This window comes from Pseudomonas sp. NPDC079086 (genome assembly GCF_044542155.1).
Lineage (GTDB): Bacteria > Pseudomonadota > Gammaproteobacteria > Pseudomonadales > Pseudomonadaceae > Aquipseudomonas.
Genome location: NZ_JBITTY010000002.1, coordinates 797298 through 852550, shown reverse-complemented (window position 1 = coordinate 852550; position 55253 = coordinate 797298). Strand labels below are relative to the sequence as shown.

At 58.3% G+C, this 55253-nt stretch carries 58 protein-coding genes, 1 tRNA gene and 1 pseudogene (1 of these 60 only partly in view); 26 read left to right on the top strand and 34 right to left on the bottom strand.

Going from position 1 to position 55253, the window contains the following annotated elements:
* Positions 1-306 carry the end of a GGDEF domain-containing protein gene (locus ACIGEK_RS13695; RefSeq protein ID WP_397493826.1) on the top strand. It extends 711 nt beyond the left edge of the window, so the window shows 306 of its 1017 coding nt (coding positions 712-1017); the start codon falls outside the window, past its left edge; the stop codon is at positions 304-306.
* Positions 307-355: 49 nt separating this feature from the next.
* Here the strand turns inward: ACIGEK_RS13695 and ACIGEK_RS13690 are convergent, their stop codons facing one another.
* From ACIGEK_RS13690 to metG, 9 genes are all read right to left on the bottom strand, one after another.
* Complete coding sequence (locus ACIGEK_RS13690) at positions 356-535, bottom strand: PA3496 family putative envelope integrity protein (protein ID WP_090252365.1); 180 nt, start codon at positions 533-535, stop codon at positions 356-358.
* Between the two features lie 107 nt (positions 536-642).
* Positions 643-1281 (bottom strand): endonuclease III, encoded by a 639-nt coding sequence (nth, locus tag ACIGEK_RS13685; protein ID WP_397493825.1) that lies wholly within the window; start codon positions 1279-1281, stop codon positions 643-645.
* A complete protein-coding gene (locus ACIGEK_RS13680; protein ID WP_397493824.1) occupies positions 1278-1991 on the bottom strand; it encodes an electron transport complex subunit E in 714 nt (237 codons plus the stop codon). Before ACIGEK_RS13680 ends, nth begins: the two co-directional genes overlap by 4 nt.
* Positions 1984-2601: an electron transport complex subunit RsxG gene (gene rsxG / locus ACIGEK_RS13675; RefSeq protein ID WP_397494020.1), complete on the bottom strand. Its 618-nt coding sequence runs from the start codon at positions 2599-2601 to the stop codon at positions 1984-1986. Before rsxG ends, ACIGEK_RS13680 begins: the two co-directional genes overlap by 8 nt.
* A 29-nt stretch (positions 2602-2630) precedes the next feature.
* A complete protein-coding gene (locus ACIGEK_RS13670; protein WP_397493823.1) occupies positions 2631-3662 on the bottom strand; it encodes an RnfABCDGE type electron transport complex subunit D in 1032 nt (343 codons plus the stop codon).
* A gap of 39 nt (positions 3663-3701) precedes the next feature.
* Positions 3702-6398, bottom strand: a complete 2697-nt coding sequence (rsxC, locus tag ACIGEK_RS13665) for an electron transport complex subunit RsxC (protein WP_397493822.1) — start codon at positions 6396-6398, stop codon at positions 3702-3704.
* Complete coding sequence (gene rsxB / locus ACIGEK_RS13660; protein ID WP_397493821.1) at positions 6395-6970, bottom strand: electron transport complex subunit RsxB; 576 nt, start codon at positions 6968-6970, stop codon at positions 6395-6397. Before rsxB ends, rsxC begins: the two co-directional genes overlap by 4 nt.
* The gene (gene rsxA, locus ACIGEK_RS13655) at positions 6967-7551 is read right to left on the bottom strand and encodes an electron transport complex subunit RsxA (protein ID WP_090252381.1); all 585 of its coding nucleotides are present in this window, start codon (positions 7549-7551) and stop codon (positions 6967-6969) included. The genes rsxB and rsxA overlap by 4 nt, the downstream gene beginning before the upstream one ends.
* Before the next feature lie 156 nt (positions 7552-7707).
* The gene (gene metG / locus ACIGEK_RS13650) at positions 7708-9750 is read right to left on the bottom strand and encodes a methionine--tRNA ligase (protein WP_397493820.1); all 2043 of its coding nucleotides are present in this window, start codon (positions 9748-9750) and stop codon (positions 7708-7710) included.
* Positions 9751-9951: 201 nt separating this feature from the next.
* Here metG and apbC point away from each other — a divergent pair, with 201 nt between their 5' ends.
* On the top strand, positions 9952-11043 hold the full coding sequence (gene apbC / locus ACIGEK_RS13645) for an iron-sulfur cluster carrier protein ApbC (protein WP_397493819.1): 1092 nt from the start codon (positions 9952-9954) through the stop codon (positions 11041-11043).
* A 108-nt stretch (positions 11044-11151) separates the two neighbouring features.
* Here the strand turns inward: apbC and ACIGEK_RS13640 are convergent, their stop codons facing one another.
* On the bottom strand, positions 11152-11361 hold the full coding sequence (locus ACIGEK_RS13640) for a cold-shock protein (protein ID WP_090242762.1): 210 nt from the start codon (positions 11359-11361) through the stop codon (positions 11152-11154).
* A 323-nt stretch (positions 11362-11684) separates the two neighbouring features.
* Between ACIGEK_RS13640 and dcd the strand changes: the two genes are divergently transcribed.
* Positions 11685-12251, top strand: a complete 567-nt coding sequence (gene dcd, locus ACIGEK_RS13635; RefSeq protein WP_090384763.1) for a dCTP deaminase — start codon at positions 11685-11687, stop codon at positions 12249-12251.
* Positions 12252-12309: 58 nt separating this feature from the next.
* On the opposite strand, the gene nadE is transcribed toward dcd, so the two are convergent.
* The 5 genes from nadE to ACIGEK_RS13610 all read right to left on the bottom strand — a co-directional run bounded on the left by nadE (position 12310) and on the right by ACIGEK_RS13610 (position 17279).
* Positions 12310-13137, bottom strand: coding sequence for an ammonia-dependent NAD(+) synthetase (nadE, locus tag ACIGEK_RS13630; RefSeq protein WP_397493818.1), 828 nt, complete (start codon positions 13135-13137; stop codon positions 12310-12312).
* Positions 13138-13441: 304 nt separating this feature from the next.
* The gene (locus tag ACIGEK_RS13625; RefSeq protein ID WP_397494019.1) at positions 13442-15955 is read right to left on the bottom strand and encodes a penicillin acylase family protein; all 2514 of its coding nucleotides are present in this window, start codon (positions 15953-15955) and stop codon (positions 13442-13444) included.
* Between the two features lie 151 nt (positions 15956-16106).
* On the bottom strand, positions 16107-16571 hold the full coding sequence (locus tag ACIGEK_RS13620; protein ID WP_397493817.1) for a DUF2489 domain-containing protein: 465 nt from the start codon (positions 16569-16571) through the stop codon (positions 16107-16109).
* A gap of 7 nt (positions 16572-16578) precedes the next feature.
* The gene (locus ACIGEK_RS13615; RefSeq protein WP_397493816.1) at positions 16579-16782 is read right to left on the bottom strand and encodes an SEC-C metal-binding domain-containing protein; all 204 of its coding nucleotides are present in this window, start codon (positions 16780-16782) and stop codon (positions 16579-16581) included.
* A gap of 5 nt (positions 16783-16787) precedes the next feature.
* Positions 16788-17279, bottom strand: a complete 492-nt coding sequence (locus tag ACIGEK_RS13610) for an LEA type 2 family protein (RefSeq protein WP_397494018.1) — start codon at positions 17277-17279, stop codon at positions 16788-16790.
* A gap of 112 nt (positions 17280-17391) precedes the next feature.
* Here ACIGEK_RS13610 and ACIGEK_RS13605 point away from each other — a divergent pair, with 112 nt between their 5' ends.
* Positions 17392-17967, top strand: coding sequence for a hypothetical protein (locus ACIGEK_RS13605; protein WP_397493815.1), 576 nt, complete (start codon positions 17392-17394; stop codon positions 17965-17967).
* A gap of 58 nt (positions 17968-18025) precedes the next feature.
* Here ACIGEK_RS13605 and ACIGEK_RS13600 read toward each other — a convergent pair whose 3' ends face one another.
* Positions 18026-18502, bottom strand: coding sequence for a YchJ family protein (locus ACIGEK_RS13600; RefSeq protein ID WP_397493814.1), 477 nt, complete (start codon positions 18500-18502; stop codon positions 18026-18028).
* A gap of 4 nt (positions 18503-18506) precedes the next feature.
* Positions 18507-19004 (bottom strand): DUF6231 family protein, encoded by a 498-nt coding sequence (locus ACIGEK_RS13595; RefSeq protein ID WP_397493813.1) that lies wholly within the window; start codon positions 19002-19004, stop codon positions 18507-18509.
* A gap of 437 nt (positions 19005-19441) precedes the next feature.
* On the opposite strand from ACIGEK_RS13595, the pseudogene ACIGEK_RS13590 reads away from it, so the two are divergent.
* The 4 genes and pseudogenes from ACIGEK_RS13590 to ACIGEK_RS13575 all read left to right on the top strand — a co-directional run.
* A pseudogene (locus ACIGEK_RS13590) lies at positions 19442-19795 on the top strand (OmpA family protein); the annotation flags it as partial.
* 126 nt (positions 19796-19921) lie between these two features.
* Positions 19922-20659: an OmpA family protein gene (locus tag ACIGEK_RS13585; RefSeq protein WP_397493812.1), complete on the top strand. Its 738-nt coding sequence runs from the start codon at positions 19922-19924 to the stop codon at positions 20657-20659.
* Between the two features lie 157 nt (positions 20660-20816).
* Positions 20817-21167 carry a DUF1145 domain-containing protein gene (locus tag ACIGEK_RS13580; RefSeq protein WP_397493811.1) on the top strand — a complete coding sequence of 117 codons (351 nt, stop codon included), beginning with the start codon at positions 20817-20819 and terminating at the stop codon, positions 21165-21167.
* Complete coding sequence (locus ACIGEK_RS13575) at positions 21160-21921, top strand: collagen-like protein (protein ID WP_397493810.1); 762 nt, start codon at positions 21160-21162, stop codon at positions 21919-21921. The genes ACIGEK_RS13580 and ACIGEK_RS13575 overlap by 8 nt, the downstream gene beginning before the upstream one ends.
* A 52-nt stretch (positions 21922-21973) precedes the next feature.
* On the opposite strand, the gene ACIGEK_RS13570 is transcribed toward ACIGEK_RS13575, so the two are convergent.
* A complete protein-coding gene (locus tag ACIGEK_RS13570; RefSeq protein WP_397493809.1) occupies positions 21974-22438 on the bottom strand; it encodes a CopD family protein in 465 nt (154 codons plus the stop codon).
* Between the two features lie 192 nt (positions 22439-22630).
* On the opposite strand from ACIGEK_RS13570, the gene dinG reads away from it, so the two are divergent.
* The 5 genes from dinG (at position 22631) to pdxH (ending at position 30090) form a co-directional block, all read left to right on the top strand.
* Entirely contained in the window at positions 22631-24775 is a 2145-nt protein-coding gene (gene dinG / locus ACIGEK_RS13565; RefSeq protein ID WP_397493808.1) for an ATP-dependent DNA helicase DinG, read from the top strand.
* Between the two features lie 405 nt (positions 24776-25180).
* Positions 25181-27316, top strand: a complete 2136-nt coding sequence (locus ACIGEK_RS13560; protein WP_397493807.1) for a beta-agarase — start codon at positions 25181-25183, stop codon at positions 27314-27316.
* Between the two features lie 118 nt (positions 27317-27434).
* On the top strand, positions 27435-28580 hold the full coding sequence (locus ACIGEK_RS13555; RefSeq protein WP_397493806.1) for a serine hydrolase domain-containing protein: 1146 nt from the start codon (positions 27435-27437) through the stop codon (positions 28578-28580).
* A 94-nt stretch (positions 28581-28674) separates the two neighbouring features.
* Positions 28675-29355: an OmpA family protein gene (locus tag ACIGEK_RS13550; RefSeq protein WP_397493805.1), complete on the top strand. Its 681-nt coding sequence runs from the start codon at positions 28675-28677 to the stop codon at positions 29353-29355.
* An 87-nt stretch (positions 29356-29442) separates the two neighbouring features.
* Positions 29443-30090: a pyridoxamine 5'-phosphate oxidase gene (pdxH, locus tag ACIGEK_RS13545; RefSeq protein ID WP_397493804.1), complete on the top strand. Its 648-nt coding sequence runs from the start codon at positions 29443-29445 to the stop codon at positions 30088-30090.
* A 5-nt stretch (positions 30091-30095) separates the two neighbouring features.
* Here pdxH and ACIGEK_RS13540 read toward each other — a convergent pair whose 3' ends face one another.
* Positions 30096-30332 (bottom strand): hypothetical protein, encoded by a 237-nt coding sequence (locus tag ACIGEK_RS13540; protein ID WP_397493803.1) that lies wholly within the window; start codon positions 30330-30332, stop codon positions 30096-30098.
* Positions 30333-30507: 175 nt separating this feature from the next.
* On the opposite strand from ACIGEK_RS13540, the gene ACIGEK_RS13535 reads away from it, so the two are divergent.
* The 11 genes from ACIGEK_RS13535 (at position 30508) to ACIGEK_RS13485 (ending at position 40819) form a co-directional block, all read left to right on the top strand.
* Positions 30508-30969 (top strand): glycine zipper 2TM domain-containing protein, encoded by a 462-nt coding sequence (locus ACIGEK_RS13535; protein WP_397493802.1) that lies wholly within the window; start codon positions 30508-30510, stop codon positions 30967-30969.
* A gap of 325 nt (positions 30970-31294) precedes the next feature.
* Positions 31295-34087, top strand: coding sequence for a monovalent cation/H+ antiporter subunit A (locus ACIGEK_RS13530; protein ID WP_397493801.1), 2793 nt, complete (start codon positions 31295-31297; stop codon positions 34085-34087).
* A 1-nt stretch (position 34088) separates the two neighbouring features.
* Positions 34089-34418, top strand: a complete 330-nt coding sequence (locus ACIGEK_RS13525; RefSeq protein ID WP_397493800.1) for a Na+/H+ antiporter subunit C — start codon at positions 34089-34091, stop codon at positions 34416-34418.
* Positions 34415-35920: a monovalent cation/H+ antiporter subunit D gene (locus ACIGEK_RS13520; RefSeq protein WP_397493799.1), complete on the top strand. Its 1506-nt coding sequence runs from the start codon at positions 34415-34417 to the stop codon at positions 35918-35920. Before ACIGEK_RS13525 ends, ACIGEK_RS13520 begins: the two co-directional genes overlap by 4 nt.
* Entirely contained in the window at positions 35917-36420 is a 504-nt protein-coding gene (locus tag ACIGEK_RS13515) for a Na+/H+ antiporter subunit E (RefSeq protein ID WP_397493798.1), read from the top strand. Before ACIGEK_RS13520 ends, ACIGEK_RS13515 begins: the two co-directional genes overlap by 4 nt.
* Positions 36405-36674, top strand: coding sequence for a K+/H+ antiporter subunit F (locus ACIGEK_RS13510; RefSeq protein ID WP_397493797.1), 270 nt, complete (start codon positions 36405-36407; stop codon positions 36672-36674). The genes ACIGEK_RS13515 and ACIGEK_RS13510 overlap by 16 nt, the downstream gene beginning before the upstream one ends.
* Positions 36675-36843: 169 nt before the next feature.
* A complete protein-coding gene (locus tag ACIGEK_RS13505) occupies positions 36844-37176 on the top strand; it encodes a Na+/H+ antiporter subunit G (RefSeq protein ID WP_397493796.1) in 333 nt (110 codons plus the stop codon).
* 162 nt (positions 37177-37338) lie between these two features.
* On the top strand, positions 37339-38244 hold the full coding sequence (locus tag ACIGEK_RS13500; RefSeq protein WP_397493795.1) for a DMT family transporter: 906 nt from the start codon (positions 37339-37341) through the stop codon (positions 38242-38244).
* A gap of 10 nt (positions 38245-38254) precedes the next feature.
* Complete coding sequence (locus tag ACIGEK_RS13495; protein ID WP_397493794.1) at positions 38255-39349, top strand: PLP-dependent cysteine synthase family protein; 1095 nt, start codon at positions 38255-38257, stop codon at positions 39347-39349.
* Positions 39350-39862, top strand: a complete 513-nt coding sequence (locus ACIGEK_RS13490; protein ID WP_397493793.1) for a GNAT family N-acetyltransferase — start codon at positions 39350-39352, stop codon at positions 39860-39862.
* Between the two features lie 96 nt (positions 39863-39958).
* Complete coding sequence (locus ACIGEK_RS13485; RefSeq protein WP_397493792.1) at positions 39959-40819, top strand: OmpA family protein; 861 nt, start codon at positions 39959-39961, stop codon at positions 40817-40819.
* Positions 40820-41007: 188 nt separating this feature from the next.
* Here ACIGEK_RS13485 and ACIGEK_RS13480 read toward each other — a convergent pair whose 3' ends face one another.
* Positions 41008-41760, bottom strand: coding sequence for a 3-oxoacyl-ACP reductase family protein (locus ACIGEK_RS13480; protein WP_397493791.1), 753 nt, complete (start codon positions 41758-41760; stop codon positions 41008-41010).
* Between the two features lie 143 nt (positions 41761-41903).
* Between ACIGEK_RS13480 and ACIGEK_RS13475 the strand changes: the two genes are divergently transcribed.
* Entirely contained in the window at positions 41904-42827 is a 924-nt protein-coding gene (locus tag ACIGEK_RS13475) for a LysR family transcriptional regulator (protein ID WP_397493790.1), read from the top strand.
* 29 nt (positions 42828-42856) lie between these two features.
* On the opposite strand, the gene ACIGEK_RS13470 is transcribed toward ACIGEK_RS13475, so the two are convergent.
* The 11 genes from ACIGEK_RS13470 to ACIGEK_RS13420 form a co-directional block, all read right to left on the bottom strand.
* Positions 42857-44470: an NAD(P)/FAD-dependent oxidoreductase gene (locus ACIGEK_RS13470; protein WP_397493789.1), complete on the bottom strand. Its 1614-nt coding sequence runs from the start codon at positions 44468-44470 to the stop codon at positions 42857-42859.
* 134 nt (positions 44471-44604) lie between these two features.
* Positions 44605-45612, bottom strand: a complete 1008-nt coding sequence (gene gap, locus ACIGEK_RS13465; RefSeq protein WP_397493788.1) for a type I glyceraldehyde-3-phosphate dehydrogenase — start codon at positions 45610-45612, stop codon at positions 44605-44607.
* A gap of 236 nt (positions 45613-45848) precedes the next feature.
* On the bottom strand, positions 45849-46520 hold the full coding sequence (locus ACIGEK_RS13460) for a COG3650 family protein (protein WP_397493787.1): 672 nt from the start codon (positions 46518-46520) through the stop codon (positions 45849-45851).
* A gap of 143 nt (positions 46521-46663) precedes the next feature.
* Entirely contained in the window at positions 46664-46996 is a 333-nt protein-coding gene (locus ACIGEK_RS13455; RefSeq protein WP_397493786.1) for a YegP family protein, read from the bottom strand.
* 159 nt (positions 46997-47155) lie between these two features.
* Positions 47156-47569, bottom strand: a complete 414-nt coding sequence (locus ACIGEK_RS13450) for a hypothetical protein (protein ID WP_397493785.1) — start codon at positions 47567-47569, stop codon at positions 47156-47158.
* 169 nt (positions 47570-47738) lie between these two features.
* A complete protein-coding gene (locus ACIGEK_RS13445) occupies positions 47739-48260 on the bottom strand; it encodes a hypothetical protein (RefSeq protein ID WP_397493784.1) in 522 nt (173 codons plus the stop codon).
* 466 nt (positions 48261-48726) lie between these two features.
* Entirely contained in the window at positions 48727-49146 is a 420-nt protein-coding gene (locus tag ACIGEK_RS13440) for a hypothetical protein (RefSeq protein WP_397493783.1), read from the bottom strand.
* 82 nt (positions 49147-49228) lie between these two features.
* On the bottom strand, positions 49229-49687 hold the full coding sequence (locus tag ACIGEK_RS13435; RefSeq protein ID WP_397493782.1) for a hypothetical protein: 459 nt from the start codon (positions 49685-49687) through the stop codon (positions 49229-49231).
* 67 nt (positions 49688-49754) lie between these two features.
* Positions 49755-50135: a hypothetical protein gene (locus tag ACIGEK_RS13430; RefSeq protein ID WP_397493781.1), complete on the bottom strand. Its 381-nt coding sequence runs from the start codon at positions 50133-50135 to the stop codon at positions 49755-49757.
* A 113-nt stretch (positions 50136-50248) separates the two neighbouring features.
* Positions 50249-50638, bottom strand: a complete 390-nt coding sequence (locus ACIGEK_RS13425; protein WP_397493780.1) for a DUF6228 family protein — start codon at positions 50636-50638, stop codon at positions 50249-50251.
* A gap of 106 nt (positions 50639-50744) precedes the next feature.
* Entirely contained in the window at positions 50745-51611 is an 867-nt protein-coding gene (locus ACIGEK_RS13420; RefSeq protein ID WP_397493779.1) for a DUF2806 domain-containing protein, read from the bottom strand.
* A gap of 154 nt (positions 51612-51765) precedes the next feature.
* On the opposite strand from ACIGEK_RS13420, the gene ACIGEK_RS13415 reads away from it, so the two are divergent.
* Positions 51766-52734, top strand: a complete 969-nt coding sequence (locus ACIGEK_RS13415) for an integron integrase (protein WP_397493778.1) — start codon at positions 51766-51768, stop codon at positions 52732-52734.
* A gap of 103 nt (positions 52735-52837) precedes the next feature.
* Here the strand turns inward: ACIGEK_RS13415 and rimO are convergent, their stop codons facing one another.
* From rimO to ACIGEK_RS13400, 3 genes are all read right to left on the bottom strand, one after another.
* Entirely contained in the window at positions 52838-54160 is a 1323-nt protein-coding gene (gene rimO, locus ACIGEK_RS13410) for a 30S ribosomal protein S12 methylthiotransferase RimO (protein ID WP_397493777.1), read from the bottom strand.
* A 227-nt stretch (positions 54161-54387) separates the two neighbouring features.
* Positions 54388-54936, bottom strand: coding sequence for a cytochrome b (locus tag ACIGEK_RS13405; RefSeq protein ID WP_397493776.1), 549 nt, complete (start codon positions 54934-54936; stop codon positions 54388-54390).
* A 135-nt stretch (positions 54937-55071) separates the two neighbouring features.
* A tRNA-Met gene (locus ACIGEK_RS13400) sits at positions 55072-55148 on the bottom strand.
* Positions 55149-55253: the final 105 nt, after the last annotated feature.

The window sequence follows — 55253 nt, the reverse complement described above, 5'->3', positions numbered from 1 at the left end:
ATGCTGGTGGACGCAGCCGATCTGCTCAGATCGCTGTTTCGCACCACCGATGTAGTGGCGCGCATTGGCGGTGACGAATTTGTGGTGCTGGCCAGTCATTACAGCACCAGTGAGGAGGTGCTGACCCGGCTGGATAAGGCGCAGCAGTCTTTTCAGCAGCGCACAGGGCGGCCCTTGTCGCTAAGTGTCGGCGCAGCGGAGTCGTCATTGCAGCCTGATCAGAGCCTTGAGCAGTTGCTGACTCAAGCTGACGCTGCGATGTATGCCAACAAGTGTTCACGCCGTCGCTTACAGGCTGTTGGCTGAGCAACAAAAAAGCCCCGCAGCGTAGCGGGGCTTTTTGTTTATGGCGGGCTTAGAGGTCGAAGTCGTATTCGGCCAATTGCTTGTGCAGGCGGCGCTCTTCGAGGAAGTTATCGATGATGCGGCGCTTGGTCAGGTTGGTCTTGGCCACCTCTACCGGTGCTTCGGCGTCATCCGCTTCTTCAGCAACAAAATCTTCGTCGAGCTCAAGTTCTTCTTTGTCAGTGCTCATAAGTTCTGCTCCAGGCTACAAGGGCCATTTGCGCACCTTATAGCGGCAAAACCTGGGCGGGTAAAAAAGATTTTTTCAATCAGCTGATTGAGTGGCTGAATAGCGGCTCAATCGTCCGAGGTTTTTTGTTTGTATTCACACAGGTCTTCGATGCGGCAGCTGCCGCAGCGTGGCTTGCGCGCCTGGCACACGTAGCGGCCATGCAGGATCAGCCAGTGGTGTGAATCAAGCAGGAATTGTTTCGGCACAAACTTCATCAGTTTGTTTTCCACTTCCACGACATTCTTGCCGGGAGCGATGCCGGTGCGGTTGCTGACGCGGAAAATATGCGTGTCCACTGCCATTGCCAGTTGCCGAAACGCTGTGTTGAGCACCACGTTGGCGGTTTTGCGGCCTACGCCCGGCAAGGCTTCAAGCTCTTCGCGGGTTTCTGGCACTTGGCTGTTGTGGCGTTCGATCAGCAGGCGGCAGGTTTCTATGACGTTCTTGGCTTTGCTGTTGTAAAGGCCAATGGTCTTGATGTATTCGCTCAAACCTTCGACGCCCAAGGCGTAGATGGCTTCCGGGGTGTTGGCTACCGGGTAGAGTTTGGCGGTGGCCTTGTTGACGCTGACGTCAGTGGCTTGGGCCGAGAGCGTGACGGCAATCAGCAGCTCGAATGGAGTGCTGTAGGCCAGCTCGGTCTTCGGTTCCGGGTTGTCTTCGTGCAGCCGGCGGAAGATCTCGTAGCGCTTGGCGGCGTTCACTCGATCACTCCGGTCACCCGCACACGGCGGCTTTGTGCAGGCACTTCGACCTGTTGCGCCTTGGCCCGTTCGGCCAGCACTTCGTCTACACGGTTTTTGCAGGCAATCAGCAGACCTAGGACGATAAAGGCACCGGGCGGCAAGATGGCCAGGAGGAAGCCTTTGTAATCGTGGATCAGGGTGAGTTGCCAGCTAGCCGCGCTGGGGCCAAACAGCAGGTGCATATTGGCAAACACTGCGCCGGTGCCAAGCAGCTCGCGCAGGGCGCCGATCATCACCAGTACCACGCCGAAGCCCAGCCCCATCATCAGGCCGTCGTAGGCGGCGCGGGAGGGGTCGTGCTTGGCAGCAAAACCGTCAGCCCGACCGAGAATTACGCAATTGGTGGTGATAAGCGGGATAAAGATGCCGAGTATCTGGTACAGCTCATAGGTAAAGGCCTGCATCAGCAGTTCGATGCAGGTGGTCAGCGCGGCAATGATCATCACAAAGGCCGGCAGGCGCACGGCGGTGTTGACCACGCCGCGTACCAATGAAACCGCTGTACCGGAACAAATCAGCACCACGGCGCTGGCCAGTGACAAACCAAGAGCATTGACCGCCGAGTTGCTTACGCCCAGCAGCGGGCAGAGGCCGAGCAGTTGCACCAGGGCCGGGTTGTTTTTCCACAGGCCGTTAAGCGTGATTTCGCGGTAGCTGGGACTAGCCATTGGACTTCACCTGGGCTGCTGCGAACAGCTGTTCTTGATTGGCATCGAAATACTGCAAAGCCTTGTGCACAGCCTTGACCACCGCGCGCGGGGTGATGGTGGCGCCGGCAAACTGATCAAATTCGCCACGATCTTTCTTCACTGCCCAGCCATCTTCGCTGGGGTTGCTCAGCGACTTGCCGTCGAAGTTGCGAATCCAGGCACTCTTGGCCAGCTCGATCTTGTCGCCCAGGCCTGGGGTTTCCCGATGACCGAGGACGCGCACACCGGCCAGGCGACCATCAGCCTGGATACCGATCAGCAAATGGATCGCACCGCTGTATCCGTCTGGCGCGGTGGCACGCAGGATCACGGCGCTGGGTTTACCGTCTTTCAGGGCGATATAGGCGGTCTGTGGCGATTTGCTGCCGAGCAGCGGGTCGTGCAGCTGGAGGCTGTTGTCGAGCAGGTGGTTGTCGTAGCTGCTCTGCGGCAGGATCTCGCTCAGAGCGCGTACTTGGGCTTCGCGCTCGGCATTGGCTATGCGCCCGGCAGTGGCTTGGTGCAGTGCGGCAACCAGGCCTACGGTGGCGATGGCGAACAGCCCAAGTACCAGGCTGTTTTTCAGCATCGAGCGGCTAATTTCAGGCAGGGCCACGGTCACTCTCCCAACTTGAAGCCGCGAGTCGGCTTGCGGTGGCCGTAGGTGCGCGGCCGCGTGTAATAGTCGATGGTGGGCGCGGCCAGGTTCATCAGCAGTACGGCGAACGCGACGCCGTCCGGGTAGCCGCCCCAGGCGCGAATCACATAGACCAACACTCCAACGCCTATGCCGAAAATCAGTCGACCGAGGTTGCTGGTTGCGCCGCTGACCGGGTCGGTGACGATAAAGAAGGCACCCAGCATGGTCGCGCCGGTGAGCAGATGAAACAGCGGCGAACCGTGAGAGTCCGAGCCCGAACCGTTCCAGAACAGCAGGCTCATCACGCCCAGAGCAGCGAGCATGCCGACGGGGGCGTGCCAGGTGAACAGGCGCTTGTGCAGCAGGTACAGGCCGCCCGCAAGGAAGGCCAGGTTGACTGCTTCTGTGGCGGCGCCGCCGAGGTAGCCGAACGCCGGGTTTTGCACCCACAGCTCGTCGATGGTCAGGCTTTTATTGACCTTGAGCGCATCCAGCGCAGTGGCCTGGGCCCAGCCGTCGGGCAGATTGGCGATGCCAAAAATCTGTTGCAGGCCCTCAAGCAGGCCGACTGTATGCGGCGCTGGCCAGCTGGTCATCTCCACCGGGAAGGAAATCAGGACTACCACATAGCCGAGCATGGCCGGATTGAAGGGGTTCTGTCCGAGGCCGCCATACAGCTGTTTGCCGAACAGCACGGCAAAGCCGGTGGCAACCAGGGTTAGCCACCAAGGTGAGTACGGCGGCAGCGCTAGGGCCAACAGCACGGCGGTGACCAGTACGCTGTAGTCCTTGAGAAAGAACAGTACCGGGCGCTTGCGCAGAGCCAGGATGGCTGCTTCAAAACCCAGGGCGCAGGCGCTGGCCCACAGCAGGTTGATCAGGGTGCCAGCGCCGAAAAGCCAGGTCAGGGCGAGAATGCCCGGCACCGTAGCCAGCAGCACCTGCAGCATCACTTGCTGGGTACGATTGCTGCCCTTGGCGTGGGGCGATGTGATGCGGGGCAGGGCCATTGGCGCTCCGGTCGTTGGGTTGGCTACGCAGGGCTGTTATCAGCTGCCTGCGTGTTCCTGTAGTTGGCGTTCGGCGTCTGCCAGGCGTTGACGCGCAACGGCCAGAGCGTCGGCAGCACTGCTGTCATCACGTTCCAGCTTGCGCAGATCAGCGCGAGCAAAGGCCACTTCGGTCTTTAGCGCGCGGGTGGCTTCGTCGATCGGTTTCTTGTCCGTGCGTACCAGCTCTGGTGCGGGTTTACCGGATGCGTCCTCGGCCTGGTGCAGCGCCTGCTCGGCGGCTGCCAATGCCTCGCGCAGGCTGCTAAGCGCGGTTTCATCGCTGCCGGCCTTCTCGGCCTTTTTCAGTTCGGCGCGCTTCATCGCCAGTTCGATCTTGGCTTTCTTCAGTGCGCCATCGTCGGCTGCCGGTTTAGCGGCGGGGGCTGGTGCTTGAGCGTTCAGGCTGGCCAGCAGTTTCTCGGCCGTTTCCAGCTGGCTGCGTAGTTGTAGCAATTCGCTTTGCTGCTCGCTGCTTGGCGCTTCGAGTTTTTCCAGCTTGCGTACCTGAGCGCGCAGCATGGCGGCGTCGATTTTGGCTTTTTTTAGTGCACCATCGTCGGCAGCGGGTTTGGTTGCGGGTGAAGGAGCTTGGGCTTCCAGACCGGCCAGCAGTTTTTCGGCGGCGTCCAGCTGGCTGCGCAGTTGCTGCAGTTCACTTTGCTGCTCGCTGTTTGGCGCTTCGAATTTTTCCAGCTTGCGCACCTGAGCGCGCAGCATGGCGGCGTCGATTTTGGCTTTTTTCAGTGCACCATCGTCGGCAGCGGATTTGGCAGCGGGGGCCGGAGCTTGGGCTTCCAGGCTGGGCAGCAGTTTTTCAGCCGCCTCCAGCTGGCTGCGCAGTTGCTGCAGTTCATTGTGCTGCTCTTCGCTGGGTGTTTCGAGTTTCTCCAGCTTGCGCACTTGGGCGCGGAGCATGGCGGCGTCGATCTTGGCTTTTTTCAATGCGCCATCGTCGGCAACTGGGGCAGCAGCCGGTGCCGGTGGGTTGGCGGCCATGGCCGTGTCGAGGGCCTGCTGGGCGATGGCTGCAGCGCTGCGCAGTTCGTCGACCTGGGCCTGTAGTTCGGGGCTGGCATGGGCGGCCAGCTGCTTCTCAGCTTTTTTCAGCGCCACCTGAGCCATGCTGGCTTCTATTTTGAGCTTCTTCTGTTCATCGCTCAGCCCAGCAGGCTTGCTGGCTGGTGCATCGCTGCCGCTAGCTGGAGTGGCTTGGGCTTGGGCTTGGGCGGCCTTGGCTTGTGCTGCTTTGGCGGCGCGGGCCTGGCGGTCGGCTTCCTTTTGCTCTTCGGCGCGGCGCAGGCGTTCCTGGCGCAGCTCGAAGCGCTGCTTGGATTGTTCGGCCTTCAGCTGCTTCTGCTCCAGGTCGCGAATCTCACCCTTGGCTGCGCGGTAGTACTGCACTAACGGAATGCTCGACGGGCAGACATAAGCGCAGGCTCCGCATTCGATGCAGTCGAAGAGGTTGTGCGCCTTGAGCTGTTCATGCTCCTGGCCGATGGCGAAGAAGTGCAGTTGCTGCGGCAGCAGGCTGGCCGGGCAGGCTTCGGCGCATTCGCCGCAGCGGATGCAGGGCATGGCCGGCGCTGGCGGTGGCAGCTCGGCGGTGGTCGAGGCCAGCAGGCAGTTGGTGGTCTTGATCACGGGCACGGCGAAGTCGGGCAGGGTAAAGCCCATCATCGGGCCACCCATGATCAGCCGGTTCAGTTTGTTGCGGTCGAGGCCGGCAAACTCCAGCAGTTCACCTACCGGTGTGCCGAGCAGCACCTCGATGTTCATCGGCTGGCTCAAGGCTTCACCGGTGAGGGTGGTGATGCGCGAGATCAACGGTTTGCCGTGGATCACCGCGTCATGGATGGCCACGCATGTGCCGACGTTCTGGCAGAGCATGCCAATATCAGCCGGCAGGCCGCCACTGGGCACTTCTACGCCGGTGAGGATTTGGATCAGCTGCTTTTCACCGCCAGATGGGTATTTGGTCGGGAACACTTTCAACTGATAGCTGCGCTCGGCTAGCGCCTCGCGTACGGCGGCGATGGCTTCGGGCTTGTTGTCTTCGATGCCGATCAGCACCTGATCTGGATGGATCAGCTGCACCAGAATGTCGATCCCGGAGACCAACTCGTTGGCGCGCTCGCGCATCTGCATGTCATCAGCGGTGATGTAGGGCTCGCACTCGGTACCGTTGATGATCAGCGTGTGGATTTTCTGCGTGGGCCGCGCATTGAGTTTGACCGCCGTGGGGAAGCCCGCACCACCGAGGCCGCTGATCCCTGCCTGGCGAATCAGCTCAATCAGGGCGCTGTGTTCCAGATGGCGATAGTCAGTCTGTGGGGTTAGCTCGATCCATTCATCCAGCCCGTCACTGTCGAGAACAATGGCCGGGGCGAGCATGCCGGAGACATGCGGGTAGGGCTGCGGACCGATAAAACTAACGGTGCCGGAGGTTGGTGCATGCACCGGGACGCTGACAAAACCATTGGCGGCGGCGATCAGCTGGCCTTTCAGCACGCGTTCACCGACGCCGACAACCGGTTCGGCTGGTGCGCCGATATGCTGGTTAAGCGGCAGTGTCAGGCGCTTGGGCAGCGGAGCCGACTGGATCGGCGTGCGGTTGGACAGCTCCTTGCACTCGGCCGGGTGAATGCCGCCGGGAATGTCCCAGATCAATGCTTCAGCTTTGTGCAGTGCGCTCATGCCGCTTGCTCCCGGTCACTGGCAATCAGTTGGCCGGGGGGCAGGGGTTTTTCCCATTTCCAGCTTTGTACGGTACTGCCCACTTCGATCATGTCGATGCAGTCCACTGGGCAGGGCTCGACGCACAGATCACAGCCCGTGCATTCGCTGACGATCACCGTATGCATCTGCTTGGCCGCGCCGACGATGGCGTCCACTGGACAGGCCTGGATGCATTTGGTGCAGCCGATGCACTCGGTTTCGCGGATGTAGGCGACCATCTGCGGCTTTTCGCCTTCCACGGCGTCCAGCGGCTCGGCTTCAACGTCGAGCAGATCCGCCAGTGCTTGGATGGTCGCTTCACCGCCGGGTGGACATTTGTTGATCTTGTCGCCGCCGGCAATTGCCTCTGCGTAGGGCTTACAGCCCGGATAGCCGCACTGGCCGCACTGGGTTTGTGGCAGCAGGGCGTTGATCTGCTCGGCAATCGGGTTGCCTTCGACCTTAAAACGTACAGCCGCGAAACCGAGGATGGCGCCGGCCACCAGGCACAGTGCGAGCAAGGCAAGTACTGCAATCAGCACCAGGCTCATAGCTTGATTAGCCCGGTAAAGCCCATAAACGCCAGAGACATCAGCCCAGCGGTGATCATGCCGATGGCCGCGCCCTGGAAGGATTTGGGTACGTCGGCAATGGCAATACGCTCACGCATGGCGGCGAACAACACCAGCACCAGCGAGAAGCCCAGTCCGGCGGCAAAGCCGTTGGCGGTGGCGGTGATAAAGGTGAATTCGGCCTTGTTGGCGTTGAGCAGGGCCACGCCGAGGACGATGCAGTTGGTGGTGATCAGCGGCAGGAAGATCCCCAGCACGCGGTACAGCAGTGGACTGGTCTTGTTCACCACCATCTCGGTGAACTGCACCACCACTGCAATCACCAGGATAAAACTGATGGTGCGCAGGTATTCGATATCCAGCGGTTTGAGCACGTACTGCTGCACCAGATAGCTGCACATGGCGGCTAGGGTCAGCACGAAGGTGGTGGCCAGGGACAGGCCGATGGCGGTCTCGATTTTCTTCGAGACGCCCATGAACGGGCACAGGCCGAGGAACTGGACCAACACAAAGTTGTTGACCAGGATGGCGCTGACCATGATCAAGGCAAGTTCGGTCATTGCGGGTTCCATTGATGGACGGGCAAAGGCCGCAGGAAAGGGGTGGCTATTATCGGTAAGCCGACCCAGCCATACAAGCTGGATCAGCGTTCCTGACGTGTCGCTATAAGGCTAGCGCAGCCTGGCCGAAGTGACTGCGCTATCTGGTTTGCAGGCTTACTTGACCCGCTGACCCGGCTTGGCACCGCTGTCCGGGCTGAGCAGGTAGATTTCTTCACCGCCAGGGCCCGCAGCCAGCACCATGCCTTCGCTGACGCCGAACTTCATCTTGCGTGCGGCTAGGTTGGCAACGTAGAGAGTCAGGCGGCCTTCCAGTTTGCTTGGGTCCGGGTAGGCGCTCTTGATGCCGCTGAACACGTTGCGCTTGGCGTCGCCGATATCCAGGGTCAGGCGCAGCAGCTTGTCGGCGCCCTCAACGAATTCGCACTTCTCGATCAGGGCAATACGCAGGTCGACGGCGGCGAAGGCATCAAAGGCGATCTCGGCAGCCAGTGGGTCTTTCGTCAACTCGCCGTTACCGGCGGCTGCCGGAGCGGCTTCGCTGGCTGCCAGGTCTTCTTTGGAGGCTTCGATCATGGCATCGACTTTCGCCGGTTCGATACGGGTTAGCAGGGCGCTGAACGGGTTGAGTTGATGATCGGCCAGCAAATAGCGGTGGTCGTCCCAGGTCAGTGGCGCGACATTGAGGAAGGCTTCGGCGTCTTTGGCCAGTTGCGGCAGCACCGGCTTTAAGAAAATCACCAACTGGCGGAACAGGTTCACGCCCAGGGCGCAGATGGCCTGCACCTCGGCTTCCTTACCTTCCTGCTTATTCAGCGCCCAAGGGGCTTTGTCGGCAATCCAGGCATTGGCGCGGTCGGCCAGGGCCATGATTTCGCGCATGGCACGGGCGAAATCACGTGCTTCATAGGCTTCAGCAATAGAAGGCGTGGCCGCCGTAAAGGCATCGGTCAGCTCGGGGGCAATGTTGCCCGCCAAGAGCAGGCCATTGTTGCCTTTGTGGATAAAGCCTGCACAGCGGCTGGCAATGTTGACCACTTTGCCAACCAGATCGGAATTGACCTTCTGGATAAAGTCTTCGAGATTGAGGTCGAGGTCATCCACGCCACGGCCCAGCTTGGCTGCGTAGTAGTAGCGCAGGTACTCGGGGTTCAGGTGGTCCAGGTAGGTGCGCGCCTTGATAAAGGTGCCGCGCGACTTGGACATCTTCTGCCCGTTGACGGTCAGGTAGCCGTGTACGGCGACTGCGGTTGGTTTGCGGTAGCCGGCACCTTCGAGCATGGCTGGCCAGAACAGGGTGTGGAAATTGACGATGTCCTTGCCGATAAAGTGATACAGCTCGGCGCTGGAGTTCTTGCCCCAGAATTCGTCGAAGTCTAATTCTGGGCTGCGTGCGCAGAGGTTTTTAAAGCTGGCCATGTAGCCGATAGGTGCATCCAGCCAGACGTAGAAATACTTGCCTGGCTCGTCGGGAATCTCAAAGCCGAAGTAGGGCGCATCGCGGGAAATGTCCCACTCTTGCAGGCCGGAATCCAGCCACTCGGCGATCTTGTTGGCGACCGCATCCTGCAATGTGCCACTGCGGGTCCAGCTTTTCAGCATGGCCTCGAAGTCTGGCAGCTTGAAGAAGAAGTGCTTGGAGTCGCGCAGTACCGGCACCGCGCCGGAGATGGCCGAACGCGGGTTCTTCAGCTCGGTCGGCTCGTAGGTTGCACCGCATTTCTCACAGTTGTCGCCGTACTGATCTTCGGTCGCGCATTTCGGGCAGGTGCCCTTGATGAAACGGTCGGCGAGGAACATGCCCTTTTCAGGGTCGAAGTACTGCGTGACCGAGCGCGTGGCGATATGCCCGGCATCACGTAGCTTCAGGTAGATGGCCGCCGACAGTTCGCGGTTCTCGTCCGAATGGGTCGAGTGATAGTTATCAAAGTTGACCCCGAAATCGGCAAAGTCGGCGGTGTGTTCAGCCTGCACATTGGCGATCAGTTGTTCCGGGGTGATGCCTTCCTTCTCGGCACGCAGCATGATCGCCGAGCCATGCGCATCGTCGGCGCAGACGTAGATGGCCTGGTTGCCACGCAACTTCTGAAAGCGCACCCACATGTCGGTCTGGATGTACTCGAGCATATGGCCGAGGTGGATCGAACCGTTGGCGTAGGGCAGGGCGCTGGTAACGAGAATTTTGCGGGCTTGGCTCATGGGGATCGGCTGCACTGGTAACTCAGGGAAGCCGGCAACTATATAGGGGCGGTGGATATTTTTCATCCTTGCGCGGCTAATGCCGTGCGCTAAGGCGCTGCGGATTGAGCCTGGCCGGCTCGATCACGTGCGGGTGCGCACCTATGCCGGCTGCCTGGGGTAATATGCCCGCCTGCTTTACTCAGCCTTTCGGAGCCGTCCATGAGTGTCGTTACCCGCGCAGCGGTCGAAGCCGCTTTGTCCCAATACACCGACCCGCATTTGAATCAGGACCCGGTTAGTGCCGGTTGCTTGCGTGAGGTGGATATTCAGGGTGGCCAGGTCAAGGTGCGCCTACAGTTGGGCTACGCCGCTGGGCTGTTCAAGAGCGGCTGGGCGCAGATGCTGCAGATGGCCCTGGAAAACCTCGACGGCGTTGAGCGGGCCCAGTTGCAGGTCGACTGCGTGATCGAAGCGCACAAGGCGCAGGACCAAGTGCCGGCGCTGGCCAATGTGAAGAACGTGATTGCAGTGGCCTCCGGTAAGGGCGGCGTGGGCAAGTCCACTACCGCGGCCAACTTGGCGCTGGCGCTGGCCCGCGAAGGGGCCAAGGTCGGCATTCTCGATGCGGATATCTACGGCCCCAGTCAGGGCATCATGTTCGGTATTCCAGAAGGCACCCGGCCACAGGTTAAGGATCAGAAGTGGTTTGTACCGATTAAAGCCCATGGCGTGGAAGTGATGTCCATGGCCTTTCTCACCGATGAAAACACCCCGGTGGTCTGGCGTGGGCCGATGGTTTCTGGCGCGCTGCTGCAATTGATCACTCAGACCGCCTGGGATGACCTGGATTACCTAGTGGTCGATATGCCACCAGGCACTGGTGATATTCAGCTGACCTTGGCGCAGAAAGTGCCGGTGGCCGGTGCGGTGATCGTCACCACGCCGCAGGATTTGGCCCTGCTGGATGCCAAGAAAGGCGTGGAGATGTTCCGCAAGGTCAATATTCCGGTGCTGGGCGTGGTGGAAAACATGGCGGTGCATATCTGCTCGAATTGTGGCCACGCTGAACATCTGTTTGGTGAAGGCGGCGGCGAGAAACTGGCGGCGCAGTTTGGCGTTGATTTGCTGGCATCCTTGCCGCTGTCGATGGCCATCCGCATGCAGTCTGATGGCGGCAAGCCGACCACCGTGGCCGATCCGGAAAGCCAGATTGCGATGATCTACCAGGAAACCGCGCGTAACGTCGGTGCACGTATCGCTCAAGGTGGTGCGCAGCAGGCGATGCCGAGCATTGTGATCAGTGAAGATTGATCTGGCAGTGGCGTACGCAAGTGCGCCATATCTTGCGCGTAGCTAAATAAGCGCCCACAAAAAAGCCCCGCACTAGGCGGGGCTTTTTATCAAGCGGGTTAGATCAGGTTATACAACCTGAACTTCCTCAGCTTGCATGCCTTTCTGACCGCGGGTAGCGACGAAAGTCACTGCCTGGCCTTCTTTCAGGCTCTTGAAGCCATCGCTCTGGATAGCTTTGAAGTGTACGAAGAGGTCGTCACCGGACTGTGGGGTGATGAAGCCGTAGCCTTTTTCATCGTTGAACCACTTGACGGTGCCATTCTGACGATTCGACATGTTATGTCTCCTAACAAATTTATTAACAGCCCTGGAAAAGCCCAGGCCGGGACTGAGTGCAACGAGTACTAGGAGTCGGACGATGTTTGGATCGAAATCTAGGCATCAAGTAGCGATTCGCGGTGACACATGCAGCACAGTGGGACCACCATACCCGCTTTTAGCGCTAAGCGCGAATGCTCTGTGCATCTTTATGTTATTTAGCGACAGACAGACGGTTTACCGTTTTGCGCGCCGCAGTGGCTCAAGAGCCTTTGAACCCTGCCGCCGGCCCCGGTAAGATGCGTGCACTTTTCACCCTTCGCTATAGCAGGACACCCGCCATGAGCATCAAATCGGATAAGTGGATTCGCCGCATGGCTCAAGAGCACGGCATGATCGAGCCTTTCGTCGAGCGCCAGGTACGTGCCGAGGGCGCACAGCCACTGATTTCCTATGGCGTTTCCAGCTACGGTTACGATGTGCGCTGCGCTGACGAGTTCAAGGTGTTTACCAACATCAACTCGGCGACCGTCGACCCGAAGAACTTCGACGAGAAGAGCTTTGTCGATGTGAAAAGCGATGTGTGCATCATCCCGCCGAACTCCTTCGCCTTGGCGCGCACCGTGGAGTTCTTCCGCATTCCTCGCGACGTGCTGACCATCTGCCTGGGCAAGAGCACCTACGCGCGCTGCGGCATTATCGTCAACGTCACCCCACTGGAACCGGAGTGGGAAGGCCATGTAACCCTGGAATTTTCCAACACCACTACCTTGCCGGCGAAGATCTACGCCAATGAGGGTGTGGCGCAGATGCTGTTTTTGCAGTCCGATGAAGCCTGTGAGGTTTCCTACAAGGACCGCGGCGGCAAATACCAGGGCCAGCTAGGTGTGACGCTGCCTCGAGCATGATCGACCGCTGTATTAAAAAAGCCGGGCAATGCCCGGCTTTTTCATGTGTGTCAGAAACTCAGGGCGCCAGCGGCAGTTCGCGTTTGTGGCGGGTGTTGTCGTAGGTGCGCACTATGGTGGCGTAGGCCTCCTCGCGAACCGGCTGGCCGTGCAGGAATGCATCAATCTCTGCATAGCTGATGCCGTGGGCTTCTTCGTCCGGCTTACCGGGGCGCAGTTCTTCCAGGTCAGCAGTAGGCACCTTGAACACCAGGTTTTCCGGCGCGCCGAGGTGTTTGGCGATGGCCCGCACTTGACCCTTGACCAGGCCGGACAGTGGGGCGAGGTCGCAGGCGCCGTCGCCGAACTTGGTGAAAAAGCCCATGACAGCTTCGGCGGCGTGGTCAGTGCCGATTACCAGGCCGTTGTTGGCGTTGGCGATGGCGAACTGGGCGACCATGCGGATACGCGCCTTGATATTGCCGGTGACGAAGTCGCGACGGGCGTCGCTGAGCTTTTGCAGATGAGTCACCTGCTCGCCTAGCCCCGTAACGCTGCCAGCAATATTCACCGTGTCTTCTTCATCGGCGCGAATAAATTTCAGCGAATCCTGCGCGTCCTGCTCATCGTGCTGCGTGCCGTGTGGCAGGCGTACGGCGATAAAGCGATAGGCCGTATCGCCTGTCTCTGCACGCAACTCTTCCACGGAAAGCTGGGCCAGACGGCCTGCGGTAAGGGAGTCGACGCCGCCACTGATGCCTAACACCAGCACCTTGAGGCCGGAATTGCGCAGGCACTGCTTGATGAAGGCCTTGCGTTTGTCGATTTGTGCCGCCAGTGCGGCGGTATCGGCGAAGGGCGGCACCACATCGAGGGCGGCGGCGATTTCGGCTTGGCGATTGCTCATTTCAAAGTCCTCACGAAGAGCAGAACACATGGCTTATGCGGCCGCGCAGCAGAAGTGCCCGGCGATATCGCATCAAGCGTTAGCAAAGCGCAAAGCTTACGTTGAACAGGCTACAAAGTGCACGCTAGAGCTGCATGCAGATGCTATTTGAAGCTGTTCTGGCTAAATCGCAGGCAAAAGAAAGGGCGCTAAAAAGCGCCCTAAAACGATGATGATCTATGGAGTAAGTCCACTTACTCTGAGCGGCCGCCGCTAAATTGGTTCAGTGGCGGCCGACGAACGGTCGTTCAGTCGTGGCCCCGTTTCAGTTCGCGGGCATCAGCAGTAGGCGTTTGTTGCCATACACCTTGTCGAGGTTTTGCGATTGGAAGGGGAAGCTCATATAGCTGCCCTTGAGCCACGCATCGATGCCGTCGGCGTAGTGTTTGCTGGCGGGGTTGCCGGACTGCCCGGAGCTGTTGAGGCCGATCAGCGGCTCTTCGCGGCCGAAATCGACGATGATGCGCATGGCCGGAATCAGCCAGGTGTCGAAGTTCTCGCCCCAGTTGTAAGCCGCCACGTTTAGCGTGCTGTGATCACCGCCTGCCGGGTAGGGGCCGCGATCCAGATAACCCTTGATGGCGTTAATGCTGGTGCGTTGGCTGGCGCTCATATACTGCGCCAGCTGGGTGGTTTCAGTGGTCCAGTTGTAGGTGTGCAGCTTGCCCCACTGCCAGGCGCTACGCTCGGTGCCCAGTTTGCTTTCCAGTAGCGCGACGGCACCAGCGAGGCTGCGCGCGAGGATGGCCGGTTTGTCTTCACGCTGCGCGGTGCGGGTGTCGTTCCAGAATGGGCTATCTTCACGGCCTAGCAAGTGGTCGGCCTGGGCCGAATAAGAGCTGTTGGCAGTTTCTACAAGAGCCTTCCAGGCGGGCGTGCTGTCTGGGCCGAGTTCGTCGAGAAAGGTTTCCCGTGCGCTCTGGTAGAGAAAGGCACTGTACAGCGCAGCGTCTGCCGAGGTGGCGGCCATTTTGCCGTCAAATTTCATCAGCCGGCTGTGCGCTTCGAGGGCTTTGCTGCGCTCTGCTGCCGGCATAGCGTCGATGGCGGCTTGCAGGCCTTCAGCTATGCCGGGTGCGCTGAACATGTTTTGCAGCTTGGCGACGAAGGGTGAGGTCTGGTCGTACTGCATGGCGATCATGCTTTGGGTGTCATGCCTACCAGTTGCTGCCAGCGCAGCGATGCGTTCGGCGCGCTCGGGGTAGAACCAGGAGTTGGACAGCTGCATGCCATAGCCACGCGGTACGGTGCGATGGTTGGCGGTGCCGAGCCAGCCATCTGGCGGATCCTGATCGTAGGGATGCAGCATTGGGTCAGCAAAACCGTCCCACTCATATTGGCTATCCCACCCAGGGGAGGGCATCAGACCCAGGCCCGCGCGGCGATTGGGGAAGCGTCCGGTGACTTGCCAGCCGATATGCTGGGCATCGGCAAACACGATGTTCAGCGGCATGGCGCGGACTTCGCGAGTGGCTTCAAAGGCCTGCTCGACCGACTGCGCGCGCGACAGGTCGAAGAAGGCATCGAGGGTTTTATCCGCTTCGAACTGGGTGGTCTTTAGGGCCAGACCATAGCCGCTGCTCAGTTGCATGGGTTGCAGCATGTGCTTGCGCTCGCCCAGCACCGAGTTCAGCAGCGGGCCGTGGCGGGTTTCGAAAATGGTTTCGCGGATCGGTCGCTGGCCTTTGATAAAGAAGGTTTCCTGGCGTTCCTGCGCGGGTAGCCATTTGCTGTCGGCCAGGTAGTGCAGGCGGCCGCCTTGACGTTTGACCTGCTCCAAGAACAGGTCCTGGTTATCGCCCATGACCATGGTCATGCCCCAGCCCAACTTGCCGTTGAAACCGGCCACCACGGCCGGTACGCCGGCAATCGATACACCAGCGGCCTGGTATTTGGGTGAGCGGATTTGCACGAAATTCCACACGGACGGCATCGACAGTGGCAGGTGGGTGTCGTTGGCCAGTAGGCTCTTGCCACTGCGCGTGCGCTGCGGGGCAAAGGCCCAGTTGTTTGACGCTGCCACGCCAAGCATATGGGCATCGGCAAACTGGCTAACGGCGGCGCTGATATCACTCAGGCCGGCTAATTGGCCATTGAGATTGAGCCCCTTGAGTTTCGCGGCTTCTTCAACAGGCAAAGGCTCGTCTGGATAGGTTGGTAGTAGCCAGGCCAGTTGCTCGCTGCCGACTTTTTGTGCAAGCACCAGAGAGGCGATTTCTTCCTGCAAATTGACCGCCAGGCCGAAGTTCAGCAGGCAGAACACCAGCACCGAGTCTTCGGCCTTCCAGTACGCCGGGCGATAGCCGGATTCGGCCAGGTCCATTGGCAGTTTGTCGCGGTAGCGGAACAGGTAGGCGTTGACTCCGCGGGCATAAACCTCGAAGAAGCGTTTTATCCGCGGCGAGGCGTTGCTGTAGAGCACCTCTGCGCTTTTCTTCAGGTTGACCGCGCGCATGAAACGGTCCATTTCCAGTACGCCGGGGCCGGCCATTTCGGCCAGGCGGCCCTCGGCCATCAGGCGCAGGCCGACCATCTGGCTGAGGCGGTCGCTGGCATGTACATAGCCCAGGGCGAACAGCGCGTCATGGAAGGTGGTGGTTTCGATCAGCGGCATGCCCAAGGGGTTACGGCGGATCACCACGCTTTGCGCCAGGCCCTTGACCCGGACGATGCCCTGATCGGGGGGCACGCTGTCGCTGTAACGGCTATTCAGAAATGACTGGCAGCCCGTAAGAGCGACGACTGCCGTCAGTGCGGCGGCAAGGCTGAGGTGGGCCATGGGGCGTAACGCGCGCGCTAGCATGCAGCAGGCTCCTTGCGGGTGGAAAACGGTCAATTGGGTGTGCGCTTTCCAGGTGCGTGGGCGCGCAAATGCGGACGTACTACGTTAGCCAGCCACCATGCGCCTGACAAGGCGCATGGTGAGCGAATCAGGCGCTTTGACGCAGGGGTGGCAGGGCTTCATCGAGCAGCCAGCGGGCGGCGGCGCGAGCGGCTGCCTTGTGCTTTAGCTCGAGTTCGCTGAAGTGCTGTTCATGCTGGCGGCGCACGCTTTTCTCCAAGGCCTTCCACTCGGCGTGGGTCGGCACCTGGGCGGTTGCCGCGAACAACAGATGAAAAACCTCACAGCGCTGATCCTGACTAAGACTGCTGTCGTAGTTATCCAGCAGCACCTTGATGCGAATGGCGCCCTCGATCAGCGGCAACTGACCCTCGAGCAAACTGCTGGCGAGGATATGCAGATCGCCACCGAGGCGTTCGCGCTGCATGTTGAGCGCCTCCGCCTGGGCTTTTTCCTTGGCCCAGACGCGTTGCCACAGCTGTAGGGCGTACAGCGCCAGTGCGGCAATCACTAAGGCACTGCCGATCAGTACGAGCAGGGTGAGGTTATTCATCGCAGGCTTATGCGCCGTGGCATTTCTTGAATTTCTTCTCGCTGCCGCATGGGCAGGGGTCGTTGCGGCCAACGTCTTTCAGGGCATTGCGCGCAGGCTCCTGGTGGCCATGATTGCAGTGCGGACCATGTACATGGCCGTGATCATGGTTGTGTGCGTGATCATGGTCGTGAGTGCAGTCAGGGCCGTGGACGTGTTCTTGCTGGGTCATGCGAGTTACTCCGGGATGTAATCGCCGGGAATTATCTCGCCATTACGCGACATGTGCACGCTCTGTCCGAACAGCCAGCCGGTTTTTACTACGCCTTGCAGGCGATAGGGAATGGGCTGGTCAGGTTTATCCAGGGCTTTGACGATCTGTCGTAGGTGGCGCCAGAGGTTAGTGCGCACCGGTATGGAGAAATTATGGTGGCCGCGGGCGGGCACCGTAAATGAAACGTTCGACTCGCCTTCAGCCAGTTTGACCTGGTTCAGATGCACCAAGTAGTCCATCCCGCGCACTGGCAGGCTGAAATTGTTGGGGTTATCGATGCGAAAGCGCAGCGTGAAATGCTGCTCCAGCAGTTTGGCTTTAACGACGTCGACTTTAACGAGGCGTACTTCGGGCGACTTCAGGTCGCCTTGAGAGGAACAACCGCTAAGGCCCGACAGGAGGCCAAAAAACATCAATAGGCTGAGAATTCTTATCGTTTGCGCCTGATAAAACATTGCATACTCCGAATGACGCATCAGTGTAACAAGCAAGTGCTTGGCTGCAACCTGTTGTGACGGTAAAAAAACCTGCGCCATACTGAGCAACGAATAGGACAGGAGTATGACCATGGCTCGCTACGAAATTGCCTTCAGCGCGCAACTGGTTCCGGGTGCGCAGCTGGAGTTGGTAAAAGCCAATCTGGCCAAGTTGTTCCAGGCGGATGAGCAGCGTCTGGCGTTGCTGTTCTCGGGGCGGCGCATTGTGATCAAAAGCAACCTGGATGCAGCCGGGGCGGAAAAATACCGCTCGACCCTGGCGCGTGCCGGTGCTGTGGCCGAAGTGGCCTGCCTGGACGATGAGATCGAAGAAATAGAGTTGGCTGCGCCACCTGCCGTGGCCACAACTCCAGTTGCTGCGCCGGCTGTGGCAACTGTTCAGGCACCTGCCAGCAGCCAATCAGCAGGACGCCTGCAAGTAGCCCCACGCGATGAATACATGGCAGCGTTTGCGGAAGTTGATGCGCCGGATTTTGGTATCGCCCCGCTAGGTGATGATGTTCAGGATGGTAAACCGCAGGTGCAGGCTCCTGCCCTGGATTTGTCGCAGTTCAGCCTGGCGCCTCCTGGCAGCGACATGGGCGAGGCGAAAAAAGCCCCAGCTGGGCCGCCACCGGATATCTCCCATCTGAAATTGCAGGATTAGTTTGCAGCGCAGAGAGCCCCTTGTCGGTGCTCTCTGCGCTCTCAATACGCCTCGCTAGTCAGAAATAGCTGGCACAGCATTTCTTGAATTTCTGTCCGCTGGCACAGGGGCAAGCGTCATTGCGACCAAGCTTCAACTCGACAGTCGGGTCAATGAAATACCATTTGCCGTTATTGCGTACGAAGGCCGAGCGTTCGCGATGGCTGTGCGCGCCGCCTGCATCACGCCAGTGCGCGGTAAAAGTGACATAAGCGTGCTGCGGCTCGCCCTCAATCAGCTGCGCCTGCTCGACCTCAAGCCCAAGCCAGGTGCTGCCCAGGCTCCAGGCGCGGATAGCATCGTGGTCGAGCCCTGCTTGCTGGGCCGGTAATGTGCTGTGCGCGAGGTAATCGATCAGTCCTAGGGCGTAAGCGCTGTAGCGTGAGCGCATCAAGGCTTCGGCGCTGGGGGCTGGAGTGCCTGCGTGATAAAGGCCGCAGCAAAGTGTCAGCAATTGCTCGCTGCCGCAGGGGCAGGGGCAGGTTGTACTGCTCATGGATTTACCACCAATACTTCCCAAAGTTTTCCGGGTTGGCCCAGAACTTGGCGTTCAGCCAGTCAGGTACTTGCTTGTAGTCGAGCAGGTCATAGGTGAACAGGTTGAGTGTCTGTTCGTCGCGCTGAAAGCACTCGCTGGCCTGCAGGGCCAGGGCAAAGAAGTCGGTTTCTTGCCAGTCACAGGCTTGCAGATCGACCAGCACAGCCATACGGCTGGCATTCAGGTTGCGAATACCACCGAGCAGCTCTAGCCCGGTGCGTTTCGGCAGATGCTCAAGGCAGTCGACAATTAATGCCAGATCGAAACGTTGCGCGGCGACCTCATCAGGCAATGCGCCGGCATCTGCGTGAACGAAGTGGCAACTTGGATGGGCCTGGATAAATGCATCAATTGCAGGTGGTTTTCGGCTACCGACTAGCAGCAGGCGTTCTGGCGTGTAGCGTGCCAATAGGGCCGCAAGGGCTTGTTGGGGTGTGCGGGTGGACGGAGTTGCAGGCATAACGGCTCCTCGCTCAAGTGCGCAAAGACTAACGCGCAAGAGCTGTGCGGCCTAGTGCGGATCGTGCTAGTAATGTGTTTGCATATTCTCTGGCATATTTTGTTGCTGACGTCTTTACTTCGTCAGTATCGGTTTTTGCCGATTTACCAATAGGAGACGTATCTATGAGCATCACCAGGAAAGCATTACCCCTGATTGTCGCGAGTACCTTTTTGACCGGTTGTGCCGGGCTGCAGAAAACGGATTGGCCAACCTGTGCCGCGATCGGCGGTGTGGGCGGTGCTGCTCTGGGCGCTATTGAAAGCTCTACCTGGGCTGGTGGCGGTGCAGTAGTTGGCGCTGGCATGGCCGCTGCGTATTGCTGGGTGCATGGCGCCAGCGATGAGCAGGTTGTTATGGTTGAAGAAGTGGTTGAAGAAGTTGTAGTTGCCGAACCAGCTGAAGCCGTACGTGTAGAGCTGGACGTCAAGTTCGACTTCGACAAGTCTCAGGTCAAACCAGAAAGCTATGGCGATATCAAAAATCTGGCTGACTTCCTGACTCAGTACCCACAAACTACCACCGTGGTCGAAGGTCATACCGACTCCGTTGGCAGCGATGCTTACAACCAAACCCTGTCCGAGCGTCGTGCCAATGCGGTACGTGATGTACTGGTCAACCAGTACGGCGTAGGCAGTGACCGCGTTAGTGCTGCAGGCTATGGCGAATCGCGTCCAGTTGCGGACAACGCCAGTGCTGACGGTCGCGCTGTCAACCGCCGCGTAGAAGCAGAAGTAGAAGCTCGTCCTTGATAGTCTGATTCCAGGCTTTCTGAAGAAAACAGGCCAGACCCTTCGGGGTCTGGCTTGTGCAGCTTGAAGGGTAGGTCTTTACTCCTTAGTTACCGGCAGTAGCCGGCATTACAGGAGATTTCTACCATGAGAGTTAGATCCATTCTGGGGGTGGCCCCCATTCTCTTGGTCAGCAGTGTTCTTTCAGGTTGCGTCACAACTTCCAGTACGGGAGATGCGCCGCTCAACCAAGGGAACTGGCCCCTGTGCAGTGCAATTGGCGGTCTGACCGGTGCTGGTCTGGGCGCAATCGAAAGTTCTACGTGGGCAGCAGGTGGAGCCGTGGCCGGTGCGGTCATTGGTACGCTGATTTGTTACGCCCAGGATGGTGATGAAGACGACGACGGCGTGTTTGACCGTCGTGACCGTTGCCCAGGCACCCCTCCTAATACTCCGGTGCATCACAACGGCTGTCCGATCAAGGAATATGCCAGCATGCCTGCTGAAGTTCAGCCTGAGCCCATTGAAATGGTGGATTCGGTTCGGGTGGAGCTGGATGTAAAGTTCGATTTCAACAAATCCGATGTTAAAGCTGACAGCCAGGCTGATATCAAGAGCCTTGCTGACTTTATGAAGCAATACCCGCAAACCACTACGACCGTTGAAGGACATACCGACGCCGTAGGCAGTGATGCCTATAACCAGGGGCTGTCTGAACGGCGTGCCAATGCGGTGCGTGATGTGCTGGTCAATCAGCATGGCATCGATAGCGGCAGGGTCTCCTCTGTTGGATACGGCGAGTCGCGGCCGGTTGCTGATAATGACAGTGACTCTGGGCGGGCCATCAATCGCCGTGTTGAAGCGGAGGTAGAAGCGCGGCCATAGTTGATGTGATGCGCTGGCAGGCCGTTGCGAACCCATCTGCCGGGTTCGCAACGGCCTGCTAGCGAGAGAGCAGTTTCAACCCAGTAAAAGCTGTGAAGGTATTCCACCTCCATGGTTTTTACTGGTCTTCTGGCAGCACACTCCCAAAGCAGATAAGGTGCAGCGAAATAAAAAACTGCCGGGGGCGGATATGAAGACATTTCTGACGTTGGGTAAAGTGCTGACGGCATTGTTCTGGGGCGTTGTATTGGCAAATCTGCTGCAACCCTTTGCACAACCTTTCGCGCTGCTGTTGAACGGCGCTGGGGCTTTTATTCTGCTGATCCATGGGCTTGAACTGTGGTTTTTTGACAAGCGTATTGCCGCTTGCTCCAAACCGACACAAGAGCGTGTACAGGTCATGCTATTCGGGGTTTTTCAGTTGCTCGGCTTGCCGACTGCGCAAGCGACTGTAGCTGCTGAAGCCGAGCCTGAGCAGGCGCTGCCGATGGAGGCCGGAAATGCGTAAGTTGCTCGCCCTTGCGGCGCTGTTCAGTCCACTGGCATTGGCCCAGGCGGTAATTGAAGTCGACTCCCATGTAGTTATGCGTCTGCCGAGCAATACCAGCGTGTTGCTGCTGGACCGTCTGGAAATTGCCGATCACGGCACGTTGTTGATTCCCCCCGGGTTAACAGAAATTCGTGTGGCGCAGCTAACCCTGGGGCGCGACGCACGCCTGGCGATTGCCCCCAGTGATCAGGTGTTGCGTCTCGAAGTGGAAGTCGCAGATATTGCCAGCGGCGCACAGATCAGTGCGCGTGGCGCCCAGGGCCGTGCTGATAAGCCGGCGCTGCCAGGGCGTAACCTGAGCCTACGTATGCAGGCTGTAACCCTGGAAAACCTGGTGCTGGATGCCCGTGGCGGTACCGGTGCCCCCGGTTATGCCGGCCTTGCCGGTGCCGATGGCAAGCCAGGTGGTTGTACCTGGGGTGAAGCCAGTCGCGGCTATGATGGCTTGAATGGTGGCGATGGCCAACCGGGTGCTGCGGGCGCGCAGGTACGCCTGGAAGTTCCGCAGGGTTTCCCGGTTGAGCAGTTGCAGGTGCGTCTCGATGGTGGCAGCGGCGGTCAGCCGGGCGTGCCAGGTGCGGGAGGCCAAGGTGGTGTGAGTAAGGGGTGCTGGCTGTACAGCACCGATGGTGCTCGCGACGGCAAACCTGGGCAAGCTGGGCGGCCCGGTGAGCCAGGCCCGGCTGGCGCTCTGAATGTCGTGCAGTTCTAACCGATCACGTATTTCCAACCGCTGCCCACTGGCAGCGGTTGCTTAAGCGCAGTTAAAACGAGGGGCGGATGCCGGCAATTGCCACAACCAGTAACCCCAGCAGCAGGTTGATGCCGACTAGCCGACGAATACGCCCAAGCACGGCGCCGCCATTCGGCCAATCCTCTGCCGCCAAGACGCGGCGCAGCTCAGGCAGTTGCAGTGCCTGGATGCGTAGAAACAGCGCCAGCATGGCGATATACAGCCCCATCATGATGTGTACATAGCGCGGCGCGGTATCGAATCCGTTAAAGCGCAGGTGCAGCATGCCCACGCCGGTCACCGGCAGTACGATCACTGCAGCCCACACCCAGTAGAAAAACCGCGGGAAGACCTCTAACCAGAGTTTCAGGCGAGACGGGGCTTCCAGTGCGACGACTGCTGCCGGGCGCAGGATCATCCAGGCGAAGAACATGCCGCCCACCCAGATCAGGGCGGCGAGCAGGTGCAGGCTGTAGACGAAGGCGTATGGGGTCATGCAAGCACTCCTGTTAGTTAAGAATCTATTTTCGATCTGCTGCTCGTCGGCTCTGCCGCGTTAGAAGCAGGCGCTCGCTCGCGAGATCGTAAACAGGTTCTAAGCGGTTCAGCGCGGGATCAATTAGCGCGCTATGATAGCCGCCGATTACAAACACTGAAAATTTATCCAGCCTTTTCGCGTCAAGACCCCATGCTCAGTACCGAACTCAAGTCCCAGATTCAGGGCGCCTATTCCCGTTTTCTCGAAGCCAAGTCGCTCAAGCCGCGTTATGGTCAGCGCCTGATGATTGCTGAAATTGCCAAGGTGCTAGGGGCAATCAAGACTGACGACGAAGGCCGACGTCTAGGAGATCCTGCGGTGGTGGCGGTTGAGGCCGGCACCGGTACGGGCAAGACGGTGGCTTACAGCCTGGCCGCGATTCCTACTGCCAAGGCCGCGGGCAAACGTCTGGTGATCGCCACTGCCACCGTGGCACTGCAAGAGCAAATCGTGCACAAGGATCTACCAGACCTGATGCGCAATAGCGGGCTGAATTTTAGCTTCGCCCTGGCCAAGGGGCGGGGTCGTTATCTGTGTTTGTCCAAGCTGGATATCCTGCTGCAGGAAGGCCAGGCGCAGAGCGCCACTGCCCAGTTGTTCGAGGAAGAAGGATTCAAGATTGATGTGGATGAGCAGAGCCAGAAACTGTTCACCACGATGATCGAAAAACTCGCCGGCAATAAATGGGACGGCGATCGTGACAGCTGGCCGGAAGAGCTGGAAGACACGCGCTGGTCGCAACTGACCACCGATCACAGCCAGTGCACCAATCGCCATTGCCCGAACTTTCAGCAGTGCGCCTTCTACAAAGCGCGCGAGGGCATGGGCAAGGTTGATGTGATCGTCACCAACCATGACATGGTCCTGGCGGATCTGGCCCTGGGTGGCGGTGCGGTGCTGCCGGACCCGCGCGACACCCTTTACGTGTTCGACGAAGGCCATCACCTGCCAGACAAAGCCATCGGCCATTTTGCTCACTTCACCCGTCTGCGCTCGACTGCCGATTGGCTGACTCAGATCGACAAGAATCTGACCAAGCTGCTGGCGCAGAACCCTTTGCCGGGGGATATAGGCAGGTTGATCGAGCAGGTGCCGGAACTGGCACGAGAGATCAAAACCCAGCAGCAGTTTATGTTTGCGGCCTGCGAGCAGGTGGCCGATTTCAAGCCAGGTGAGGATATGCAGGGCCGCGAGCGGCCGCGCCATCGCTTTGTCGGCGGTGTGGTACCGGAGCATCTGACCGAACTGGGCCTGGAGCTGAAAAAGGGTTTTTCCAAACTCAATGATCTGTTTACCGGCGTGACCGAACAGCTCAAGGAAGCCATGGATGGTGAGGGCGCTGTCGGTATTGCCAGTCATCAGGCCGAGGAATGGTACCCGCTGTTTGGCAGCCTGCTGGCGCGGGCCAAGGGCAACTGGGAGCTGTGGCTGGCCTTTACTGCTGAAGACCCGGAGGAAAGCCCACCGATGGCGCGCTGGCTGACCCTGGCCGACAGCGGTGCGTTGTTTGATATCGAGGTCAACGCCAGCCCGATCCTGGCCGCCGAAACCCTGCGCCGTAACCTGTGGAATGTCGCCTATGGCGCCTTGGTGACCTCGGCGACCCTAACAGCGTTGGGCACCTTTGATCGCTACCGCATGCGTGCAGGCTTGCCGAAAGTGGCGGTCACCACCGTAGTGCCGAGCCCGTTTCATCACGCCGATGCTGGTGTACTGCGGGTGCCTAACCTGAATGCCGATCCGCGTGATGCGGTGGCCCACACGGCGGCGATCATTCGCGATCTGCCTGGTCTGGTTGAGGGCTCGCGCGGCACCCTGGTGCTGTTCTCCTCGCGCAAGCAGATGCAGGAGGTCTTCGATGGCCTGGAGCGCGACTGGCGCAAGCGGGTATTTATCCAGGGTAATTTGTCCAAGCAGGAAACCCTGAACAAGCACAAAGCGCGGGTCGATTCCGGTGAAGAGAGCGTGCTGTTCGGCCTGGCCAGTTTTGCCGAAGGCGTCGATCTGCCAGGTGCTTACTGCGAACATGTGGTGATCGCCAAGATCCCCTTCGCCGTGCCGGACGATCCAGTAGAAGCGGCCCTGGCCGAATGGATCGAAGCGCGCGGCGGCAACCCCTTTATGGAAATCGCTGTACCAGACGCGTCCTTGCGCTTGGTGCAGGCGTGCGGGCGTTTGCTACGCACTGAGGCCGATCGCGGCATCATCACCTTGCTCGACCGGCGGGTGGTCACTCAGCGCTATGGCAAGTCGATTCTCAATGCCTTGCCGCCGTTTCGTCGGGAAATCAGTTAGCAGTTCGCCTGTCAGTTACCAGGCTGATGGAAAACGTGGGCGAGGCAGCCAAGGCAAGAATGGCCTAGGAAGCGGAATTTACTGGCTGTAAATGAGCATGACGAGTTTCACTCGTCCTCCGGGTCACGTTAAAGCGCGTTAGCCGCAAGCGGCTTTCCGAGGCCGTTTTTAAAGCAGTATTGCCAACGCAGGAAGTTTTCAGCGGACTGGTAAGCAACTCATTGAGTCTTATCGGCTCCAATGACGCGTGAACAATGCCTTGATAGTCACCAGGGCCTGAATTTTGCCTCGGGCAGTATTGCCCAGGTCGGTTGAAACAATGCGGGAGTGTGGTTCGTGAAGGTTAAGCGCAGGTTGCAAACGGCTGTTCTGCTTTCAGCGCTCGTGGGTTTTGTCGGCAACGCTATGGCGACAGGGCCGCAGGAGTTGTTCAACTTTGTTCGGCCAATGGATGCCGTACAAGTCACCACGCAAGATGCCGATTTGCCCAACCGTATCGGCGAGCCGACCCCGCAAGGTGAAGTGCTGCGGCGGGTGACCTTCCACCCCGCCGAGCAGCCGAGCCTGCGTCTCACCCCGCAAAACGGTAGCTGGGACTGGTCGCAGCAGGCGCAGGTTAGCTTGCGTATGCAGAACGCCATGGACTGGGCGCTGACTCTGGATGTGCTGATCGAGAGCACTGACGGCCAGCGTCTGAGCACGCGCATCGCCCTGCCTGCTGGCCCTGCGCAAACTCTGTTGATCCCTTTGCAGGCAGCTTCGCCCCGCGATCAAGGCATGCGTGCCGGTGTGCCGATGCCTTGGACGCACAAAGGCCAGCGCCTGCTGCTGGCGGATACAGTCAGCGGGGCGCTGGACCTGAGCAAGGTCAGTGCCGTCACCCTGTCTATGCCGCAGCCGAAAGCCGCGCAACATATTCTAATCAGCCAGTTTGGCGTGACCGACGAGCAGTTCGCGACTGCGGCCTATGCCGGTATCGTCGACAGTTACGGCCAATATGCGCGAGCCGATTGGCCGGGCAAGGTCAAGAACGATGAGCAACTGCAGCAGGCCGTGGCCCAAGAGCAGAAGCAACTGCATGCCTGGCTGGCTGAGCGTCCCGCACAGGACAAGTTTGCTGGCTGGACTGGCGGGCAGCCGTTTGAGGCGAGCGGTTTCTTTCGCACCGAGAAACGTGATGGCCGCTGGTACCTGGTAACGCCAGAAGGCCATCCGTTCTACTCGCTGGGCGTCAATGCGGTAACTACGCAGCAGAGCGCCACCTACGTTGAGGGACGTGAGGCGATGTTTACCGGGTTGCCGCAACCGGGTGATGCACTCGCGGCCTATTTCGGCACCTCCGACAGCCGCAGCGACACTGGCGCCAACCAGGGACGGGCGTTTGCCAGCGGGCGTTGGTTCGATTTCTACAAGGCCAACCTGCAGCGCAGCTATGGCCAGCTTGATCCTGCGGCGTGGCGCACGCTGAGCCAGGATCGTCTGCAGGCCTGGGGCTTTAACACGCTGGGTAACTGGAGCGACCCCACATTTGGCGGCGATACCCGCATGCCGTTCAGCATTCCGCTGTCGATCCATGGCGATTACGCCACTATCAGCACCGGTGTCGACTGGTGGGGGGCGATGCCTGACCCGTTCGATCCGCGGTTCGCCATGGCCACCGAGCGTGCCGTGGCAATCGCGTCGCGCGATCATCGTGAAAATCCCTGGTTGCTTGGTTATTTCGCCGATAACGAATTGGCCTGGGCCGGTCCTGCGGATGATCCTAACGGCCGCTACGCCCTGGCTTACGCCACGCTGCGCCTGAGCACCGATGTGCCGGCCAAGCGCGCCTTCCTCAAACAGCTGCGCGACAAGTACCGTAACCACAATGGCCTGTCCCGCGCCTGGGGTATCGAGCTGCCGGCCTGGGAATTGATGGAAGACCCGGGTTTTCAGGCGCCGCTGCCCAGTGCCGAGTTCCCGGCCATTGAGAAGGATATGCAGGCATTTTTGCGCCTGTATGCCGACACCTACTTCAAGACCATTGCCGACTCGCTCGATTGGCATGCGCCCAACCACCTGCTGCTGGGCGGTCGTTTCGCCAGCAGCATCCCCGAAGCGGTGAGTGCCTGCGCAAGCTTCTGCGATGTATTGAGCTTCAACTTCTATACCCGCGAGCCGCAGCACGGTTATGACTTTGCTGCACTGCGTCAGCTCGACAAGCCGCTGATGATCACCGAGTTTCACTTCGGCTCGCGTGACCGTGGCCCGTTCTGGGGCGGGGTTGCCGAGGTCTACAAGGAAGAGGAACGCGGCCCGGCCTATGCGCATTTCCTGGCCAAGGCCCTGGAAGAGCCGCAGATCGTCGGTTTGCACTGGTTTCAGTACCTTGATCAGCCGGTTACCGGACGTTTGCTGGATGGTGAAAACGGTCATCTGGGCCTGGTCGGAATTACCGACCGGCCGTGGGATGGCTTCGTCAAAGCCGTGCGCAAAGCCAACCTGGATGTGCCGAAAACGCTGCTCAAACCGGTAGCGGCGCCAGTGCCGGCGACCCCGTAAAGGGCTATTCGCCGCGCTGATAGTGGGGTTGCCAACCTTGCGCAGGGTTCTCCACAGGCGTTAGAGCTGAAACAATCGGCCGAGCATTTGGCCGAGTATGAGAAAGGGGAGCAGGGTGGTGCAGATACAGGGTTATTTCGACCTCAAGTTCGAGTCGCTGAGAGACGCCTTTGCGGCGTTGTTCGAAGAGCCGCAGGAGCGCGGCATGGCGCTCTGCGTGCAAATCGGCGGTGAAACCGTGGTAGATCTGTGGGCCGGTGTGGCCGACAAGGATGGCCAGCAGGCCTGGCACAGCGACACCATCCTCAACCTGTTTTCCTGCACCAAGACCTTTACCGCAGTCACCGCCCTGCAACTGGTGGGCGAAGGCAAACTCGAACTGGATGCACCGGTGGCGCGCTACTGGCCCGAGTTTGCCGCCGCTGGCAAGGACAAGATCACCCTGCGGCACTTGCTCAGTCATCAGGCCGGGCTGCCGGCCTTGCGCCAGATGCTGCCGGCTGAGGCGCTGTACGATTGGCAGGCGATGACCACGGCCCTGGCCGCCGAGCAGCCCTGGTGGGCATTGGGTGAGGGCCATGGTTATGCGCCGATCACCTACGGCTGGCTGGTGGGTGAGGTTTTGCGCCGGGTCGAGGGGCGCGGGCCGGGCGAATCCATCGTCGCGCGCACGGCCAAACCCCTGGGGCTAGATTTCCATGTCGGCCTGGCGGATGAAGAGTTTGAGCGGGTGGCAATCATTTCCCGTGGCAAGGGTAACTTCGGCGACGCGGCAGCCCAGCGCCTGCTCAAGACCATGATGAGCGAGCCTGCGGCGATGAGTACGCGCGCCTTTACCAATCCGCCGTCGATCATGACCAGCACCAACAAGCCGGAATGGCGACGTATGCAACAGCCTGCGGCGAACGGCCATGGCAATGCCCGCAGCCTGGCCGGTTTCTACAGTGGTTTGTTGGATGGCCAGTTGTTGGAAAGCGAGTTGCTGGCTGAGCTGAACCGCGAGCATGCGGTGGGCGATGACAAAACCTTGCTGACCCGCACCCGCTTTGGCCTGGGTTGCATGCTCGACCAGCCAGAGGTCGCCAACGCTACGTACGGCATGGGGCCGCGCGCCTTTGGCCACCCTGGAGCCGGCGGCTCAATTGGCTTTGCCGACCCAGAGCGGGATGTGGCCTTTGGTTTTGTCACCAATAATCTAGGACCGTTCGTCTTGATGGACCCCCGTGCGCAGAAACTTGCGCGTTTGTTAGCTGATTGTTTATAGCGAGCTCGGCTAGACTGCTGCGCAACATGGCATGGTCCGCCTCTGAGCGGGCCAGTGGCCCGCTCCTTTTTTGCTTATCACGTGTGGATACCTGATGCTCGCTAACAAAACTCTCGCTATCGCCCTGTGTGTTCTGATCAGCGGTTGCAGTGCTTTCGACAAATCCGCAAAGCCTGCTCCGAAAGTGGTGCCTATGCCGCCACCTGCAGTTACCCAGGCCTGGCTGGATGTGTATGAGCCGAAGGTGCGTGAAGCGATCAAAGGCACTCATTTTGAGTTCGAACGCCGCGAAAACCTCTTAGTAGTTACTGCGCCTGTGCAGGGTTCGTTTAACCCGGATCGCCCAAACATGATGCTGCCGAGTACCTTGGGCCCACTGAGCCGTATGGCCAAGCTGCTGGAAAGTGATGAAACCATTGGCGTGCTGATACTTGGTCATGCAGACAGCAGTGGTGAAGTGAATGCTAATCGCGAACTGAGCCACCAGCGCGCTCGTGCCTTTACCTCGATTTTCCGCCTCAGCGGCCTCAAGCAGAACCGCCTGATGGTCAAAGGCCTTGGCTCGGACATGCCACGCGCGGCCAACGACAGTCAGCAGGGCCGTGCGCTGAACCGTCGGGTGGAAATTCTCCTGACCTCGAAAGCCACCCTCAATGCGCTGATCTCCAAGTACAGCCAGCCTGCGCCCGCCGTTGCAGTCGCCGCGGTCAAGCCTGTGACTGACAAGAGCGCGAAAACCGTGGCTAAAGCCGACAAACCAGCCAGCAGCCAATAGGCTCTAACGTTATTGGTGTTGCTGTGGATCAAGCCAAATAGAGCGCTCGCGGGTAAGCTAGGCAGCTTCTGTTGAGAGGATGTGCCGATGACTCAAACCTTGGCTGATATGCGTCGTGACTACACCCGCGATGGCTTGAGCGAAGCACAAGCGCCGCTTGAGCCTTTTGCATTATTTGAGCAGTGGTTTGCCGAAGCGGTGAAGACCGAGCAATTGCCGGTCGAGCCTAATGCCATGACCCTGGCGACCGTCGATGGAGAAGGGCGCCCGCATTGTCGGGTGCTGCTGCTCAAAGGTCTGGATGCCAGGGGCTTCACCTTCTTTAGCAACTACGACAGTGCCAAAGGCCAGCATCTGGCCGCCAATCCCTTTGCCGCCATGACCTTCTTCTGGCCCAGCCTGGAGCGGCAAGTGCGTATTGAGGGGCGTGTTGAGCGAGTCAGTAGCGAAGAGTGCGATGCCTACTTCCAGGTGCGTCCGCTGGGCAGCCGCTTGGGCGCCTGGGCTTCGCCGCAGAGTCGGGTGATTGCCGATCGCACCGAACTGGAAGGCCTGCTGGCTGAGACCGAGCAACGCTTTCTGGATCGCGCGCCGCATTGCCCGCCGCACTGGGGCGGTTATCGCTTGCTGCCGGAACGCATCGAGTTCTGGCAAGGCCGTTCCAGTCGTCTGCATGACCGTCTTAATTTCCGCCTGCAGGGCGCTGCCTGGCTGCGTGAGCGCCTAGCACCCTGAGCGCGCTAGTCGCCGGAGTATTGTGCGGCAGCGTGCTCCAGCCAGGCTGGCAGGTCGTTGCGTTTGATCCCGGCGGCCTGCGCCTCAGCCAGGCGAGCGAGCATATAGCTGCGCTTGGCTGTTAAGTCGCCAGCCAGTGACAGCGCAAGGTCGCGGTCGATCCAGCGCTTGATCCGCACATACAGCCACCAATGGAAGTACAGCCCGGCAACACTGGTGATGGCGACAATAAAGTAATCCATAAATCCCCCAAGCTAAGCTCTAGCTTAGGCTGATTGGATGCTGAGATTGCACGCGGCGAAGTGTCGCGCCGTGGCCCTGTGCTGCGGCATGGGTAAAGTTTTGCTGCATATTTGCGGGTGACAGCTAAGCTGCGCAGGCGTTTTAATGAGCGCCTGCCTAACTGGAGAAACAATCATGCGTAAACCCTTTCTGTTGGCTGCCTCGTTTTCCGTGCTGGCCCTGTTGGGCGGCTGCGCCTCCAGCCTGACTGGTGACACCTACTCACGCGATGAAGCACGCACCGTGCAGACCGTACGCATGGGCACTATCGAATCGTTGCGCCCGGTGAAAATCGAAGGCACGAAAACCCCAATCGGCGCAGGTGCTGGTGCGGTTATTGGCGGCGTGGCCGGTAGTGGCATTGGCGGCGGACGGGGTAGTGCGGTGGCTGCGGTGATTGGCGCAGTGGCCGGTGGCCTGTTGGGGGCGATGACTGAGGAAGGTCTGACCCGTACCCAGGGTGTGGAAATCACCGTGCGCGAAGACGACGGCAGCATGCGTGCCTATGTTCAGGCCGTCGAAGAGAATCAGATTTTCCGCGTCGGTGAGCGTGTGCGCATCATGACCGTGAATGGCACCAGCCGCGTTACTCAGTGAGTGTCGAAGAGGCCGGATCAGTCCCGACTGATCCGGTTTTTTATTGCCTTTTTTCCAGATAAACCAGATGTTTATCGGCGTTTCGCAGGCTTTTCAGGCAAGCTCGTGGAAAACACAGCGTTTAGTAATAATTCTATCCATGACGGTTGGCCGATAGTTATGGATAATCGCGCACGTTTTGGCGTCGACGGGCTTTAGTCGCCGCGCGGTGCAATACTTTTGCGCGGGTTGCAGCTCAGGTGAATCCTGCGGCTGCGGCCAGTAAGCAGGTTAGGGAGTCAGCCGGGTACGGGGACGTGCCGGGTTTGTATTAAGGGGTTTTTCTATGACGCTTGCGCTGATCATCGCCTTGCCATTTCTCGGTATTTTTCTGCCTTTGTTCGCCGAGCGCCTGGGCCGTTCCGCCTGCGCGGTGGCGGCTGCATTGGCACCGCTGACGGCTCTGGTATTGCTGTTCTCGCAGCAGTCTGCGGTGTTTGCTGGCGAGTTGCTCAAGGTCAAGCTGGAGTGGTTGCCGGCTCTGGGCCTGAATCTCAGTTTGCGCCTGGATGGCCTGGGTTTTCTGTTTGCCCTGCTGATTCTCGGTATCGGCCTGCTGGTGATTCTTTACGCGCGTTACTACCTGGCGAAGAAGGAGCCGATGGGGCGCTTCTTCGCCTTCCTCCTGCTTTTTATGGGCGCGATGCTCGGCGTGGTGCTCTCGGAAAACCTGCTGCTGATGCTGATGTTCTGGGAACTGACCAGCCTGTCGTCGTTCCTGCTGATCGGTTTCTGGGGCGCCCGTTCGGATGCCCGCAAAGGCGCACGCATGGCCTTGGCCGTGACGGGCGGTGGTGGCCTGGCGCTGTTCGCCGGGATTCTGTTGATCGGCCATATCGCGGGCAGTTTCGAGTTGTCTCAGGTGCTGGCTGCTGGTTACGCCATTCGCGCCCATGAGCTATACCCGCTGGCGCTGATTCTGGTGCTGTTGGGGGTGTTCACCAAGTCGGCGCAGTTCCCGTTCCATTTCTGGCTGCCACATGCGATGGCCGCGCCGACGCCGGTGTCGGCGTATCTGCACTCGGCGACCATGGTCAAGGCTGGGGTGTTTCTGCTGGCGCGTCTGTACCCAGCCTTGGCGGGGTCTGAGTGGTGGTTCTACCTGGTCAGCATCACCGGCCTGGTGACCTTGCTGGTCGGTGCCGGGATGGCGTTATTTCAGCATGACCTCAAGGGCCTGCTGGCCTATTCGACCATCAGCCACCTGGGCTTGATCACCTTGCTGTTCGGTCTGGATACCCGCCTGGCCGCGGTGGCGGCGGTGTTCCACATCATCAACCACGCCACCTTCAAGGCCTCGCTGTTTATGGCGGCGGGGATCATTGATCACGAAACGGGTAGCCGCGATATGCGGCGTATCAACGGCATGTGGAAGTACATGCCGCATACGGCCGTGCTGGCCATGGTGGCGGCCTCGGCGATGGCCGGTGTGCCGCTGCTCAATGGCTTCCTGAGCAAGGAAATGTTCTTCAGCGAGACGCTCAACCAGCACCTGCTGGGCAGCTTCAACTGGGTTATCCCGGCGGCGGCAACCCTGGCTGGGGTGTTTTCGGTGGCCTATTCGTTGCGCTTTATCCACGACGTGTTTTTCAACGGCGAGCCAATCGACCTGCCGCATTACCCACCGCATGAGCCGCCGCGCTATATGAAGGTACCGGTGGAGATTCTGGTGTTTCTCTGCCTGCTGGTGGGGATCGTGCCGGCCTACACCGTGGCCCCGCTGCTGGCGGCAGCTGCTTCGGCAACCCTGGGCGGCGATGTGCCGACTTATAGCCTGGCAATCTGGCATGGCCTCAACCTGCCACTGCTGATGAGCTTTATCGCCCTGTTCGGCGGGATTCTGGTGTACGTGTTCCGCCAGCCGTTGTTCCGCTGGTATGCCGGGTTGCCGAGCGTAGATGCCAAGTTGATCTTTGAACGTGGTGTAGTGCTTGTGATCCAGGCGTGTACCGCCGTGACCCGATGGTTAGAAAATGCTTCGCTGCAGCGTTACCTGGCGCTGTTACTCGCTGCAGCGTTAATCGTGGTGACCCAGGGCCTGAGTTCGTTGCCACAAATCAGCGGACCGCTGGCCATGGCGGAGATCGACGGCATCACTGCTTTGGGCCTGGGCATCATGGCCCTGGCCGCATTGGTGACGGTTATCTTCCATCGCCAGCGTCTGGTCTCGTTGCTGATGCTCAGCGTGGTTGGGCTTATGGTGGCCCTGGCCTTTGCCCGTTATTCGGCACCTGATCTGGCCCTGACCCAGCTGTCGGTAGAGGTGGTGACGATCATCCTGTTGATGCTCGCATTGTTCTTTCTACCGGCGCAGACCCGCATCGAATCGAGCAGCCTGCGTGGCTTGCGCGATTTCACCTTGGCGGTCGGCACTGGCGTGATGGTGGCGATGCTGGTGTTCGCCGTGCTGACGCGGCCGTACGACAGTATTTCGGCGTTCTTCCTGGAGAACAGCGTACCGGGCGGTGGCGGCACTAACGTGGTCAACGTGATTCTGGTGGACTTCCGTGGCTTCGATACCATGGGCGAGGTCACCGTATTGGCGATTGCCGCCGTGGGTATTTTCGCCCTGCTTGACGGCTTGCGCCTGTTCCAGCCGAAGGTTGATGCGCAGGGCCGTAACTGGGCGCGTGATCGCCATCCGCTGATCCTCGCCACCCTGTCACGTGTGCTGTTGCCGATGGCATTGCTGGTCTCGGTGTTTATCTTCCTGCGCGGCCACAACCTGCCCGGCGGCGGCTTTATCGCCGGCTTGGTCACGGCGGTGGCGTTGATCCTGCAGTACGTCGCCAGTGGTGTGCAGTGGACGCAATCGCGCCTGCCGCTGAATTATCAGGGCATGGCCGGTCTTGGCGTATTGATTGCCGGACTGACCGGCCTGGGCAGCTGGCTGTTTGATCGGCCGTTCCTGACCTCTGCTTTCGGTCATTTCGACATTCCGCTGATCGGTGAAATCGAGCTGGCCACCGCCATGCTCTTCGACTTGGGCGTGTACCTGACGGTGGTCGGCGCGACCCTGCTGATTCTCGCCAACCTGGGCAAGTTGACCCAGGAAAAAGTTGTAGAAGAGGTGCTTTGAGATGGAAGCCATATTTGCCGCAACCCTGGGCATCCTCACCGCCAGCGGTGTGTACCTGCTGCTGCGCGCGCGGACCTTCCCGGTAGTGCTGGGGCTGACGCTGATTTCCTATGCGGTCAACCTGTTTCTGTTTGCCATGGGCCGCCTGCAGAGCGGCGTGGTCACGGTGATCGGCCAGGGCATTGAATACGCTGACCCATTGCCGCAGGCGCTGGTGTTAACCGCCATCGTGATCGGCTTTGCCATGACCGCCTTTGTGGTGGTGCTGGCGCTGCGCAGCGTTGGCGAAACCCAGACCGACCATGTTGACGGCCAGGAGCCTGCGCAATGAATCACGGCTTGATCCTGCCAATCCTGCTGCCGATGTTTGCCGGCAGCCTGTTACTGCTGGGCGCGGGCCTAAGCCTGCGGGTCAAACGCAGTCTGTCGCTTGTGGCCACCTTGTTGTTGCTGCCGTTGAGCTGCTATCTGCTCTGGTTGGCCGATCAGGGCGTGCTGCAGGTATATGCCGCCGGTAACTGGGCAGCCCCCTTCGGCATCATCTTGCTGCTTGATCGCCTGAGCGCCTTGATGCTGGTAGTCACGGCGGTACTCGGCAGCTTTGCCTTGTTGTATGCGGTGCGCGGTGATGATCAGCGTGGGCAGAGTTTCCATGCGCTGTTCCAGTTCCAGCTGATGGGTATCAACGGCGCCTTTCTCACCGGCGACCTGTTCAACCTGTTCGTGTTCTTTGAAATCCTGCTGATCGCCTCCTATGCGTTGCTGGTGCATGGCGGCGGGGTAGAGCGGGTGCGTGCGGGGTTGCATTACGTGGTGCTGAACCTGGTAGGTTCGGCGTTCTTCCTGCTCGCGGTGGGCGTGCTGTATGGCATCACCGGCACCCTGAATATGGCCGATATGGCCATTCGGGTGGCCGCTGCCGGGCCGGATGACGCAGCGCTGCTCGGCGCTGCCGGCTTATTGCTGCTGGTGGTGTTCGGCCTCAAGGCAGCGTTTCTGCCGCTGTATTTCTGGCTGCCCAAGGCCTATGCCTCGGCTACCGCTCCGGTCGCCGCACTGTTTGCGATCATGACCAAGGTCGGCCTGTACTCGATCATCCGCGTATACACGCTGATCTTCGGTGACGAGGCCGGCAGCCTGGCCAATATGGCCAACGACTGGCTCTGGCCGATTGCCCTGCTGACTCTGGCGCTGGGCGTGATCGGCGCGCTGGCGGCAGTCAGTCTGCAAGGGCTCTTGGCCTATCTGGTGGTGGTGTCGGTCGGCACCTTGCTCGCCGGCATTGCCATCGGCACCGAGCAAGCCCTGGCCGCTGCCCTGTATTACCTGGTGCACAGCACCTGGGTGGCCGGTGGGCTGTTCCTGCTGGCTGACTTGATTGCCCGTCAGCGTGGTGAAAAACAAGCGCTGCTGGTGCAGGGCCCAGCGCTGCAGAATCCACATCTGCTCGGTGGCCTGTTCTTTTTCGGCGCGATTGCCGTGGCCGGTCTACCGCCGCTCTCCGGGTTTATCGGCAAGCTGCTGTTGCTGCGTTCGCTGGAGCCTGGCCTGCAGGCGCTGTTGCTCTGGCCGATTGTACTGGGCGGCGGCTTGCTGACCCTGATTGCTCTGAGCCGTGCCGGCAGCATGCTGTTCTGGCGCGTTGGCCTGAGTCAGCTGGACAGTGCTGAGCTGGATTACGGCCGGTTGCTGGCCTGTGCTGGCTTGCTGCTGCTAAGCCTGCTGCTGATGGTCGGTGCCGCGCCGCTGCTCAGTTACGTCGAGGCCACGGCCAGCCAGCTGCATGACCTGGCGTTGTACCGGCAAATCATCGAATCGGGAGCTGCACGATGAAAGCACGTCGCTGGTTACCCCATCCGCTGCTGAGCTTGTGCCTGCTACTGGTCTGGATGCTGTTGATCAATGACCTGAGCCTGGGTCACTTGCTGCTTGGAGCGCTGCTCGGCTGGGCGATTCCACTGCTGACCCAGGTGTTCTGGATCAACCCGCCACGGGTCTACAAACCATTCAAGCTGTGCGTGTTTTTGCTGCGCATCCTTGGCGATATTGTTATGGCCAACCTGCAAGTCGCCAAACTGATCCTCGGCTCGCCCGCCAAGCTGCGTCCTGCTTTTGTGGAGATTCCTCTGGTGCTGGAGGACGAACTGGCTCTGACCATGCTCACCAGCATCATCTCCCTGACCCCTGGCACGGTGTCCGCCGATCTCAGTGATGACCGCAAGCTCTTGCTGGTGCATGGCCTGGATGTGCCCGATGTTGAGGCCTTGGTGGCGGAAATTAAACAGCGCTACGAAGCACCCCTGTTGGAGGTATTCACATGCTCGCCTACGTGATTCCGCTGTGCCTGGTAATCATCGGCATGGCCCTGATACTGACCACGGCTCGCTTGATCATCGGTCCGGACTTGCCCGACCGTATCCTGGCCCTGGACACCCTGTATATCAACGCGATTGCCATGCTGGTGCTGTTTGGTGTCTGGCTGGGCTCCAGCCTGTATTTTGAAGCGGCCCTGCTGATTGCGGTGATGGGCTTTATTGGCACAGTAGCAGTGGCCAAGTATCTGCTGCGTGGCGACATCATCGAATAGGAACGAGTTTACGATCTGCTGCGCGTCGGCCCTGCTGCGTTAAGAACAGGCCGGGACGCGGCGTCTCGGATTGCTCATTTACAGCTCGTAAACTCCGCATCCTCGCCTGTTCTTGCCTTGCATGGCTCTAGCTCGCGAGATCGTAAAAGCGTTCTATGGAGGTTGTTGAATGGATACCTGGATCGAAGCGCTGGTGGCGCTGTTTCTGCTGATCGGCAGCCTGTTCGCGTTGATCGGCGCGATTGGCCTCTACCGCCTGCCAGATTTTTTTATGCGCCTGCATGGGCCGACCAAGGCCAGCACCCTTGGCGTGGGCGGTATGGTAATCGCCTCGCTGATCTACTTCAGCTTTCGTGGCGAGGGCGTCAGCCTGCATGAACTGCTGATCGCCCTGTTTCTGTTTATCACCGCACCGGTCAGCGCCCATATGCTGGCCAAAGCCGCGATGCAGCAGAAGCTGCGGATTAGTGAGCAAACTCGCGGTAAACCTTGGGAACAATGAGCCTGCCTCGGGTCGGCGATACGGTGTTAGAACCGGCCTCGCTCTAGTTCGCGAGACCCGAAATAGGCTCATAAACCAGCCCACACAGTTCGCGGCGCTGACTGTATCTGTCGGTGCCGCACCGGCCTCTCTACACTGCAGCCTTTAGTTTGGGGCTTTGCTATGCGTGAGCAGGGAAGGGGCATCGCGGTGATCAGCCTGGTGGTCGCCATGGCGCCGTGGGGCAGTTCCTTTATTGCGCTGAAACTGGCCTTTGTCGAGTTGCCGCCGCTGTGGGTGATTTTCGGCCGTATGGCCCTCGGCAGCCTGGTGTTTCTGCTGGCCTGGCGCTGGCGCGGAAAGATGCATTACCGCGCCGGTGACTGGAAGTACCTGCTGGGCCTGGCGGCTTGCGAGCCTTGTCTGTATTTCCTCTTCGAGGCGCTTGCGCTGCAACACACCAGCGCAGCGCAAGCGGGCATGGTCACGGCGTTGCTGCCGCTGCTGGTCGCAGTAGGAGCCTTCATCTTTCTGCGCGAGCGGATCAGCCGCATCACCCTGGCGGGCTTTCTCCTGGCGCTGATCGGTGCCATATGGCTTAGCTTGGCCGGTAGCGCCGACGAGCATGCGAGCAACCCGGTTCTCGGTAACCTCTACGAGCTGCTCGCGATGCTCTGCGCCATGGGCTACACCCTGTTGCTCAAGCATTTGTCATCACGCTATTCGCCCTTTCTGCTCACCGCCATGGTGGCTTTTGTTGGCACCATTTTCTTTCTGCCCTTGGCCTGGTTCAGCGCGCCGTTGCCAGCCAGCGTCAGCCCCATGGGCCTCGGCGCGGTGGCGTACCTGGGCATATTGGTCACCGTGGGCGCTTACGGGCTATACAACTTTGGCGTCAGCCGCTTGCCGGCCAGCCAGGCGTCGGGCTTTACCAACCTGATCCCGGTGTTCACCCTGCTGTTCGCCATACTGCTATTGGGCGAAAGCCTGAATACCGTGCAGATAATGGCGGCGGCATTGGTGTTTGCCGGTGTGTTACTGAGTCAGTGGCAAGGCGCGACGCCTATGCCTGCTGGAGTTCTGGATTGAGGACAAAGTGATGAGTGATAGACGAACTTGGGCGCGTGAGGCGATCCGCATCATCGAGGCGGATTTTCAGCGCAGCGCCGATACCCATCTGATTCCCTTGGCGCTGCCGGGTTTGCCCGGTGTTGAGCTGTATTTCAAGGACGAGTCCAGCCATCCCACTGGCAGTCTCAAGCATCGCCTGGCGCGTTCACTGTTTCTTTATGCTCTGTGTAACGGCTGGCTCAAGCCCGGTGCGCCAGTGATCGAGGCGTCCAGCGGCTCCACGGCGATTTCCGAGGCCTATTTTGCCCGCTTGCTGGGGCTGCCGTTTATTGCGGTGATGCCGGCCAGCACCTCGAAGGAGAAGATCGCGCAGATTGCTTTTTACGGCGGGCAGAGTCATCTGGTGCAGGACCCGACGCAGATATACGCCGAGTCTGAGCGCCTGGCGCGTGAGACCGGCGGGCATTTTATGGATCAGTTCACCTACGCCGAACGCGCCACCGATTGGCGCGCCAACAACAATATTGCCGAGTCGATCTTCCAGCAGTTGCGTAGCGAGCGCTTTCCCGAACCGAGCTGGCTGGTGTCCAGCCCCGGCACCGGCGGTACCCTAGCCACTTTGGGCCGCTATGTCCGCTATCGCCGCCACAACACCCAGGTGCTGTGCGCCGATGCCGAGCGTTCGGTGTTCTTCGATTACTACCGCACCGGCGATGCCAGCCTGTACCTGAACCATGGCTCGCGCATAGAGGGCATCGGCCGGCCCCGGGTCGAGGCGTCCTTTCTGCCGTCGGTGATTGATGCCATGTGCAAAGTGCCGGATGCCATGTCCCTGGCCGCCATGCATTACCTGGCGCAGCGTCTGGGCCGCAAAGTGGGTGGCTCCAGCGGCACCAATCTGATTGGCGCGCTGCTGGTGGCGCAGCGCATGGTTGCGGCTGGCGAGCCTGGCTCGGTGGTGGCGATTCTCTGCGATGGCGGCGAGCGCTATGCCGACACTTACTACAACCCGGACTGGCTTAGTGCTCAGGGCTTCGAGCTGACTGGGTTAATCGCAGCGGTGGCCGATTGTGCGGAGCGCGGCGTCGTGCTGCCCGGTGAGTTACCCACGGCAGGGCTGTAGATGGATAACCTGCGAATTCGCGAAGCCCTGGCCGCCGATATCGACAACCTTTGCGCGCTGATCTTCGAGCACGGGCCGAATCCTTGGAATCACCTGCCTCCTATCGAGGTAACGGCCCATCTCCAGCAGATTGCCGATGGCTCTGTATCGGCATTGTTGACTGAGCGCGGCGGTGAGCTGCTGGGGTTTGTCAGTTATGAGCTTTCGCGGCATTTTGCCCGCTACCAGCCGCCGGCGCGCCGCGATTTAGAACATGCCTATATCTGCGAAGCAGTCACCCATCGTGCTGTTGCCGGACAGGGCCTGGGCTCACGGTTACTCAAACAGGTGATTGCCGAGCTGGTTGAGCAGGGCGTGGGCGATATCTATATCGACCGCCACGAAGAGAACGCTGCCTCGGCCGGAATGATGCGCAAGGCGGGGTTTGTTGAAATCGAGACCTACGCTGACCCCGAGCGCCGCCCTAATGGCTCGCGGCGCACTACGGTCTGTTGTCTGCGTCTGCACGTGTAGTCGGCCGCTCGCGATCCTCTTGGCAAGCCGTCCTGGTCTAAAGTCACTGCTGTAGGTGGGCGTACACCGCGCCCCGAATGCAGCAGGAGAAATGCCATGGGAATTGTGCGCAGCTGCTTGCACATGCTGCTGTGGTCGGCCGTTTGGCTGAGCTTACCGGCGCTGGCTGCCGAAGATACGGCAGGATCGAAGGACCATCCGCTGTTGTCACGCTACCCGGATTCCTACATCGCTGAGTACGAGCAGAACTACAACGTCGCGCAGTTCGCCACCGGCAGCCAGGATGGTGTGCCACAGCGACAGGCCGTGGAAGGTGATGCCACGCAGATTCGCTATTACCACAACACCGCCGATACTCAGCCCAGTCCTTTACAGCTGCTGCGCAACTACCAGAATGCGCTCAAGGCGATTGGTGGCGAAGTCATTTACGAGCGCCTGCCCCAGGACGGCGATGGCGGTGAAACCACTCTGAAAGTCACGACCGGTGGTAAAGACGTGTGGGTGCGTATCGAGCCGGAGATTTTCAGCGCACCGACGCAGAGCTACAAGCTGGTGATCGTCGAAGTGGCCGCCATGCAGCAGGTAGTCAGTGCTAATCAGTTGCTTGATGAACTCAACCGCAACGGCTTTATCGCCCTGTATATCAACTTCGACACCGGTAAAGCCGAGCTCAAGGCCGATGGTCAGGCCACGGTGGCGGAGATTGTCAGCATGCTCAAAGCCGCGCCGGATCTGCGCCTGGCCATCGAAGGCCATACCGACAGCCAGGGTCAGGCCGAGGCGAACAAACTGCTGTCTGAACAGCGCGCACAGAGCGTGATGAAAGCCATAGTTGCCTCTGGTATCGACGCGCAGCGGCTGACCGCCGCCGGTTTCGGCCAGGAACGGCCAGTGGCGGACAATCGCAGTGAGGAAGGACGGGCAAAAAATCGTCGGGTCGAATTGGTTAAACAGTAGCGGTCAGAGTCTGTAGCCCCTGATTGGGTGGCTAAAGCCTGAACACGTTGAGGCTCTGCATATCTGTGCCAGGGCCAGGTCGTCTAGCTTGATCCCTGGTTTGTAGGATGGCCCGACACTGTCCAGCGCGGTCGATGGCGTGAAACTCCGGCTGCCTTGGCCGCCGGAGTTGTGAGCAGGTTGGGGTGTCAGGCGGAAAATCCACCATCAATCATCAGGCTTGAACCTGTGATATAGCCTGCTTCCGGACCCGCCAGATAAGCCACGAAGCTGGCAATCTCTTCGGCGCGGCCGTAACGGTTGATGGCCATCAATTGCTTCAGGCTATCAGCAAACTCGCCGTTTTCTGGGTTCATGTCGGTGTCCACCGGGCCCGGTTGCAGGTTGTTCACCGTGATACCACGGCCACCCAGGTCGCGGGCCAGGCCCTTGGTCAAGCCCACCAGTGCGGCCTTGCTCATGGCATATACCGCGCCACCGGCGAAGGGCATGCGCTCGGCATTGGTGCTGCCGATGTTGATGATACGGCCACCGTCGTTAAGGTGTTTGGACGCTTCCTGACTGGCGATCACCACGCTGCGCACGTTGATCGAAAGCGTGCGGTCGATATCTTCGATGCTCATTTCTTCGATTGGGGCGATGGCCAGTACACCGGCGTTGTTCACCAGAATATCCAGTTGGCCGAAGGTGCTCAGGGTTTGCTGAATGGCGCCGCGAATGGCGCTTTCGCTCGCGCTGTCGGCTTTAATGGCTAGGGCTTTGCCGCCGGCGGCCTGGATTTCCTTCACCAGTGTTTCGGCATGCTGGGCGCTCTGGCTGTAGGTCAGGGCAACCGCAGCACCGTCACGAGCCAGACGTTTGGCGATAGCGGCGCCAATGCCACGGGAACCGCCTTGAATAAAAGCTACTTTGCCGCTGAGGGAAGAGGTGTTCTGAGTCATGTCGATCTCCATACAAGTAAGTGAGTGTGTGGGTACTTCTTGGTGTTGGAGTGAGTATCTGCCTCGGATTGATTTCTAATAAGCCTGTAATACGCATATGCTTTCGATCCAAATGCTATCGAATGCTCGCGGGGGAATAGCCTATGGACACGCTTAATTGCATCGAATGTTTTATTCGCAGCGCCCAGTCCGGCAGCTTTGCCGAGGCCTCGCGGCGTCTGGGGCTGACGCCGGCTGCGGTCGGGAAGAATGTGGCGCGGCTAGAGGCTAGCCTGGATGTGCGACTGTTTCAGCGGAGTACGCGCAAGCTGAGTCTTACCGAGGCCGGCGAGCACTTTCTGGCCGAAGCGGCGGGTGGCCTGAGTACTCTGCAACTGGCGATGGAGAATCTCACCAGCCTGCGCAGCCAGCCGGCAGGTGTTCTGAAGGTGAGCATGGGCCTGTCGTTCGGCCGTGAGTACATGGTGCCGCTGCTGGGGGAGTTTCTACGGCGTTATCCGCGCATCGTGCCGGACTGGCATTTTGATAACCGCCAGGTAGACCTGATTGCCGAAGGCTTTGATGCCGCCATTGGCGGTGGCTTTGATATTCCCCAAGGTGTGGTGGCGCGTGAGCTGGCACCAGCCCACCGCATATTATTGGCGGCACCACAGTACCTGGAGCAGGCTCCGCGCTTGGATTCACCCGCGGATCTACCTCAGCACGCCGGCATCTTGATTCGCTCACCGCAAACCGGCCGCGTGCGCCCTTGGGCCTTGCGCAACCGCGAGGGCCTGTTGGCTTCCGCAGAGATGCAAACCCGGATGACCTTCAGCGACCCGGAAGCCGCCTGTGTCGCAGCCGAGAGCGGGCTCGGCATTGCCTTGGTCAGCACCGGCCATGCCCAGATATACCTGCGCCGAGGCACAGTGCAACGGGTATTACCGGACTGGCATGTGGATGCGGGAGCTCTTTCGATTTATTTCGTCGGGCAAAAACTGTTGCCGCAAAAGACCCGCGTGTTTATCGATTTTGTCCGCGAGCAATTCCAGCAACAGGGGCTGGAAAAGCTCTTGTCAGCGCTGTGAGGGTTAGGGTGCCTTGGGCGGGCCTGCTTTCAGGCCTCGGCAATCCCCAGCATGTCCTTGATCAGCGCTTCGGCCACGCGAATACCATCGACACCTGCCGACAGAATACCGCCGGCGTAACCTGCGCCTTCACCGGCCGGGTATAAGCCGCGCACGTTAAGGCTCTGCATATCTGCGCCACGGGTGATGCGCAGCGGTGAGGAGGTGCGGGTTTCGATGCCGGTGAGTACCGCATCATGCAGGTCGAAACCTTTGATCTGCTTGCCGAAAGCCGGCAGGGCTTCGCGGATGGCTTCGATGGCAAAGTCCGGCAGGGCCAAAGCCAGGTCGCCCAGTTTTATCCCAGGTTTGTAGGATGGTTCGACGCTGCCCAGCTCTGTAGAAGGTTTGCCGGCGATAAAGTCGCCAACCAGTTGCCCTGGCGCTTCGTAGGTGCTGCCGCCGAGCAGGTAGGCCTGCGACTCCAGCTGCTCTTGCAGCTCAACCCCAGCCAGCGGGCCGCCCGGATAATCCTGCTCCGGGGTGATGCCGACGACGATGCCGGCGTTGGCATTGCGCTCATTGCGCGAGTACTGGCTCATGCCGTTGGTCACCACGCGGTTCGGCTCCGAGGTGGCGGCGACCACGGTGCCGCCCGGACACATGCAGAAGCTGTAGACCGAGCGGCCGTTCTTGGCGTGGTGCACCAGTTTGTAATCCGCAGCACCGAGCTTGGGATGGCCGGCGTATTTGCCCAGGCGCGCACGGTCGATCAGGCCTTGCGGGTGCTCGATACGAAAGCCCACCGAAAATGGCTTGGCTTCCATGAAGACTTCGCGTTTGTGCAGCATGCGGAAGGTGTCACGCGAGCTGTGGCCCAGGGCCAGGATCACCTGGCGGCTGAGAATCTGCTCGCCACTGTCGAGCACCACGCCCTTGAGCTGACCTTCTTCGATCAGCACATCACTGACGCGCTGCTGAAAGCGCACTTCGCCGCCGAGGGCCTTGATCTCTTCGCGCATGGTGGCGACCACGCCGGTGAGGCGGAAGGTGCCGATATGCGGCTTGCTGACGTAGAGGATTTCTTCCGGTGCGCCGGCTTTGACAAACTCATGCAGCACCTTGCGTCCGTAATGCTTGGGGTCCTTGATCTGGCTGTACAGCTTGCCGTCGGAGAACGTACCGGCACCGCCCTCGCCGAACTGCACGTTGGACTCCGGGTTGAGCACGTTCTTGCGCCACAGGCCCCAGGTGTCTTTGGTGCGCTGGCGTACCTCAGTGCCGCGCTCCAGCACGATTGGGCGCAAACCAGCTTGGGCAAGAATCAGCGCGGCGAAAATCCCGCAAGGGCCGAAGCCGACCACCACTGGGCGCTCGGCCAGGTTCTCTGCTTGGCCAACCGGCTTGTAAGCGGTGTCTGGGGTGACGCTGATGTGCTTGTCGTCACTCAGCTTGGCCAGTAAGGCGGTTTCATCGCGCAGGCTGCAGTCGATGGTGTAGATAAAGTGCATCTCAGTGGATTTTTTGCGCGCATCGTAGCTGCGCTTGAACAAGGTGAAGTCGAGCAGCTCGCTGTCGGCAATCCCCAGGCGCTGGACGATGGCGGGGCGCAGGGCCTCCTCGGGATGATCGAGGGGTAGCTTGAGTTCGGTGATGCGTAGCATGGGGGCGATCCACTTTCAGGGCCGGAGGCAACCCGGCAGCTTTTAAAAGGCGACGATTATACGCCTATCTCCGGCTAAAGGCCGCCGCCGGTCAACGGCAGCGGCCCGTCATGTGGCTGCCTCAACCCTCAGTGCTAACGCGCCTCGGGCTTTACCCAGGCCAGCATCACATCGAGCATGCGGTTGGCGAACGCCCACTCGTTGTCATACCAGGCCAAGACCTTGACCAGATCGCCCTGCACGCGGGTGTGGCTGAGATCGACTACGCAGGACACCGGGTAGCCGTTGAAGTCGCTGGACACCAGTGCCAGCTCATTGCATTCCATCACCCCCGGAGGTAATTGCAATGCGCCGGCCTGCAATGCAGCGTTGATCGCTTCGCGGCTGGTCGGGCGTTCGCTGGTAAAGGTCAGATCGACCAGTGACACGTTGGGCGTCGGTACGCGTATCGACAACCCATCCAGGCGGCCAACCAGTTCCGGCATCACCAGGCCGATGGCCTTGGCTGCACCGGTGCTGGTGGGGATCATCGACAGCGCAGCGGCGCGGGCGCGGTAGAGATCGCTGTGGGTCTTGTCCAGCAGGTTCTGGTCGTTGGTGTAGGAGTGGATAGTGTTGACCAGCCCCTGACGAATGCCCACTGCTTCGTGCAGCACCTTGGCCATCGGCGCCAGGCAGTTAGTGGTGCAGGAGGCGTTGGAAACGATCTGCTGATCGCCCAGCAGCTGGTGATTAACGCCGTAGACCACGGTCAGGTCGGCACTGTCCAGCGGATGCGACAGCAGCACCCTCGGGCTGCCGGCGCTGATGTGCTGTTCGACCTGTTCGCGCTTCTTCAGCTTGCCGGTGCATTCGAGCACCAGATCCACCGCGTGCTCCCGCCAAGGCAGGTTGGTCACTTCGCGCTCACGCAGCAGCTGGATCGGGTGGCCGTTTACCAGCAAGGTATCGCCATCCAGGCTGATGTCCCCAGGAAAGCGGCCGAAGGTGGAGTCGAAGCGGGTGAGGTGGGCGAGGGTACTCTGCTCACCCAGGTCATTGATCGCGGTGAGGTGGATCTGCTGCTCCAGTTTGCGCTCAAACAACGCGCGCACCAGGCAGCGACCGATACGTCCATATCCATTAATAGCAATGCGCAGCATAACGATATCCCTTTGGCTGTCTTCCCTTGCAGCTTAGGCCAATCGTCTGCCAGCTGGCTGATCTATCTCAGCTATCTGCGCATTGGCAGCTTGCTTCCAGGCCTTTGAAAACGTAGGCGAGGCAGGCAAGACAAGGCAAAAACGGCCGAGGAAGCGGAGCTTACTGGCTGTAAATGAGCATTCCGAGGCCGTTTTTAACGCCGTATTGCCAACGCAGGTAGTTTTTCAACGGCCTGCTAGTCGTTACGTGCGCCGCCCAGGTAGGCACAGCCCCGCAGAACTTCACCATTAAGGCGTAGCTCAGCGCTCAGGTGCTGCACCGCGCCACTCATGCTGTTGACGCAGCGCTGGCGGGCGACCCACAGATCAAGGCGTTGGCCGTTGGCTTCGCTGCTCAGGTTTAGGCGGCCTTCGGGCAATTGCTCTTCCAGGTAAGGCAGTGCTTGAGGCTCCTGGCCGGGGCGATTGAGGATCAGGCCCTGACTGCTTACCGCGATATTCCAGTCCGGCTCGTGGCCACTGGCACGCAGGATGGTGCGGGCGAAGTTGATATCTGTGCAGCCATGGCCTTCAGCCTGTACGCGGTACACCTGGCTCGGCACAAACTGACCATCGACACCTTTCTGCGCATTGGCCTGCAGTTGGCCGCGCATATCGACATACAGCGTTGCGTGGCCATCTCCGAACAGCGTGCTGGCATCGCTACTCAGCTCGGCCGCACTGTCTTCCTTGAGGATAAATTGGCGTTGTTCCTGGCAGGGGCGAAACAGCAACTGGCCCGCGTTCAGGCTGAGCTCGCCCTGCATACGCGTCTGCTCGATAACAGGCTCGGCGGGTTTGTCGGTGAACACCTGGCAGCTGGCGAGCAGTGGCAACAAGACAAAAGATAAAGGGCGGCTGAAACGCATCGTGGCACTCCTGAAAAGTGCGCTCACGTTACCTAGGCCCCTGGCGTATCACAAGGGCATGCCGCCGCTGGCGACGGCATTTTCAGCCGTGTTGGGCATGTCAATCAGGGCTGTGAAACCCGCTGACTGACGTACCCTGAGGGTTAGATGTCCGTCTTGATTGTGGTCGTCGGGCCATTAGTCTTAACCGACTCAATACCACCCTCACGGCTGGCTGCAGCCTTATACATCTGGCTGGTGCCAATCACCTGATGGTTGGCTGCCTTGAGGTTGAAGTAGAAGCGCCCATCGCTGGCATCCTTGCGCTCGTAACGCTCATCGGCGGGCGCATTTTTTTGCACCGAGGCGATGCCACCTTCAGCGGCAGCACGACTCTCGTACTGTTCACTGCGCAAAATCACCTCGGCATTGCCTGCCTTCAACACGAAAAAGAACTGGCCTTTATCGTTCTTCGTAAGTTCATACCAACCAGCCATGGCGGCCTCCATCAAATAAAAGGGAAGGGGTAGAACAGCGATCAACGCAACCACGCGTGTGATCGACGGGAAAAAGCATAGCAAGGGCGTGTGACAGTGCGCGGTGAGGTGGCATGAGCAATTGCGCAGGCCGTGCTTGAGGGGAGTGGTGGCTTTGAACTACTCGCCGGACAGATCCGACTCCTGGTCTGGGTCGCCCAAGAGGAATGTGTCGCCATTGCTTGCAGTCAAGCTAGCGGTAGCCAGGTTGCGGATAACCCATTGCCATTGGTCATAGCGGCTCTCCAGAGTGCCGCGCGCAGTGCAGGGGCCGTAGAGGAAAAAATCATGCTGCTGACGTGCGGAAATAAGCACCGCCCGTTCAAAGAAGGCCTGTACCTGCGCTGGACTGATCACGAACTTGGCGCAGCCTTCAGACTGCCGGCCGACACCCTGCTCTTGCACGTGGATATTGGTGATCGCTCCTATGGGCGATGCCAAGCAGGCAAGCGGGAACAGGAGTATCGATGACAGTAGAACTGCGACTATCAGGTGGGGGTTGTATGTCGAAATAGGCATTTGTTGTTTGGACATGATTTGGGATGTTCTGTGTCTTGAATATTGTGATTGAAGTACGTTTGAGCAACTTCGGTAAGTAGCGGGTATTTGATGTGGCCAGACGTTTGGTTAAGGGGCGGGCTTTAGCCCGTCCCAGTGAGCGAAGCGAACGGTTTGAACCAGTTGTTAGGCGCTAGGCGTCGTATTAAATTTTATAGCCAAGTATAGATTCACAGTTGCTGTTTTCGTAAAACTTTTTGAATGTTTTCTTTGTGGCTTCTTGCTTCGATGGCACTTGCTGCTCTGCATTGACTGTAATATTTATAAGGTTTGTAAGTGCTGCATCATGCTGGGCTATGTATAGAAAAACCATTTCACGCCGCTCGGTATCGCTTAGGTCTTTAAATGTTTCATTATGATTTATTATTTCTAGGCCGTCGTTGATAACAGTCGTGAAGATTTTGCTGCGTTGGCCTGTCTCATTGCTGCTGTTGAGAAGTGCAGTGACGTCGTTAGCTACAGGGATACTTCTCATTAATGATATTGCGCAATTTGCTTTTTCTGTAAGCCCCATTATTGTTAGGTAGTCAGGTTTCATCGCGTAATATTGATAGTCAAGCCATAAATCCTGCTCGGCAGGTGTGTTAGTTGTCGAGGCTACTAATGCGTTTGACATGGTTACGGTAAGAATAATAGCTAAGAATTTTATGCGTTTTATGGGATTCATTTGGTGGTGCCTAACGTTTGGTTAAGGGGCCGGCTTTAGCCGGTCCCGAACGAGCGAAGCGAGTGACTTGAACCACCAGTTAGGTATGTGGCCACTCTGTACATATGACCCCGCCGCTGTTTATCTGCAAAAATTGCGCTGCTTCATGAACAAGCCCAGCAGAAGTAGACGAAATTACTAGCACCAGTGGATTTTCTGACACTGGATCTATATCGAGACGTTCGCGATCTATGGAGCGACGTATAACCGTAAGCTCCGTCCATTGATTGTCGTTGGCGTGGCTACTATTGCCATCAGAGTCAAAATCCACATTACCCCAAAGATAATGAGCGACAGACGGAAATGGCGGTCTTAGTCCAGGCTCTACTAGGTACAGCGTAAATCGTTCTTCCATATACCTAACGTTTGGTTAAGGGGCGGGCTTTAGCCCGTCCCAGTGAGCGAAGCGAGCGATTTGAACCACTTGTTAGGCGAATTCTATTAGTAGGCATATGGCAACAAAGCATAATAATGCGGTTACGATAAGTTGATTTATCAAAATGTCGGTGCGTTTTTTGCTGATTTTGTGGGTTGGATAAACCATAGGCCATGTTTTTTCTGTGGCCGCAAGGAGTAATGTTTCAGGGGTTACTGGTATGCGCTTTACTTGCTGGTACGGTGCTGGTGAAAATAGAGCTCCGATATTAAAACCTTCTTCGTTGTGATGGAAATACCAATAGTAAGTATTCATGGCAACATTGTATGTTGACGCAAAATCTTCAGCCAACTCAAAGAAATCATCTCCATCTATGCCTAGGTCGCGGCATAGATCAGCTTTAGGAGAAAGGTTGGTCCTGCTTACTCCCTGGCTTTTTTCAAGAAAATTGTAGATTTCTTCGATATCCATATTTGCCTAACGTTTGGTTAAGGGGCGGGCTTTAGCCCGTCCCAGTGAGCGCAGCGAACGATTTGAACCAATTGTTATGAGGTCAATTACCGCATTCTGAATAAACACATGGCGGCCAAACCTGCTCTGCAAATGTATGAAAATTGAAGCTTGGGATAATCAATTGTCCGTTAGATTTTTTGTACACCATAAACCTACCAAACAGCGGCCCTTTTTCCATATTTATTACAACGTATACAGACTTGGTTGAAGGGGAGATTTCTTTTTCAGACACATATTCATGGCTAATGAAATTTCCATAATATGCTGTTATTTGTCCAAACTGAGCGGACTGAGCCTGCAGCTCCTTGCTTCCTTCCAATGGACCATCTTTTGCCCAAGACTTCCAAGCTTCGGCAACCCCTTTTTCTTTGAATGCTTTAAATCCATCATCAATAATTTGATCTTTAGCAAGCACTGATAGAGGAAGCACTGCGAGGATTAATGCTGTTAATGTTTTTTTCATGGATTTCCATTTCTCGATTAATTTGCTTTGACTCATAACGTTTGGTTAAGGGGCGGGCTTTAGCCCGTCCCGAGTGAGCGCAGCGAACGACTTGAACCAGTTGTTATATGGCTTTGCTTGCACCGGCAAGGGTTTCTTTTACCTGCGCAGAGTGTTTGGCCTTACCCTTTGTAGCAGTTACTTTTTCCGTTGTGGTTTTCACTTCGACTTTTAAGTTATAGCTGTTGGCGTATGGTCTGCCTTTGAATAAAGAATGTAAGTACTCCATATAGTTCTCTGCAAGCTCAGCGCTATTAAGATACAGCGTTTTATAGGAGAGGCGGCCTGTCGTGCTTGGGTAAAGCCCTTGGACAATATCGTCGTCTTCGTAGTGTGGATTTATCATGTTGGATGGAATGAGTTTGTGCGGGATTTCTACTTTTATTGTTGCGTACTCGACAACGGATTTATTCGGGAAATCACCAGCTTCGCGTAGTAGTTTCATCCTTGGTCTCCACATGACTTATTGCAATGACATATAACGTTTGGTTAAGGGGCGGGCTTTAGCCCGTCCCTAGTGAGCGCAGCGAACGACTTGAACCACTAGTTAGAAGCCATTCACCCATGGAAAAATGCCTTAATATTTTTTGAGGCCTTTTCTATCAATCCGCTTTCTAAATTCAAGGTTACTTGAGCATCCCAAGGTTCTGCTCCTTCGTATTGGGAGAACTTGAGCTTAACAGCTATGTGACCTTTCTTATCTGATGTGCATGTAATTGAAAATTCTTGTTCAATTGATGCCCATTCTATTTCGCCGCTCCAGCCTTTCCATTCTTTGGCCATGTACGCAAATAGATCAACTAATAAGTCGCAGTCGGTGTAGCCCCAAACGCGCCTAGAAACGAAGATATCATTACTTTTGTATGCCGCAGTAAAATAGTCGCCTTCGATATTTGATAGCACTAGTTGTGCGGCTGTATCTGCTGATTTGATGACGACTTCATTCATTGCAATGGCTTCTAACGATTAAGCTAAGGGGCGGGCTTTGCCCGTCCCAGCGAACGAAGTGAGCGATTTGAGCGCATTGTTAGGTTTCAAAACGCGTACAGCCAGTTCAAGTGTTGCTTGGTAATATGCTCGACAAGATAATGCCTTGCTTGGCTATCTTTTCGATTGCGTAATGGTAGAAATCTTGATTTGCTTTTGAGCCGCATATGTTTACAAGCTCTACTCCTGCTTGAGTTAGAAATGCTTTCCCGGTTTGAAGCTCGTTGTCGTTCTCTTTTGAGAATTCAAGAATTGTCGGGTTTCCATAGTAATAAATTACGGCTTTCATTGGGAGGCGAAGCCGCTTATAACCGGATACAGACTCAAACGAAATTAGACCAATAGCATCGAGGTGTTTAAGTGAGGAGAAGTTTATTCCGTGCTTTGTATATATTTCATTATCTACGTCAAATATAAGAGGTGTAACATCCCCAATCATCCAGATAAACTGGCAGAAGTTTGTAAAAAGTTCTGCATCTTTTTTGTCCATTGATGCAACAAAGTCTATTGTTCTCTTTGAATATGTACCGGGCTTTGTTGCCTCACCTGCAAGAAGACTTGACCACAAAGATTGCATTTGCTTGTCGGATACGGTGTCGCATTTCTCAAAGAAGTGAGCAACCCAGTCCTCCTCTAATTTCTCGGTCTGTGCATCGAGAGGAATAGCTTTTGCTGCTTGGGCTGTAATTGCTTCTATATTTTCCTGTTTTCTAGCTTCCTGATGCACTAGCCTCTCAATACCTCTTTGCTGGATTTCACTTAGTTCTATCCCTGCTAGAGCTTTTATTTTCTCTGCGGCAGCCTCAGCTTCTGCCTTTTTCTTAATTCTTCTTGGTTCGTATAGTACGCCGACTGCATTTGATACTTTTTCAATCAGAATGGTAGCCGGCTTGGCCAGATCGCCGAGGTTTATGATCGAGTTTCCGTCTGACACGATTCCTCCTTTGATACCTAACTATAATTAGACGACATTGCTGTCGCATAACATCCGATGGAATGTCGGATAACGTTCCTTGTCGTTCTGCAAGTCCTTGTCTAGCTTGGAGTAGGTCGCGGCAAACGCGACATTACTCAGGGAGCAACACGACATGGATGACGGCAAGCCAAAATTGTTGGTGCAGGTGCGCCAGCAGATTCGTTTGAGAAACTATTCGATTCGTACCGAGGCTGTCTATGCCGAGTGGGTGAAACGCTACATACGGTTTCATCGTTATCGGCATCCCGCGGAAATGGGCGCTGCGGAGATTGAGGCGTTTTTGACTCATCTGGCCGTCGCCAGGAATGTATCAGGCTCTACGCAGAATCAGGCATTGGCGGCGCTGTTGTTTCTTTATAAACATGTTTTGGATGTGCAATTGCCTTGGCTCGATGACATCGTCCGCGCCAAAAAGGCAAAGCACTTGCCCGTTGTGCTGACTCGCGATGAAGCGGCGCGGGTGTTGGCAGAGTTGTCGGGTGTGCAGTGGATTGTGGCTAATTTACTTTATGGTGCTGGGCTGCGCTTGTTGGAGGCACTTCGGCTGCGGGTCAAGGACGTCGATTTTGCTCGGGGCGAAGTTCTGGTGCGTGATGGTAAGGGGCAGAAGGATCGCGTGACCATGTTGCCGCAGCGCTTGGTATTGCCGTTGCAGGAGCATCTCCTGAAAGTCGCTGTTTTGCATCGCACCGATCTGGCTGAGGGCTTTGGTCGAGCCAACTTGCCGTTCGCGTTGGCGCGTAAATACCCGAATGCGGCGGCGGAGTGGGGGTGGCAGTTTGTGTTTCCGTCAGTCAGTCGCTCGCAGGATCCGCGCTCTGAGGGGATCTTCCGTCATCACTTGCATGAGAAAACCATTCAGCGTGCAGTGCGTGTGGCGGTAAGGCGAGCAGGGATCATCAAGCCAGCGACGCCGCACACCTTTCGCCATTCTTTTGCGACTCATCTCTTGGAAAGTGGCCAGGACATTCGCACGGTGCAGGAGTTGCTCGGTCATGCGGATGTGAAGACGACGCAGATTTATACCCATGTGCTCAATCGCGGCAGGTTGGGGGTAATCAGCCCGCTTGATCGAGTGTAAGAAGGATGTGCTTTGCTGCGAAGCCGCTCTGTTCTTTTGGGAGCGGTATTAAAAGCCCCGCACTAGGCGGGGCTGTTTGGTGTTGCAGTGACGTGCGTGGTGGTCAGATCAGCTCAGCCCACATGTCGTATTCATCCGCGTCGACGATGCGTACGCGCACTTTGTCGCCTGGGTTGACGTTGGTGCTGGCGATAAACACGCTACCGTCGATCTCCGGGGCATCGGCGTAGCAGCGGGCGACTGCGCCTTGATCGTCGACTTCATCGATCAGCACGTCCATTTCCTTGCCGACTTTCAGTTGCAGGCGCGCGGTGCTGATCGCTTGCTGGTGGGCCATAAAACGGTCCCAGCGATCCTGTTTAATGTCGTCCGGCACCGGGTTGTCGAGCAGGTTGGCGTGCGCGCCCTCTACCGGTGAATACTGGAAGCAGCCGACGCGGTCGAGTTGCGCTTCGGTCAGCCAGTTGAGCAGGTATTGGAAGTCTTCTTCAGTCTCGCCAGGGAAGCCGACAATAAAGGTCGAGCGGATAGTCAGCTCCGGGCAGATCTCGCGCCAGTTCTTGATGCGTGCCAGAGTCTTGTCTTCGAAGGCTGGGCGCTTCATGGCTTTCAGCACTTTCGGGCTGGCGTGCTGGAAGGGGATGTCCAGGTACGGCAGGATCTTGCCAGCGGCCATCAATGGGATCAGCTCGTCGACGTGCGGGTAGGGATAGACATAGTGCAGGCGTACCCATACGCCCATGCTGGAGAGCGCTTCGCACATTTCGGTCATGCGGGTTTTCACCGGCTGACCGTTCCAGAAGTCGGTTTTGTACTTCACGTCGACGCCATAGGCGCTGGTGTCCTGGCTGATCACCAGCAACTCCTTAACGCCGGATTTGACCAGGCGTTCGGCTTCGCTGAGCACTTCACCTACTGGGCGGCTGACCAGCTTGCCACGCATCGATGGAATGATGCAGAAGCTGCAGCTGTGGTTGCAGCCTTCGGAAATCTTTAGATAGGCATAGTGGCGCGGTGTGAGCTTGATGCCTTGCGGCGGCACTAGATCGATTAGCGGGTTGTGGTCCTGACGCGGCGGTACGACTTCATGCACCGCGTTTACCACCTGCTCGTACTGTTGCGGCCCGGTGACCGAAAGCACGCTCGGGTGTACGTCGCGGATGCTGCCTTCTTCCACGCCCATGCAGCCGGTGACGATCACCTTGCCATTTTCCTTGATCGCTTCGCCGATCACTTCCAGGGATTCAGCCTTGGCACTGTCGATAAAACCACAGGTATTGACCACTACCACGTCGGCGTCCTGGTAGGTGGACACCACTTCATAACCTTCCATGCGCAGCTGGGTCAGGATGCGCTCAGAGTCCACCAGTGCCTTGGGGCAACCGAGTGATACAAAGCCGACTTTCGGCGTGGCGGGGGTGGACATGGCGTTAACCTCAGGCGTGTGCGAACGGATGCTGGGCGCTTGGCGCGCCTCTGATCAAAAAGTGCGCAATTCTAGCGGCAGACTTGCGCCATTGCCACTACCACGAAGGGGGTTTTAGCCGTTTGAGGCGTGAATCTCGGGCTGTGCTACGCATTGCGATTACTTGCCCAGAGAAAAGACCCGCTAATGGGGGAGGGGCACCTTTTCTATGGAGCTTTCAGCTTGCTTCAGCTGCGGCGAGGCAGGATGCGGGTCAGGGTGTTGTCACGCACGAAGAAGTGGTGGAGCAACCCGGCGGCGGCATGCAGGCCAATCAGCCAATAGCCGGCGCTGCCAGCCAGCTCGTGCCATTCTTTGATCTCGCCGGCCAGTGGTTTGTTTGGCGCTAGCAGTGCAGGAAGTTCAAGGCCGAAGAATGGAATAGGCTTACCGGCAGCACTAAGGATCAGCCAGCCAGCCAGTGGTGCACCAATCATCAGGGCATAGAGTGCTAGGTGCATCAGCTTTGATGGGATGGCTTGCCAGGCGGGCAGAGCGGGGGTGATAGCTGGCGTTGGTGCGATCACGCTCGCCAGTATGCGGAGCCAGACTAGGGCAAATACCGCAAGGCCAAGCATAAAGTGCCATTGCTTGAGCAGCTCACGCGTATCGCTGCCTTTAGGGAAATTGCCCTTGAGCTCAATGCAGGCATAAACGCCGGCAATAAGAATCAGCATTAGCCAATGCATTGCAATGGACAGGCTGCCGTAGCGCAATGCGGTATTTTTCCATGGCATGGTGGTGTGAGCTCCGAGGCTTTAGGTGGTGGGCAGACTCAGTTTAGGCGGAAAAGCTTAAGGCTTACTGAGCTGGATCACTTAAATCATGCACAAACAAAAAGGCCACTCGATTGAGTGGCCTTTTTGAGTATCTGGTTGCGGGAGCCGGATTTGAACCGACGACCTTCGGGTTATGAGCCCGACGAGCTACCAGACTGCTCCATCCCGCGCCGGCTATTCTATATAGAAATCGCACTCTGTCAACAAAATTATGTTTTTAATCAAATGCTTAGACTGGTGGCGTGGTGAAACAAAAAAGGCCACTCGATTGAGTG

Coding starts and splice junctions, on each gene's coding strand:
- ACIGEK_RS13690 (WP_090252365.1), bottom strand. CDS start 535: ATGAGCACTGACAAAGAAGAACTTGAGCTCGACGAAGATTTTGTTGCT.
- ACIGEK_RS13680 (WP_397493824.1), bottom strand. CDS start 1,991: ATGGCTAGTCCCAGCTACCGCGAAATCACGCTTAACGGCCTGTGGAAA.
- rsxG (WP_397494020.1), bottom strand. CDS start 2,601: ATGCTGAAAAACAGCCTGGTACTTGGGCTGTTCGCCATCGCCACCGTA.
- ACIGEK_RS13670 (WP_397493823.1), bottom strand. CDS start 3,662: ATGGCCCTGCCCCGCATCACATCGCCCCACGCCAAGGGCAGCAATCGT.
- rsxC (WP_397493822.1), bottom strand. CDS start 6,398: ATGAGCGCACTGCACAAAGCTGAAGCATTGATCTGGGACATTCCCGGC.
- rsxB (WP_397493821.1), bottom strand. CDS start 6,970: ATGAGCCTGGTGCTGATTGCAGTACTTGCCTTGCTCGCACTGTGCCTG.
- rsxA (WP_090252381.1), bottom strand. CDS start 7,551: ATGACCGAACTTGCCTTGATCATGGTCAGCGCCATCCTGGTCAACAAC.
- metG (WP_397493820.1), bottom strand. CDS start 9,750: ATGAGCCAAGCCCGCAAAATTCTCGTTACCAGCGCCCTGCCCTACGCC.
- apbC (WP_397493819.1), top strand. CDS start 9,952: ATGAGTGTCGTTACCCGCGCAGCGGTCGAAGCCGCTTTGTCCCAATAC.
- ACIGEK_RS13640 (WP_090242762.1), bottom strand. CDS start 11,361: ATGTCGAATCGTCAGAATGGCACCGTCAAGTGGTTCAACGATGAAAAA.
- dcd (WP_090384763.1), top strand. CDS start 11,685: ATGAGCATCAAATCGGATAAGTGGATTCGCCGCATGGCTCAAGAGCAC.
- nadE (WP_397493818.1), bottom strand. CDS start 13,137: ATGAGCAATCGCCAAGCCGAAATCGCCGCCGCCCTCGATGTGGTGCCG.
- ACIGEK_RS13625 (WP_397494019.1), bottom strand. CDS start 15,955: ATGGCCCACCTCAGCCTTGCCGCCGCACTGACGGCAGTCGTCGCTCTT.
- ACIGEK_RS13620 (WP_397493817.1), bottom strand. CDS start 16,571: ATGAATAACCTCACCCTGCTCGTACTGATCGGCAGTGCCTTAGTGATT.
- ACIGEK_RS13615 (WP_397493816.1), bottom strand. CDS start 16,782: ATGACCCAGCAAGAACACGTCCACGGCCCTGACTGCACTCACGACCAT.
- ACIGEK_RS13610 (WP_397494018.1), bottom strand. CDS start 17,279: ATGTTTTATCAGGCGCAAACGATAAGAATTCTCAGCCTATTGATGTTT.
- ACIGEK_RS13605 (WP_397493815.1), top strand. CDS start 17,392: ATGGCTCGCTACGAAATTGCCTTCAGCGCGCAACTGGTTCCGGGTGCG.
- ACIGEK_RS13600 (WP_397493814.1), bottom strand. CDS start 18,502: ATGAGCAGTACAACCTGCCCCTGCCCCTGCGGCAGCGAGCAATTGCTG.
- ACIGEK_RS13595 (WP_397493813.1), bottom strand. CDS start 19,004: ATGCCTGCAACTCCGTCCACCCGCACACCCCAACAAGCCCTTGCGGCC.
- ACIGEK_RS13585 (WP_397493812.1), top strand. CDS start 19,922: ATGAGAGTTAGATCCATTCTGGGGGTGGCCCCCATTCTCTTGGTCAGC.
- ACIGEK_RS13575 (WP_397493810.1), top strand. CDS start 21,160: ATGCGTAAGTTGCTCGCCCTTGCGGCGCTGTTCAGTCCACTGGCATTG.
- ACIGEK_RS13570 (WP_397493809.1), bottom strand. CDS start 22,438: ATGACCCCATACGCCTTCGTCTACAGCCTGCACCTGCTCGCCGCCCTG.
- dinG (WP_397493808.1), top strand. CDS start 22,631: ATGCTCAGTACCGAACTCAAGTCCCAGATTCAGGGCGCCTATTCCCGT.
- ACIGEK_RS13560 (WP_397493807.1), top strand. CDS start 25,181: ATGGCGACAGGGCCGCAGGAGTTGTTCAACTTTGTTCGGCCAATGGAT.
- ACIGEK_RS13550 (WP_397493805.1), top strand. CDS start 28,675: ATGCTCGCTAACAAAACTCTCGCTATCGCCCTGTGTGTTCTGATCAGC.
- pdxH (WP_397493804.1), top strand. CDS start 29,443: ATGACTCAAACCTTGGCTGATATGCGTCGTGACTACACCCGCGATGGC.
- ACIGEK_RS13540 (WP_397493803.1), bottom strand. CDS start 30,332: ATGGATTACTTTATTGTCGCCATCACCAGTGTTGCCGGGCTGTACTTC.
- ACIGEK_RS13535 (WP_397493802.1), top strand. CDS start 30,508: ATGCGTAAACCCTTTCTGTTGGCTGCCTCGTTTTCCGTGCTGGCCCTG.
- ACIGEK_RS13530 (WP_397493801.1), top strand. CDS start 31,295: ATGACGCTTGCGCTGATCATCGCCTTGCCATTTCTCGGTATTTTTCTG.
- ACIGEK_RS13525 (WP_397493800.1), top strand. CDS start 34,089: ATGGAAGCCATATTTGCCGCAACCCTGGGCATCCTCACCGCCAGCGGT.
- ACIGEK_RS13520 (WP_397493799.1), top strand. CDS start 34,415: ATGAATCACGGCTTGATCCTGCCAATCCTGCTGCCGATGTTTGCCGGC.
- ACIGEK_RS13515 (WP_397493798.1), top strand. CDS start 35,917: ATGAAAGCACGTCGCTGGTTACCCCATCCGCTGCTGAGCTTGTGCCTG.
- ACIGEK_RS13510 (WP_397493797.1), top strand. CDS start 36,405: ATGCTCGCCTACGTGATTCCGCTGTGCCTGGTAATCATCGGCATGGCC.
- ACIGEK_RS13505 (WP_397493796.1), top strand. CDS start 36,844: ATGGATACCTGGATCGAAGCGCTGGTGGCGCTGTTTCTGCTGATCGGC.
- ACIGEK_RS13500 (WP_397493795.1), top strand. CDS start 37,339: ATGCGTGAGCAGGGAAGGGGCATCGCGGTGATCAGCCTGGTGGTCGCC.
- ACIGEK_RS13495 (WP_397493794.1), top strand. CDS start 38,255: ATGAGTGATAGACGAACTTGGGCGCGTGAGGCGATCCGCATCATCGAG.
- ACIGEK_RS13490 (WP_397493793.1), top strand. CDS start 39,350: ATGGATAACCTGCGAATTCGCGAAGCCCTGGCCGCCGATATCGACAAC.
- ACIGEK_RS13485 (WP_397493792.1), top strand. CDS start 39,959: ATGGGAATTGTGCGCAGCTGCTTGCACATGCTGCTGTGGTCGGCCGTT.
- ACIGEK_RS13480 (WP_397493791.1), bottom strand. CDS start 41,760: ATGACTCAGAACACCTCTTCCCTCAGCGGCAAAGTAGCTTTTATTCAA.
- ACIGEK_RS13475 (WP_397493790.1), top strand. CDS start 41,904: ATGGACACGCTTAATTGCATCGAATGTTTTATTCGCAGCGCCCAGTCC.
- ACIGEK_RS13470 (WP_397493789.1), bottom strand. CDS start 44,470: ATGCTACGCATCACCGAACTCAAGCTACCCCTCGATCATCCCGAGGAG.
- gap (WP_397493788.1), bottom strand. CDS start 45,612: ATGCTGCGCATTGCTATTAATGGATATGGACGTATCGGTCGCTGCCTG.
- ACIGEK_RS13460 (WP_397493787.1), bottom strand. CDS start 46,520: ATGCGTTTCAGCCGCCCTTTATCTTTTGTCTTGTTGCCACTGCTCGCC.
- ACIGEK_RS13455 (WP_397493786.1), bottom strand. CDS start 46,996: ATGGCTGGTTGGTATGAACTTACGAAGAACGATAAAGGCCAGTTCTTT.
- ACIGEK_RS13450 (WP_397493785.1), bottom strand. CDS start 47,569: ATGTCCAAACAACAAATGCCTATTTCGACATACAACCCCCACCTGATA.
- ACIGEK_RS13445 (WP_397493784.1), bottom strand. CDS start 48,260: ATGAATCCCATAAAACGCATAAAATTCTTAGCTATTATTCTTACCGTA.
- ACIGEK_RS13440 (WP_397493783.1), bottom strand. CDS start 49,146: ATGGATATCGAAGAAATCTACAATTTTCTTGAAAAAAGCCAGGGAGTA.
- ACIGEK_RS13435 (WP_397493782.1), bottom strand. CDS start 49,687: ATGAGTCAAAGCAAATTAATCGAGAAATGGAAATCCATGAAAAAAACA.
- ACIGEK_RS13430 (WP_397493781.1), bottom strand. CDS start 50,135: ATGAAACTACTACGCGAAGCTGGTGATTTCCCGAATAAATCCGTTGTC.
- ACIGEK_RS13425 (WP_397493780.1), bottom strand. CDS start 50,638: ATGAATGAAGTCGTCATCAAATCAGCAGATACAGCCGCACAACTAGTG.
- ACIGEK_RS13415 (WP_397493778.1), top strand. CDS start 51,766: ATGGATGACGGCAAGCCAAAATTGTTGGTGCAGGTGCGCCAGCAGATT.
- rimO (WP_397493777.1), bottom strand. CDS start 54,160: ATGTCCACCCCCGCCACGCCGAAAGTCGGCTTTGTATCACTCGGTTGC.
- ACIGEK_RS13405 (WP_397493776.1), bottom strand. CDS start 54,936: ATGCCATGGAAAAATACCGCATTGCGCTACGGCAGCCTGTCCATTGCA.